The organism is Streptomyces sp. NBC_01016 (assembly GCF_026341035.1).
Lineage (GTDB): Bacteria > Actinomycetota > Actinomycetes > Streptomycetales > Streptomycetaceae > Streptomyces.
Genome location: NZ_JAPEOQ010000001.1, coordinates 163,667 through 220,338, shown reverse-complemented (window position 1 = coordinate 220,338; position 56,672 = coordinate 163,667). Strand labels below are relative to the sequence as shown.

Genomic DNA, 56,672 nt, shown 5'->3' with positions numbered 1-56,672 from the left:
TCGTCCGGCTCCGGCAAGTCGACGTTCCTGCGCCTCGTGCTGCGCGAGGAGCGGGCCAGCCACGGCCAGGTGCACGTCCTGGGCAAAGACCTCGGCCGCGTATCCAACTGGAAGGTCCCGCAGATCCGCCGCCAGCTCGGCACGGTCTTCCAGGACTTCCGACTCCTGCCCAACAAGACGGTCGGTGAAAACGTCGCCTTCGCCCAAGAGGTCATCGGCAAGTCCCGCGGTGAGATCCGCAAGTCCGTGCCGCAGGTCCTCGACCTCGTCGGCCTCGGCGGCAAGGACGACCGCATGCCCGGCGAGCTCTCCGGTGGTGAGCAGCAGCGCGTCGCCATCGCGCGGGCCTTCGTCAACCGGCCCAAGCTGCTGATCGCGGACGAGCCGACCGGCAACCTCGACCCGCAGACCTCGGTCGGCATCATGAAGCTGCTCGACCGGATCAACCGGACGGGCACCACCGTGATCATGGCGACCCACGACCAGAACATCGTGGACCAGATGCGCAAGCGCGTCATCGAGCTGGAGCACGGCCGCCTCGTGCGCGACCAGTCGCGCGGCGTGTACGGATACCAGCACTGAGAACCGCGAGAAGTACCGAGAAAGAAAGCTGCGAAAGGCGTTAGTGACGCTATGCGTGCCCAATTCGTTCTGTCGGAGATCGGCGTAGGCCTCCGCCGTAACCTGACGATGACCTTCGCCGTGATCATCTCGGTTGCCCTCTCGCTCGCCCTGTTCGGCGGCTCGCTGCTCATGAGCGACCAGGTCAACCAGATGAAGGGCTACTGGTACGACAAGGTCAATGTCTCGATCTTCCTGTGCAACAAGGGAGACGCAGACTCCGACCCGAACTGCGCCAAGGGCCCGGTCACGACCGAGCAGAAGAACGAGATCCAGCGGGACCTCAAGAAGCTGCCCGTCGTCGACTCCGTGGCGCACGAATCGCAGGACCAGGCGTACAAGCACTACAAGGAGCAGTTCGGCGACTCCCCGCTGGCCAGCTCGCTCACGCCGGACCAGCTCCAGGAGTCGTACCGGATCAAGCTGAAGGACCCGGAGAAGTACAACGTCATCGCGACCGCGTTCAACGGGCGGCCCGGCGTGCAGTCCGTGCAGGACCAGAAGGGCGTGCTCGACAACCTCTTCCGGCTGCTCGGCTACCTGAACTACGCGGCCAGCGCGGTGATGGCGGTGATGCTCGTCGTCGCGCTGCTGCTGATCGTGAACACCGTCCGGGTGTCCGCGTTCAGCCGCCGGCGCGAGACCGGCATCATGCGGCTCGTCGGCGCGTCCGGCTTCTACATCCAGGCGCCGTTCATCATGGAGGCCGCGGTCGCCGGACTCATCGGCGGCGGCATCGCCTGTGTGTTCCTCGCGGCCGGCCAGTACTTCGTGATCGACAACGGCGTGGCCCTCTCCGACAAGCTGCAGCTCATCAACTTCATCGGCTGGGACTCGGTGTTGACGAAACTGCCGCTGATTCTCGCCGTGAGTGTGCTGATGCCGGCGCTTGCCGCGTTCGTCGCGTTGCGCAAGTACCTGAAGGTGTGACGAGAGTCCTTCGCGCCACGGGGCGTCGTGCGGGTCAACGGCCCGTACGGCGCCCTTGGTTGTCCTAGACTCACCGACATGTCAGGTCCGGAGCTGTACTCCACGCCCCGCCGTATCGGCCGCGGGGCGACCCTGACATTGATCTTCATGACGGTCCTCGCGGCGGGCGCCGCGACCGGCTCCTGGCCGGAGGAGCACCGAAAACCCACGGAGAACGCGGACAGTTCGCTCGTCGCCGCGCACGAGAAGCCGATCGTGGGACCGACCGATCCGAGCGACGCGGCGGCCGAGGCGATGGCCGACGGGAAGTCGCCCACGAAGGCCGCCCAGGACGCCGTCAGCCGCAGCGGCGACCGCTGGGGCTCCGTCTACTCGCGAGGCGAGTACGAGGAGTTCGAGCAGTCCCTCGACGGCGAATACACCGGCATCGGCCTGCGGGCCCGTCGCACCGCCGACGGATCGGTGCAGGTCTCCAAGGTCAGGCAGGGATCGCCCGCGCAGCGCGCCGGCATCCGTGAGGGCGACCGGATCGCGGCGATCGACGGCGAGCCGGTCACCGGTCACCCCGTCACCGAGGTCCTCGCGCTCCTGCGGGGCAAGCACGCGGGCACGCCCGTCCACGTAGGCCTGCAGCGCGGTACGCGCGCGTGGAGCGAGACCCTGCGTCGCGCCAACCTGTCGACCGACTCCGTCACCTCCGCGCAGCTGCCCGACGGCGCGGCGCTCGTGAAGGTGAGCGCCTTCACGAAGGGCGTCGGCGACCAGGTGCGCACGGCGGTCGCCGCGGCACCCGCGCGCGCGGGCGTCGTGCTCGACCTGCGGGGCAACTCAGGCGGCCTGGTCACCGAGGCGGTCAGGGCGTCCTCCGCGTTCCTCGACGGCGGGCTCGTGGCGACGTACGACGTACGCGGGGCGCAGCGGGCCCTGCACGCACAGCGAGGGGCCGACACGTCCAGACCGGTGGTCGTGCTCGTCGACAGCGGGACGATGAGCGCGGCCGAGCTGCTCACCGGCGCCCTCCAGGACCGCGGTCGCGCGGTCGTCGTGGGCTCCAGGACCTTCGGCAAGGGCTCGGTCCAGATGCCGAGCCGACTGCCCGACGGCTCCGTGGCGGAGCTCACCGTCGGGCACTACCGCACACCCTCGGGCCGCGCGGTCGACGGCCGGGGCATCACCCCCGATCTGGAGACCGAGGCGGACACCCTGCGGCGGGCGGAGACAGTATTGACTGGCCTCGGGGCCCCCTCGTAGTGCGAAAATGGCCAGCACTATGGCCAAGGCAATGTATGTACCGAAGGAGTCCCAGCCCAAGCAGGGCAAGGGGGCGTCGTCCGAGAAGAAGGACGGCAAGCGCAAGATGGTCGCGCAGAACAAGAAGGCGCGCCACGACTACCTGATCATGGACACCTACGAGGCCGGCATCGTGCTGACCGGCACGGAGGTCAAGTCACTGCGGCAGGGCCGCACCTCGCTGGCCGACGCCTTCGTCCAGATCGACCGGGGCGAGGCCTGGCTGCACAACGCCCACATCCCCGAGTACAACCAGGGCACCTGGACGAACCACGCGGTGCGCCGCAAGCGCAAGCTGCTGCTGCACCGCGAGGAGATCGACAAGCTGGAGTCGAAGTCCGAGGAGACCGGTCACACGATCGTGACCCTGGCGATCTACTTCAAGGACGGCCGGGCGAAGGCCGAGATCGCGCTCGCCAAGGGCAAGAAGGAGTACGACAAGCGGCAGACGCTGCGCGAGAAGCAGGACCGGCGGGACTCGGACCGGGCGATCGCGTCGGCGAAGCGGCGGCAGCGGAACAACGAGCGGATGGGCTGACGCCCGTCCGTCAGGAATACGCTGGCATCGTCGTACGTTGGTCACGTACGATGGGGTTGTTCCTCACGCAGGGACGCCGGATCGAGAGATCCACGGGTCGCAAGGCCCACCTTTGAAAAAACAACATGGGGATGATCGGTTTCGACAGCGGATGTCGAAGCAGGGGAAGCGTGTCGAGGAAGCGGCAATGATCTCGTTAACCATATGTCGCAACCAATAATCGCCAATTCTAAGAGCGATTCCCAGTCCTTCGCCCTCGCTGCCTAATAACAGCGACTGAAGGACCCTAAAAGGGTGTCAGCCCGGGAGTGTTCCCGACCCGGATCCTGGCATAATCTAGGGAACTAAACTTTTCCGTCCGGCCACGGGGCGGAAAAGGAAATCAAACAGTGGCTGGGCCCGTCGGTGACTTGTTCGCGTGATCACCGGGGCCGAGAAAATCGAAGCGAACTGCGCACGGAGAAGCCCTGCTGCTGCACCGTTGGACGCGGGTTCGATTCCCGCCATCTCCACCATCGTTTCATCCCATGCGATACGGGCCCGACTGTTCACACAGTCGGGCCTTTGTCGTTGGCTCAGTTGTGGGTCTTGGCGGGACCCTGCGCTTCCGGGATGCTCCTGTGGCATGAGGAGACGTAAGGGATCGAGATGGGCCCTGCCCGCCGTAGCCGTCGTCGTTGCCGCCACGCTGAGTTGGGGAGCGCCCGCCGGCGCCGATTCCACCCCCAGCGGGCTGCCGGAGGCGATCGACACGATTCTCGGGGACGCGCGGATGGAGGGCGGCGCGGCGAGTGTCGTCGTGGCCGACGCGAAGACCGGGGAGACCCTGTACCAGCACAATCCGACCGGGCGGCTGATGCCCGCCTCCAACACGAAGCTCGCCACCTCCACCGCGGCGATGGGGGTCCTCGGCCCCGACTACCGGTTCGGCACGGACGTGCTCGCCGGTGGGCGGGTGCGGAGCGGGGTGCTCGACGGGGACCTGTATCTGCGCGGCACCGGGGACCCGACCACCCTCGCCGCCGACTACGACAAGCTCGCCGCCGACGTCGCCGCGGCCGGCGTGAAGCGGGTGAGCGGACGCCTTGTCGCCGACGACACCAGGTTCGACGACCACCGGATCGGTGACACCTGGGGAGGCGACGACGAGTCCTCGTACTACGCCGCCCAGATCTCGGCCCTCAGCGTCGCCCCGGACACCGACTACGACACCGGGACCGTCATCGTCGAGGTGAAGCCCGGCGCCAAGGCGGGGGACAAGCCGGCCGTCAGCGTCACGCCGAAGAACCGCTACGTGCACATCGACATGCGGGCGTCCACCGTCGGGGCCGGGGGAGACGACACCGTCGCCGTCGAGCGGCGGCACGGGACCAACACCATCTCCGTGAGCGGCACCGTGCCGGTGGGCGGTGACACCACCAAGGAGTGGGTGACCGTGTGGGAGCCGACCGGGTACGCGGCCTCCGTGTTCCGGGACGCGCTCACCGCGCACGGGGTGAAGGTCGGCGGGTCCACCAAGCTGGGGCGGGCCACGCCCGCGGGCGCGAAGCGGCTCGCCGCGCACGAGTCCATGCCCCTGAAGGACCTGCTGATCCCGTTCATGAAGCTCTCCAACAACATGCACGCCGAGTCCCTCACCAAGGCCATGGGGTACAAGGCGACCGGAAGGCCCGGGAGTTGGGGTGACGGCATCGACGCCGTCGCCGACTATCTGAAGGGCGCCGGGGTCGACGCCACCAAGCTGCGGCAGGTCGACGGGTCCGGGCTCTCGCGCAAGGACAACTTCGCCGCCCGGCAGCTCGCCGACCTCCTCCTCTCCGTACAGGACGAGCCCTGGTACGCCGACTGGTACAAGTCGCTGCCCGTGGCCTGCGACCCGGACCGGTTCGTCGGCGGGACGCTGCGGAGCCGGATGTGCGACACGCCCGCCGCTCTCAACGCCCGGGGGAAAACCGGGTCGTTGACGGGCGCGTCGGCGCTGTCCGGGTACGTGAAGGATGCCGACGGGCGGCTGCTCGTCTACAGCGTCGTCCAGAACAACTACCTCGTCGACTCCGTGAAGCCGCTCGAGGACGCCATCGTCGTGACCCTCGCGAAGTCGACCGCGAAGGAGGCGACGGCCGCCGTGCCGAAGTCCACGCGCGCCGTGCCGGCCGCCGAGCGGGACGGCGACCTGGAGTGCTCGTGGCGCAAGCCGGCCACATGCTGAGCCTCTAGCGGGATCCCTTAGCGGGATCCCTGGCGGGCGGACCGTACGTACGCGTACAGCGCCAGCAGTAGCGCGCACGCCGCCGCCATGACCGGCACCGTGTACGCCGCGGTGGGGCCCCAGTGCTCCACCGCGGCGCCGCCCGTCGCGGAGCCGCAGGCGATGCCCGTGAGGATGCCGGTCACGGCGAGCGTCATGCCCTCGTTCAACTGGCCGGTGGGCGTGCGCTGTTGGACCAGGGTCATGCCGGTCACCATCGTCGGCGCCGTGGCCATGCCCGCGACCAGGAGCGCGCCCCCGAGGACGTACAGGGAGCCGGTGAGCCAGGCGGCGAGCAGGGGCAGCGTCATCAGGGCCGCCATCGCCGCCACGCAGAGCGGATGGCGGCGGGCCGCCGGGCCCGCCGGTCGCCACGCCCCGTAGGCCAGGCCCGCGGCGCAGGAGCCCGCCGCCTGGAGCGCCAGGATGCCGCCCGCCCACACCTTGTGGCCCTGCGCGTCGGCGAAGGCGACGGTGACCACTTCGAGCGAACCGAAGATCGCGCCCGTGGCGAGGAAGGCGAGCAGCAGAGGCGGCATGCCACGCGCGCGTAGCGGCGTTTTCGTCGCCTTCGTACGCGCGTGGGGCGGCGGTTCCGTCGTCCGTTGCGCGGCGAAGATCAGTACGCCGGTCACCATGAGCACGACGCTGACCAGGGTGCCCGCCTCCGGGAACAGCGAGCCGCACAGGAAGGCGGCCGCTACGGGGCCGAGCATGTAGCAGAGCTCGTCCGCCGCCTGCTCGAAGGAGTTTGCCGTGTGCAGGGCGTCCGGGGTCTCCTTGAGGAGGTGCGCCCAGCGGGCCCGGGACAGGCCGCCCGTGTTGGGGGTCGTCGCGGACGCCAAGTAGGAGGCGAACAACGTCCAGTTGGGCGCCTCGAAGTGCACGCACAGGAGCAGGGCGAGCGAGCCGCAGGCCGATATGACGGTGGCCGGGACCGCGATCCGTGCCTGCCCGTGGCGGTCCACGAGGCGCGCCGTCCACGGTCCGACGAGCGCGTTGGCGACCAGACCTGTGGCGGTGACGGCGCCCGCGAGCGCGTACGAGCCGCGCGAGCCGGAGATCATGATCACCGCGCTGATGCTGAACATCCCTTGCGGGAAGCGGGCGATGAGGTTGCCGAGGGTGAAGGCGCGGGCGCCGGGGATGGCGAACAGCCGGGTGTAGGACGTGGCGGCGGAGGACGTGGGAGCGGTGGACGTGGGAGCGGTGGAGGTGGAGCCGGTGGACGTGGGAGCAGTGGGCATGCGAAGAGCGTCGCCGCAGGTCACGTGCGGGGTCCAACACTTACTCGGTGCCGATTCACGCTCCTGTGTTGTTAATTTTCACGCGCCTGCGTTGTAAGTTCGCCCGATGCCTCCAGCGAACGTCGAACCCCGCCTGCTGCGCGCCTTCCTCGCCGTCGCCGACGAGCTGCACTTCACCCGCGCCGCCGCCCGGCTCTACGTCGCCCAGCAGGCGCTCAGCCGCGATATCCGGCGCCTGGAGCGGGAGTTGGGCGTCGACCTCTTCGGCCGCACCACCCGGCAGGTGACGCTCACCACGGACGGGGCCCGGCTGCTGCCGCACGCGCGGCGCGTGATCGCGGCGCAGGACGAGCTGCTCACGGCCTTCACCGGGCCCGCCGCCACCGACCGGCCGTTGCTCGTCGATATCAACAGCCCGGGTCTCGCGCACGAGCGGGTGCTCGCGCGCGCCCGTGAACTCGCCCCGGACCACGAGCTGATGGCCCGCTACGAGAGCGGCCTGACCGGCGCCGCCGCCGAACTCCTGGCCGGGCGGCTCGATGTGTCCTTCGGCCGGTTCGCCGGGCTCGACCCGGCAATGCGTGCGCGGCTCTCCCAACAGCCCGTGCGCTACGAGCCGATGGCGATCATGCTGCCCGACGACCATCCGCTGGCGGCGCTCGACGCCGTGCCCCTTGGCCTTCTGGCCGGTGAGTCGGTCTACGCGGGCGCCGGCAACCCCCGCACACCCGAATGGACTGATCTGGCCCGGCAGTTGTTCGAGGGCCGGGGCATCCGTGTCGCGCCGCCGGCGCCGCTCGCCATCGGCAAGAAGGAGTTTCGGCGGATCATGGACAAGTATCGAAATCCGGTCCTCACCGGAGTGGATTTTCCGGCCATGCCGGGTTCGGTGCTGCGACCGCTCGTCGACCCCGTGCCACTGTCACCCGTGTCACTCGTGTGGCGAAAGGGGCGTAAACACCCCGGAATCGCGGCACTTCGGGCCGCCGCGACCGCCGTCGCGGCGGAGAACGGATGGCTTGAACGCCCCGCGGAGGCGTGGATTCCAGCCACAGATGTGCAGGTTATGTTGAGTCGTGAATGAGGTGTGTGCGTGGGTGTCACTGGTGTGCGCTACATTCTGGGTTTGGGTGCGATGTGATAGTGGGGGCGCTCGGATCGGGTGGGGGCCCGGTTCGACCGGCGAAAGCCCCACCGTCGCCCGCGCACTCATGAACGTGTCCTTGGGGGGATGTGCGTACGGTGGAGAACTCGCGAGAAGACGGCCTGTCGGGGCCGACCCATGACCCGCACGAGGTGACGGTTCAACTCGACGTCTCAGGGCGTCAGTTGGGCGGTCCGGTCGGCGTGAGACCGGGCGAGGGCGGGAGCGGCGCAGGCGGCGGTGAGGGTCGGGCGGGCCGAGAAGGCGCCGACGACAAGGAACTCCCCGTCTTCGTCGACGACTCGGGGCGGCGCGGCCGCAATTTCCGCCGTTTCGGGGTGGCCGCGGGCCTGGCCATCGCGGTCTACGCGGTTGTCATCGTGGTCACCGTCTTCTCCGGCAACTCCGACGCGCCGTGGCTGCCGATGCCCGCCGAGGGCAAGGGCGCGGGCAAGGTCGGCACCAGGTCGTCCGAGCCCACTCCGTCGACGTCGACGGCGCAGTCTCCGGGTGCCACCCCGGAGTCGAGCGTCACCGGCAGCGCCGTGCCGGGCGCCTCCGCCGCGCCCGGCGCGAGTGCGTCGCCGTCGGCCGGGGACAGCGCCTCCGGGAAGCCGTCCACCGGGACCTCGCCGTCCGGCAGGCCGACGGGCGGCAAGACGACACCGCCCGTCGATCCGTCAGGCCCGGCCGACAGCGACGAGCCGTCGACGGACCCGTCCGAGCCGACCGACCCGACGACGCCGCCGGACGACACCGTGAGCGACCCCGCAGGGGGTCCCGGGACCGACGGCTCGGAAACCCTCGCCGAAGGCGGCCTCGTACAGCTGCTCGTGGCGCCCCTCGTCCAGCCCCTGGACAGCCTTGTCCAGCCTCTGGGCAGCCTTGTCCCGTCCCTGGAAAGCAGCGTCCTGTAGATGTCCGACCGCTCACGCCACGCACGGGTCGGTGCCCGCAGGCGCCGCCTTCCGCTGCGCTATCTGCTGCCCTCGCTCCTGCTCGTCGCGATGATCACGATGCTGATGCTGCGCGGCTACGTCCACAGCGAGATCCTCGCCGACCACCGCATCCGCCCCGAGGCGGCCACCGACAAGGTGCCGGAGAAGATCCTCGACGGCGGGCCCGTCATCGACACCAGGGGCGGCCAGGAGACCAGCCGTTCCATAGGCAAGCACCAACTGGTGCTCACCTTCGACGACGGCCCCGACCCGGAGTGGACCCCGAAGGTCCTCGACGTCCTCAAGAAGCACGACGCGCACGCCGTCTTCTTCGTCACCGGCACCATGGCCTCGCGCTATCCCGACCTGGTGCGCCGCATGGTGGACGAGGGGCACGAGGTCGGCCTGCACACCTTCAACCACCCCGATCTCTCCTACCAGTCGAAGAAGCGGATCGACTGGGAGCTGTCGCAGAACCAGCTGGCGCTCGAAGGCGCGGCAGGCGTGCGCACCTCCCTGTTCCGGCCGCCGTACTCCTCGTTCGCCGACGCGATGGACGACGCGTCGTGGCCGGTGACCAAGTACATCGGCTCGCGCGGCTACATCACGGTCGTCAACAACACGGACAGCGAGGACTGGAAGCGCCCCGGCGTCGACGAGATCATCCGCCGTGCCACGCCCAAGGACGGCAAGGGCGCGATCGTCCTGATGCACGACTCCGGCGGCAACCGCTCGCAGACCGTCGCTGCGCTCGACCGCTTCCTGCCCGGACTCCAGGGCGAGGGCTACAAGTTCGCCAGTCTCACCGAGGCCCTCGGCATGCCCGGCGCGCACACGCCCGTCAGCGGCGTCGAGCTGTGGAAGGGCAAGGCGTGGGTCTACGCGGTGGGGGCCTCGGACAACATCACGGGCGTCCTCGTCGTCGGCCTCGCCGTCATCGGCGTCCTCGTCATGTCCCGCTTCGGCCTGATGCTGATCCTGTCCGCGGTGCACGCGCGCCGGGTGCGCCGCAAGGGCTTCGCATGGGGCCCCCAGGTCACCGAGCCGGTCTCCGTCCTCGTACCGGCCTTCAACGAGGCCAAGTGCATTGAGAACACGGTCCGTTCGCTGACCCTGAGCGAGCACCCCATCGAGGTCGTCGTGATCGACGACGGGTCGACGGACGGCACCGCGCGCATCGTGGAGAACATGCGGCTGCCCGGCGTCCGCGTCGTCCGCCAGCACAACGCGGGCAAGCCCGCGGCCCTCAACAGAGGCCTGGCCAACGCCCGGTTCGACCTCGTCGTGATGATGGACGGCGACACCGTCTTCGAACCGGCCACCGTGCGCGAGCTGGTCCAGCCGTTCGGCGACCCGGGCGTCGGCGCCGTCGCGGGCAACGCGAAGGTGGGCAACCGGGACTCGCTGATCGGCGCGTGGCAGCACATCGAGTACGTGATGGGCTTCAACCTCGACCGCCGCATGTACGACATCCTGCGCTGCATGCCGACGATCCCCGGCGCGGTCGGCGCCTTCCGCCGCAGCGCCCTGGAGCGCGTCGGCGGGATGAGCGACGACACGCTCGCCGAGGACACCGACGTCACGATGGCGCTGCACCGCGACGGCTGGCGCGTCGTCTACGCCGAGAAGGCGCGGGCCTGGACCGAGGCCCCGGAGACCGTCCAGCAGCTGTGGTCGCAGCGCTACCGCTGGTCGTACGGGACGATGCAGGCCATCTGGAAGCACCGCAGGGCCCTGGTCGACCGCGGCCCCTCGGGACGCTTCGGCCGCGTCGGCCTCCCGCTGGTCTCGCTCTTCATGGTGCTGGCCCCGCTGCTCGCGCCGCTGATCGACATCTTCCTCCTCTACGGGCTCGTGTTCGGCCCCACGGAGAAGACCGTCGGCGCCTGGTTCGGCGTGCTCGCGATCCAGGCGATCTGCGCCGCGTACGCCTTCCGGCTCGACAAGGAACGCATGACGCACCTGATATCCCTCCCGCTCCAGCAACTCCTGTACCGGCAGCTGATGTACGTCGTGCTGCTCCAGTCCTGGATCACCGCGCTCACCGGCGGCCGGCTGCGCTGGCAGAAGCTGCGCCGCACCGGCGTGGTGGGCGCAGGGCCCGGCGGCCGGGTGCCGCACCAGCGGACGAGCTCCGTCTCCGGTGACGAGCGGAGGCCGGTGGCATGACGCATCCGACGAACGGCGGGAACGGCGAGGGCGTGGACGAGCCCTCGGCGCAGGGAAGTTGGTTCGCCAAGCCGGAGCACGGCCGAACCCTGGGCGTCTCCGAGGCCGGATGGCCGGCCGTGCCGCCCGCCAGGACCGGCGCGACGCCGCCCCGCGGACCCGGCGGCGGCCCGGTGCTCACCGACGCGGTGGCCACCGGGGGAGTGGCGGCCGAGGCGACCGCCCGGTTCCCCGAAGTACTCCAGCGGGCCGAAGCCACCAGCCCGCTGCCGGAGGCGGAGGGCCCGCCGCCGGAGGCGGCCCCAGCGCCCAAGAAGCCCGGCCGGGACCGCTACCTCGACCTGCTGCGGTCCGTCGCGCTCGTCCGGGTCATCGCCTACCACCTGTTCGGCTGGGTCTGGCTCTCGGTCGTCTTCCCGTCCATGGGCGTGATGTTCGCGCTCGCCGGATCGCTGATGGCGCGCTCCCTGAGCAGGCCCGCGCTGAGCGTCGTACGAGGGCGGCTGCGGCGCCTCCTCCCGCCGATGTGGCTGTTCAGCGCGCTGGTGCTGCCACTCCTTTTCATCGGCGGCTGGAACCCGGGCAAGGACCCCGACACCGGCGGCGGCGCCTGGGGCTGGCTCGGCATCGTCAACTACGTGATCCCGATCGGCGCCCCCGCCTACCCGTGGGAGATCGCCAACCCGCCCGGCTTCCTGGAGACCACGTGGGCCGAGCAGGGCATCGGCCCGCTCTGGTACCTGCGCGCCTACATGTGGTTCGTGCTCGCGTCCCCGCTGCTGCTCAAGGCGTTCCGCAAGCTGCCGTGGGCGACGCTGTGCGCGCCGCTCGCCCTCACGGCCGTGATCGGCACGGGCCTGGTGGAGATCCCCGGCCGTACAGGGGAGGCCGTCACCGACTTCGCCGTGTACGGCAGCTGCTGGGTCCTCGGCTTCGCGCACCAGGAGGGCGTGCTGCAGAAGGTGCCGCGCTACGCCGCGGTGTCCGGCGCCGCGCTGCTCATGGGCTTCGGCCTGTGGTGGGCCTCGGGCCACCTGTCCGAAGAGGGCTGGGATCTGAACGAGATCCCGCTGGCCCAGGCGACCTGGTCCCTCGGATTCGTCGTCATCCTGCTCCAGTACGCGCCGTCCTGGCAGCAGCTGCCGGGCCGGCTCGCCCGCTGGGACCGCCTGGTGACGTTGGCCAACAACAGGGCCGTCACGATCTATCTGTGGCACAACCTGCTCATCATGGCGACGTTCCCGCTGATCGACCTGCTCTACGAACTGCCGTTCATGGACGACAAGTTGAGCTCGGCGCTGGACTCGACGTACATGCTCTGGTCGTTCGTCCTCATCTGGCCGCTCATCGGCCTCGCGATCGTCGCCACCGGCTGGGTCGAGGACCTGGCCGCGAAGCGCAAACCTCGCCTGTGGCCGGACGGCCGCCGGAGCGGCGGCTCGGGGAGCCGGCGCAAGTAAGGGTCGGCGCGCGGAGGGTGAGGCGCAGGGTGGAGCCTCACCCCCGCCCCGCCCTCCAGGTGAGCGCAAAGTTCCCCCGTGGTCACTTCGCGCCACGAAGCGGAAATCCCGCCTCCCTACCTTCGGTCACACAGACGCGAACCGTGACCTGGAGGCGTGAGATGCCTGGCCCCAAGGAACAGACCCGGAGCCGGAACTGGATCGAGCGATGGGATCCCGAGGACGAAGTGTTCTGGGAGGAGACGGGGGCGAAGGTGGCCCGGCGCAACCTCGCCTTCTCCGTCCTCTCCGAACACATCGGATTCTCCATCTGGACCCTGTGGTCGGTGATGGTCCTGTTCATGGGGCCCGAGTACGGGATCGACCCGGCGGGGAAGTTCTTCCTCGTGTCGATGGCGACGCTGGTGGGGGCCTTCGCGCGCGTGCCCTACACGTTCGCCGTCGCGGTCTTCGGCGGCCGCAACTGGACGATCGTCTCGGCGAGCATGCTGCTGGTGCCGTCGATCGCCGCGTTCGCGGTGATGGAGCCGGGCACCTCGTACACCACCTTCATGTGGTGCGCGGCGCTCACCGGCGTCGGCGGCGGCAACTTCGCCTCCTCCATGACCAACATCAACTCCTTCTTCCCGCTGCGGAAGAAGGGCTGGGCGCTCGGCCTGAACGCGGGCGGCGGCAACATCGGCGTCCCCGTCATCCAGCTCGTCGCGCTCGCCGTGATCGGAGCGAGCGGCGGGCCGCGCGTGCTGCTCGGCATCTACATCCCGCTGATCGTCGTCGCGACGGTCTGCTCCGCGCTGTTCATGGACAACCTGGCGACCGTGAGGAACGACACCGGCGCCGCGAAGGAGGCCGTGCGCGACGGCCACACCTGGATCATGTCGTTCCTCTACGTAGGGACGTTCGGCTCCTTCATCGGCTACTCCTTCGCCTTCGGCCTCGTCCTGCAGACCCAGTTCGGCCGTACGCCGCTCCAGGCGGCCGGCGTCACTTTCATCGGCCCGCTGCTCGGCTCGCTCATCCGGCCCGTCGGCGGCAAGCTCGCCGACAAGTACGGCGGCGCGCGCATCACGCTGTGGAACTTCGTCGGTATGGCCCTCGCCACGGCCGTCGTGATCCTGGCCTCGGTCGAGAAGTCGCTCACCCTGTTCACCGTCGCGTTCATCGCCCTGTTCGTACTGAGCGGGCTCGGCAACGGGTCGACGTACAAGATGATCCCCGGCATCTTCCAGGCGAAGGCGCTGGCCAAGGGGCTCACCGGCGAGGAAGCGGCCGCGTACGGGCGGCGGCTCTCCGGCGCCTCCATGGGGCTGATCGGCGCGGTCGGCGCGCTCGGCGGGCTCGGCATCAACCTGGCGTTCCGGCAGTCCTTCCAGACGGCCGGCACCGGCACCGGGGCGTTCGTCGCCTTCCTCGTCTTCTACGCCGTGTGCTTCGCCGTGACCTGGGCCGTATACCTTCGCCGCTCGGCGTCGCGCACCGTCGCGAGCTCCACGGCGGAGACGAAGCCGCAGCTCAGCTACGCGGAGGTGTGACATTGGCTCCCGTAACACGTACGCAATAACGTTGATCCGGGGCCGACACGGAGCGTTGACAAGCTCGGACCACGCGCCGGTGGGCCCGGTACACGGAAAAACGTCGAGCGGGGCGAGAACCAGCATGGACGAGGAACAGCAGGCCACGAGGCCGGAGCAGGCCCACGGGCCGCTCGCGGGCTTCACCGTGGGCGTCACCGCGGCGCGCCGCGCCGACGAACTGGGCGCGCTGCTCCAGCGGCGCGGGGCCTCGGTGCAGCACGCGCCCGCCCTGCGGATCGTGCCGCTCGCGGACGACAGCGAACTCCTCGTCGCCACCAAGGAGCTGATCGACCACGCGCCGGACGTGGTGGTGGCCACCACCGCCATCGGCTTCCGCGGCTGGGTCGAGGCCGCCGACGGCTGGGGCCTGGGCGAGGATCTGCTCGCGCGCCTTCGTGGCGTCGAGCTCCTCGCGCGCGGCCCGAAGGTGAAGGGAGCGGTGCGGGCGGCCGGCCTCACCGAGGAGTGGTCGCCCTCGTCCGAGTCGATGGCCGAGGTCCTGGAGCGGTTGCTCGACGAGGGCGTCCAGGGGCGGCGCATCGCGGTGCAGCTGCACGGCGAGCCGCTCCCCGGGTTCGTCGAGGCGCTGCGCGAGGCGGGCGGCGAAGTGGTCGGCGTCCCCGTCTACCGCTGGCTCCCGCCGCAGGACATAGGGCCGGTCGACCGCCTCCTCGACGCCACGGTGTCGCGCGGCGTGGACGCGCTGACGTTCACCTCGGCCCCCGCCGCGCAGGCGCTGCTGCGTCGCGCGGAGGAGCGGGGCCTTGAGGCGGAGCTGCTCGCAGCCCTGCACCACGACGTGCTCGCGGTCTGCGTCGGCCCGGTGACGGCCGTGCCGTTGCAGGCGCGGGGCGTGGACACGGTGCAGCCGGAGCGCTTCCGGCTCGGTCCGCTGGTGCAGCTGCTGTGCAAGGAACTGCCCGCGCGCGCGCGTACGTTGCCGATCGCGGGCCACCAGATGCAGATCCGCGGGCAGGCCGTGGTGGTGGACGACGAGCTGCGCCCGGTGCCGCCCGCGGGCATGTCACTGCTGCGGACGCTGGCGCGGCGCCCCGGTTGGGTGGTGTCCCGCGCGGAGCTGCTCCGCGCGCTGCCGGGCGCCGGCCGCGACGAGCATGCGGTGGAGACGGCGATGGCCCGGCTCAGGTCGTCCCTGGGGACACCGAAACTGATTCAGACGGTGGTCAAGCGGGGGTACCGGTTGGCGCTGGACCCGGCGGCGGACGCGAAGTACGCGGACATTTAAAGCCCCTGCGGCGATTGAGCAGCGGGGTCCGGGGCGGAGCCCCGAGAGCGTGCGCCGGACGGGCCGAAGGATTGGGGCTCTGCCCCATACCCCGCTGCTCAATCGCCGCAGGGGCTTGATCGGAGCCCCCGCACCAAGCACCCGAGTGCCCCCGTGCACAGCACGGCCCGCACCACGTTCCACGCCACCCACGGCCCCTCGAACTCCTCCCTCACCCGCGCCGGATCGGAGATCCTCGCGGGGGAGCCGGCCGCGGCCAGCGCGTCGTTCAGCGGCACGTTCACCGTCATCGTCAGCAGGAACGCCACCGCGTAGCAGGCCAGCGCCGCGAACACCCAGCCGCGCGGCCCCTGTTGACCTCGCACCCGCCAGGCCGCGTATCCGGTGAACACCAGCGCCCCGATGAAGCTCAGGAAGAACACCGGGTTCTGGATGACGTCGTTGATGTGCTGCGTCACCTCGATGTACGTACGGTCGCCGCTGCGCGCCAGGCCGGGCATCACGGCGCACGCGAACACGTAGAACGACCCTGCCGCCAGTCCCATGGCGACCGTGGCCGCCCCCAGTACCCATCCCGTGAAACGCGTCGATGTCGTCATGGCCCCAGTCAAGCCGCGGACCGTGCCGCCCCGACATCGTCGATCCGCGCAACCCCATGCGCGAGCGTCCAGGGGCCCGCGTACCGTACCGGCATGCTGATCACCCCCGACATAGAGCTCCGCCGCGCCGTCCCCGAGGACGCCCAGGCGTTGGCCGACGCCGTGGTCCGGAACCGGGAGTTCATGAAGACCTGGGAGCCGTACCGCTCCGAGGAGTACTACACGGCGCGGGAGCAGGCCGAGCGGATCGCCGAGCCCGGTGGGGCGTTGTGGCTGTTGTTCGACCGGTCCGCCGACGGGCGTGTGGTCGGCCGCGCCGCGCTCAACGGCATCCACCTCGGCCCCCTGTGCAGCGCCAGCCTCGGCTACTGGGTCGATTCCGACTACCGGGGCCGGGGCCTGATCCCCGCCGCCGTGGAGGAGGTCTGCCGCGCCGCCCGCGACGAAATGGGCCTGCATCGCGTGGAGGCGGGCACGCTCACGGACAACGAGGCGTCCCAGCGCGTGCTCGCCAAGTGCGGCTTCGTCCGGTACGGGCTCGCGCCCAAGTTCCTCCACATCAACGGAGGTTGGCGCGACCACGTCCTGTTCCAGCGGATCCTCCACGACGATCCTCCGGCGTACGGCCGCGGCTAGGCCGTCAACTCCGGTTCCGGCAGCGGGGGTTCCGGCCACGCCCGCGGGCGGGCACTGTAGAGGGCATGGCAGCAGTACCCACAGGGCCCCACCCGCCTGCCCCTGCCCCCTACGAGTTGCGCTTCGACTCCGGGCGTCTCTGCCTGGACCTCGTCGCGACCGCGCACCCCGACGAACGCCTCACGAGCCCCGACCTGCTGCGCGCCTGGCTGGTCGGTGCGGGGCTCGTCCCGGACGCCGCCGCGCTGGCGGACCGCTCGCCCGCCTGGCTCGCGGCCTTCCGCGAACTGCGCGCGCACATAGCCCATTTGGTCCGCGGCGAACTCTCCGGCCGCCCGGTCCCCGGCGCCCTGGAACGGGTCAACCTGCTCGCCCGCGCGGCCCCGCCCGCACCCCGCGCCGTACGCGCGGCCGACGGCACCCTCGTCCGCTCCCTGCACATCGAACCCGGCTGCCCGGCCCTGCTCGCGGCCGTCGCGCGGGACGCCATCGACCTCCTCACCGACCCCACCGTCCGCGGCTCCCTGCGCCAGTGCGAGGGCGACAACTGCCCCATCATCTACCTCGACATGTCCCGTGGCCGCAGGCGCCGTTGGTGCTCCAGCGAGGTGTGCGGCAACCGTGAGCGGGTGGCCAGACATCGACGTAGGGCGGCGGCGTTGGCCAGGGCCTGAGTCGACTTCCGTAACTCCCTTTGAACATCCGCGAGTTCGTCTGCGTATCCCTCCCGTGAGCCCAGCCGAGAGACATGGCCGAACAGGGGACACCGGAGGTAGGCGTGCGCAAGGATTCCGCCGTGGCCGATGAACGCCCGCCCCGGGCCCGACATCGTGCGCCCCGGCCGCCCGAGCCGGACGAGGAGCTGATGCGCGCGCTCTACGCCGAGCACGCACGGCCGCTTCTGGCCTATGTGCTCCGCTTGGTGGCGGGGGACCGGCAGCGCGCGGAGGATGTCGTACAGGAGACGCTCATCCGTGCCTGGAAGAACGCCGGACAGCTCAACCGAGCGACCGGTTCGGTACGCCCCTGGCTGGTGACGGTCGCCCGGCGCATCGTCATCGACGGCCACCGCAGTCGGCAGGCCCGGCCGCAGGAGGTCGATCCGTCGCCGCTGGAGGTCATCCCCGCGGAGGACGAGATCGACAAGGCGTTGTGGCTGATGACCCTTTCCGACGCGCTGGAGGACTTGACCCCGGCCCACCGGGAAGTACTCGTGGAGACGTACTTCAAAGGACGTACGGTCAACGAGGCGGCCGAGACGCTCGGCATCCCCAGCGGCACGGTGCGCTCGCGGGTCTTCTACGCGCTGCGCTCGATGAAGCTGGCGCTGGAGGAGCGGGGGGTGACGGCATGACGACGGGCCACGGATCGTACGGTCCCTTCGGCCATGAGCAGGCGGGCGACGTGCACGAGACCGTCGGCGCCTACGCGCTCGGCATCCTCGACGACATCGAGGCGAGCGCCTTCGAGGCACACCTGGCGACGTGCGAGCGGTGCGCGCGGAACCTGGAGGAGTTCGCGGGCATGGAGCCGATGCTCGCCGCCCTCGCCGACCTGCCGGCCGAGCGCGGCGCACCCCGGGAGCCGACCCCGCAGATCGGCGACTCCCTCGCGGCCCGCCCGAGCCCCCGCCTCGCGGAGTCCCTCGCCGACGAACTGGGGCGCCGCCGCGCGAAGAAGCGCAGGCGCGGCCTCTACCTGGTCGCGGCCGCCGCGGCCCTGATCATCGGCGGCCCGCTGACGGTGATGGCGGTGACGGACGACGGCGGCAACAACACCGTCGCGGAACCGCACTCCACCAGCCCCGCCAAGGACGCCTTCTTCAACCACATGACCGACAAGGTGAAGGCCACCGACGCCACCACGAACGTCACGGCGACGATCGGCATGGAGAAGAAGGCCTGGGGCACCCACACCGTCCTGGAACTGAAGAACGTCAAGGGCCCGCTGAAGTGCTCCCTCGTCGCGGTCGGCAAGAACGGCGAGCGCGAGACGGTCACCACCTGGGCCGTCCCGAAGTGGGGCTACGGCATCGACGACAGTGCGAACGCGAACGCGAAGCATCCCCTGTACGTGCACGGGGGCGCGGCCTTCGACCGGGGCCAGATCGACCACTTCGAGGTCGAGACGCTCGACGGAAAGCGGCTCGTGGAGGTGAACGCCTGACCGTACGGCGCCGCACGTAGCCCTACGGGGCCCCTTTCGCGTACCTTTGACGGCTGCCCAGCACGTCAGAAGGGGGCCCGGTGGCCGCTCAGGCTCCGCACGATTCAGCGGTGAAATCGGATACGAGTTCAGGTGGGGTCGAGTCCGCGGATTCGGTCCGCGACCGCGAGCTCGGCGTCGAACAGAACCATCTCGACGCCGTCTACCGACGCCTCGAAGAGAAGATCCACGAGGCCGAGTTCCTGATGGAGGACGCCACCAAGCGCGGCCAGGTCGGCACGCCCGGCGCGCTCGCCGAGCGCGACGCGCAGGTCTTCCGCGCGGGCATCCACCTCAACCGCCTCAACAACGAGTTCGAGGACTTCCTCTTCGGCCGCATCGACCTGCTCCAGGGCAAGGACGGCAAGAAGGGCCCGGACGGCGCGTACACGGCGATCGAGCCGGCCGACGGCGCCGTCCGCGAGGACAACACGGCCGACATCGCCGAGACGCTGCACATCGGCCGTATCGGCGTGCTCGACGCGGACTACTCGCCGCTCGTCATCGACTGGCGCGCCCCGGCCGCCGCCCCCTTCTACCGCTCCACACCGGTCGATCCGGGCCGCGTGGTGCGCCGCCGCGTCATCCGCTCCAAGGGCCGCAAGGTGCTCGGCGTGGAGGACGACCTGATGCGCCCGGAGCTGACGGCGTACCTGGACGGCGAACACCTGCCCGCCATCGGCGACGGCGCGCTGATGGCCGCCCTCGGCCAGGCCCGCAGCCACTCGATGCGCGACATCGTCGCCTCCATCCAGGCCGAGCAGGACCAGGTCATCCGGGCCCCCGCCGCGTCCGTGACGTACGTAGAGGGCGGCCCCGGCACCGGCAAGACGGCGGTGGCGCTGCACCGCGCCGCGTACCTCCTGTACCAGGACAGGCGCCGCTACTCGGGCGGCATCCTGATCGTCTCGCCGACCCCGCTCCTGGTCGCCTACACCGAGGGCGTGCTGCCCTCGCTCGGCGAGGAGGGCCAGGTCGCGATCCGCGCGGTCGGCTCGCTGGTCGACGGCGCGGAGGCCACGGTCTACGACTCCCCGGCGGTGGCCCGCGTCAAGGGCTCGTCGCGGATGCTGAGTGTGCTCAGGAAGGCCGCACGGGGAGCCCTGGAGAGCGGGCGCCCGAAGCAGCCCGCCCAGGAGCAGCTGGCGTTCGGGGACTTCGGCGACGAGGAGCCGGAGGCCGCCACGGGGGAGACCCCCACCCGGCTCCGCGTCGTCGCCTTCGGCCGCCGCCTGGAGCTGGACGCGGACCGGCTGAACCGGATCCGGCAGGCCACCCTCGGCGGCACCGCCCCCGTCAACCACCTGCGCCCGCGCGCCCGCAAGCTCCTCCTCGACGCCCTGTGGGACCAGTCGGGCGCCGGGAGCCGGCACTCCGACCCCGAGCTCGCGGCCGAACTGCGCTCCTCCTTCGACGAGGACGTCACGAGCGAGGACGAGTTCCTCCGCTTCCTCGACGCGTGGTGGCCCGAGCTGACGCCCCGCGCGGTCCTGTCCGCCATGTCCGACGAGCGGCGCCTGGGCCGCTGGGCCCGCCGCATCCTCAACCCCGGCGAGGTCCGCAAGCTCGCCAGATCGTTGCGCCGCGACGCCCTCTCGGTCCACGACGTCGCCCTGCTCGACGAGCTGACCGCCGTACTCGGCGCCCCGGCCCGCAAGAAGAAGAAGAAGCGCGAGTACGACCCGCTCGACCAGCTCACCGGCCTGGAAGAGCTGATGCCGCAGCGCGAGGAGTCCCAGCGCGAGCGCGCCGAGCGCCTCGCCCAGGAGCGCACCGAGTACGCGCACGTCATCGTCGACGAGGCGCAGGACCTCACGCCGATGCAGTGGCGGATGGTCGGCCGCCGCGGTCGGCACGCGACGTGGACGATCGTCGGCGACCCCGCCCAGTCCTCCTGGTCCGACCCGGACGAGGCGGGCGCCGCCCGCGACGAGGCCCTCGGCTCCCGGCCCCGCCGCCGCTTCACCCTGACCGTGAACTATCGCAACCCGTCCGAGATCGCCGAGCTGGCCGCGAAGGTCCTGGCACTCGCGATGCCCGGCTCCGAGTCCCCTTCGGCGGTCCGCTCGACGGGCGTCCAGCCGCGCTTCGAGGCCGTACGGGACAGGACCGGGGACACCGTCAGGGCGGAGGCCGCCCGGCTCCTGGAGCAGGTCGACGGCACGGTCGGCGTCGTCGTGGCGATGAACCGCCGGGACGAGGCGGCCCGTTGGCTCTCCGGGCTCGGCGAGCGCGTCGTGGCGCTCGGCTCCCTGGAGGCCAAGGGGCTGGAGTACGACGCCACGATCGTGGTCTCCCCGGCCGAGATCGCCGACGAGTCCCCGGCGGGTCTGCGCGTCCTGTACGTGGCCCTGACCCGGGCGACGCAGCAGCTCACGGTGGTCTCCGGAGAGCGGGACGAACCGGACGCGAACGGGGTGCCGGATCTGCTCCGCGACTGACTCTTGCCCCCACTGTCTCCGGTGTTACCGTTGATGACGGCACCGGCTCGATCCAAGCCCCCGGGCCCAACCATCGTCCCTTAGAGGGACCACTTGCCGCGAGGCGAGCATGGCGGGTCGGTGTCATGAATGTGAGGCGAGGCCCACGTCACTTCCGTGACGTGGGCCTCGTTCTGTTTCCTCTTCCCGTTTCCCCCGACTTCTCGTATGGTGGAAACTACTTTCCAAAAGATGAATGAACGTTAGCTTCAAAACCCGATGCGACTACCACGTACTCACCGGTAGGTGGGACCATCGGACGGCAACAGCTACACGGTGAAAGCAGAGGAAGTCGGCCATGGCAACGGCGCCCAGCGTCTCCTACTCGATGACGGTCCGGTTGGAGGTCCCCGCGGGCGGTAACGCCGTCTCGCAGCTGACCACCGCCGTGGAGTCCTCCGGCGGCTCGGTGACCGGCCTCGACGTCACCGCTTCCGGTCACGAGAAGCTCCAGATCGACGTCACGATCGCGGCTTCGTCGACGTCCCACGCGGACGAGATCGTCGACAAGCTCCGGGGCATCGAGGGCGTCACGCTCGGAAAGGTCTCCGACCGTACGTTCCTGATGCACCTCGGCGGCAAGATCGAGATGCAGTCCAAGCACCCCATCCGCAACCGTGACGACCTCTCCATGGTCTACACGCCGGGTGTGGCCCGCGTCTGCATGGCGATCGCGGAGAACCCCGAGGACGCCCGGCGTCTGACCATCAAGCGCAACTCCGTCGCGGTCGTCACGGACGGCTCCGCGGTGCTCGGCCTCGGCAACATCGGCCCGAAGGCCGCGCTGCCGGTCATGGAGGGCAAGGCGGCCCTCTTCAAGCGCTTCGCGGGCATCGACGCCTGGCCGATCTGCCTGGACACCCAGGACAGCGACGCCATCGTCGAGATCGTCAAGGCCATCGCCCCCGGCTTCGCGGGCATCAACCTCGAGGACATCTCGGCGCCCCGCTGCTTCGAGATCGAGGCCCGCCTGCGCGAGGCCCTCGACATCCCCGTCTTCCACGACGACCAGCACGGCACCGCCATCGTGGTGCTCGCCGCGCTGACCAACGCGCTGCGGGTGGCGGGCAAGGACATGAACGACATCCGCGTCGTCATGTCGGGCGCCGGCGCCGCCGGTACGGCCATCCTCAAGCTGCTGCTCGCGGCGGGCGTCAAGAACGCCGTCGTGGCCGACATCCACGGTGTCGTGCACGCGGGCCGCGAGGACCTCAAGGACGCCGACAGCGACTCGCCGCTGCGCTGGATCGCCGACAACACCAACCCCGAGGGCCTGACCGGCACGCTGAAGGAAGCGGTCGTCGGCGCGGACGTGTTCATCGGCGTCTCGGCCCCGAACGTGCTGAACGGCGACGACGTGGCCGCGATGGCCGAGGGTGCCATCGTGTTCGCGCTCGCGAACCCGGACCCGGAGGTCGACCCGGCGATCGCCCGCCAGACGGCCGCCGTGGTGGCCACGGGCCGCTCCGACTTCCCGAACCAGATCAACAACGTCCTCGTCTTCCCCGGCGTCTTCCGCGGCCTGCTCGACGCCCAGTCGCGCACGGTGAACACGGAGATGATGCTGGCGGCCGCGACGGCCCTGGCCGACGTGGTCACCGAGGACGAACTCAACCCGAACTACATCATTCCGAGCGTCTTCAACGACAAGGTCGCGGGAGCCGTCGCCGGCGCCGTCCGCGACGCGGCGAAGGCGGCCGGAGTGGCTGTGACGGGGGCCACGACCGCCTGATTACCGGCGCGTCGCGGTTTACGGGGCCTCCGAGCCCCATAGGCTGGCCGGGAAACAGGCCCCCGGGCCCGCCCCTGCAACCGGCACGGTGGCGCTTTCCGTGTGACCCCAAGGGGTGCCGGATTGGCTTTACCGCCGTGGGTAGGGGCAGGATGCCTCTTCAGGCGCAAGGGTCTGGAAGACGGACCCGGGTCCTGGGCCTGACCGAGACCCTGGCAGCATCAACTTTGCTGTTGCCCAACACGCGGCCTGGCCGCGTGGCACGCCTCAACGGCAAGAAGAACACGGGAGTACAAACATGAACCGCAGTGAGCTGGTGGCCGCGCTGGCCGACCGCGCCGAGGTGACCCGCAAGGACGCCGACGCCGTGCTGGCCGCGTTCGCCGAGACCGTCGGCGAGATCGTTGCCAAGGGCGACGAGAAGGTCACCATCCCCGGCTTCCTGACCTTCGAGCGCACCCACCGTGCCGCTCGTACCGCCCGGAACCCGCAGACCGGCGAGCCGATCAACATCCCGGCCGGTTACAGCGTGAAGGTCTCCGCGGGCTCGAAGCTCAAGGAAGCCGCCAAGGGTAAGTAAGTCCTAGGCGCAACGCCTTGGGGCGGTCACCCGGATTCCTTCCGGGTGGCCGCCCCTTTGCGTTGCCGCCCAGGGGCGCGGGGAACTGCGCGCCCAGCCACGGTCGGGCGCGTCTGCGGACAAGGTCCAGCTCTGTGGCCACACGTGAATGGGGGCCACCCGGAACTTCCGGGTGGCCCCCATTCACGTACGGGTCGAGCGGCGGCTAGCCGAGGGCCTTGCCCGGGAGCTCGACCTTCGCGCCGAGTTCGACGAGCTTCTCCATGAAGTTCTCGTAGCCGCGGTTGATCAGGTCGATCCCGTGGACACGGCTCGTGCCCTGGGCCGCCAGCGCCGCGATCAGGTACGAGAAGCCGCCACGGAGGTCGGGGATGACCAGGTCGGCGCCCTCCAGCTTCGTGGGCCCGGAGACGACCGCCGAGTGCAGGAAGTTGCGCTGGCCGAAGCGGCAGTCGGAGCCACCGAGGCACTCGCGGTAGAGCTGGATGTGCGCGCCCATCTGGTTCAGCGCGGACGTGAAGCCGAGGCGCGACTCGTAGACCGTCTCGTGGACGATCGAGAGGCCCGTGGCCTGCGTGAGCGCCACGACGAGCGGCTGCTGCCAGTCCGTCTGGAAGCCGGGGTGGACGTCCGTCTCCAGCGCGATCGACTTCAGCTGGCCGCCGGGGTGCCAGAAGCGGATGCCGTCGTCGTCGATCTCGAAGGCGCCGCCGACCTTCCGGTACGTGTTCAGGAACGTCATCATCGAGCGCTGCTGCGCGCCGCGGACGTAGATGTCGCCGTGCGTGGCGAGCGCCGCCGACGCCCAGGAGGCCGCCTCGAGGCGGTCCGAGAGGGCGCGGTGCGTGTAGCCGCCGAGCTTGTCGACGCCGGTGACGCGGATGGTGCGGTCCGTGTCCATCGCGATGATCGCGCCCATTTTCTGCAGGACGCAGATCAGGTCCTCGATCTCAGGCTCCACGGCCGCGTTCGAGAGCTCCGTGACGCCCTCGGCGAGGACGGCCGTGAGCAGGACCTGCTCGGTGGCGCCCACGGAGGGGTAGGGGAGGCGGATCTTCGTGCCGCGCAGGCGCTGCGGGGCCTCCAGGTACTGGCCGTCCGCGCGCTTCTCGATCGTCGCGCCGAACTGGCGGAGCACCTCGAAGTGGAAGTCGACGGGCCGGCCGCCGATGTCGCAGCCGCCGAGACCCGGGATGAAGGCGTGGCCGATACGGTGCAGCAGCGGGCCGCACAGCAGGATCGGGATGCGGGAGGAGCCCGCGTGCGCGTCGATGTCGGCCACGTTCGCCGACTCCACGTGCGAGGGGTCCATCACCAGCTCACCCGGTTCCTCACCGGGGCCGACCGTCACGCCGTGCAGCTGCAGCAGGCCGCGTACGACGCGCACGTCGCGGATGTCCGGGACATTGCGCAGCCGACTCGGCGCACTGCCGAGGATCGCGGCGACCATGGCCTTGGGCACGAGGTTCTTCGCGCCGCGGACACGGATCTCGCCCTCCAGCGGGGTTCCGCCGTGGACAAGGAGGACATCGTCGGTGACGGTCATGAATCTCGCGTTCCGAAGAGAAGGGCAGGGCCAGGCTCAAGGGTAAGGGCGGTGCACCCCTTATTCGTATGCCTGAGGGCGCCAGGGAGCGTCATGAGTTCGCTACAACACGAAGCGCGCCGGAGAAGGCACAAAGCGTGACGGTTTTGTGAAGTGCGGGTCTTCCACTTCCCTGCGCGCTGAGCTGCGTTCACGCGGTTGTTGCGCTTGGCTCCCCCTACGGCGGGCAGATGCGGGATCATGTCACGCATGACCGAGGTGTCCTCGCTCACAGGGCGGCTGCTCGTGGCCACACCCGCCCTCGCGGACCCGAATTTCGACCGGGCGGTCGTGCTGCTCCTCGACCACGACGAGGAGGGCTCACTCGGCGTCGTGCTGAACCGGCCGACACCGGTGGACGTCGGAGACATCCTGGAGGGCTGGGGCGATCTGGCCGGCGAGCCGGGGGTCGTGTTCCAGGGCGGCCCGGTCTCCCTCGACTCGGCGCTCGGCGTCGCGGTGATCCCCGGGGACGACGAGCGGGAGGCCCCGCTCGGCTGGCGCCGGGTGCACGGGGCGATCGGTCTCGTCGACCTGGAGGCCCCGCCGGAGCTGCTCGCGGCGGCGCTCGGCTCCCTGCGGATCTTCGCCGGCTACTCGGGCTGGGGCCCGGGACAGCTGGAGAACGAACTGACGGAGGGCGCCTGGTACGTCGTCGAGTCGGAGCCGGGTGATGTCTCGGCCACCCGCCCCGAGGGCCTGTGGCGCGCGGTGCTGCGGCGCCAGCGGGGTGAACTGGCGATGGTGGCCACGTATCCGGACGACCCCTCGCTCAACTGACCTCGTTCCGGGACCGGGCGGGCTTAAGTACCCTTGGCGGTTATGAGCACTCTTGAGCCCGAGCGCGGGACAGGTACGGGGACCCTCGTAGAGCCGACGCCACAGACGTCGAACGGCGACGGCGATCACGAGCGCTACGCCCACTATGTCCAGAAGGACAAGATCATGGCGAGCGCGCTGGACGGCACGCCCGTCGTCGCGCTCTGCGGCAAGGTGTGGGTGCCGGGCCGTGACCCGAAGAAGTACCCCGTGTGTCCCATGTGCAAGGAGATCTACGAGTCCATGGGCGCCGGCGGCGACAAGGACAAGGGCGGCAAGGACGGCGGCGGCAAGGACAAGTAGGCGGCGCCTGCTCTCCTTTCCCGGTGAACCTTCCCGGCGACCCCGGTCTTCCGGTGAACCCCGGTCTGTCCAGTGAACCCCGGGCGTGCGGTGACGCATGCCCGGGGTTTCGCGCGTCCGCCCCACCATTGCGCGAATTGGTCCAGTCCTCTTAGCCTCCCGCCATGGAACTCATCCCCGCACCCCGTCGGCTGACGCGCTCGGGCGAAGGGCGCCACGCGCTCGGCGAGCGCACCGGCATCGCCGCGGGGGAGGGGACCGAGGACACCGCGCGCTGGCTGCGCGCGGCACTCGGCGCGGCGACCGGTCTCGCCCTGCCGCCCAAGGGCGCGTACGAGGACGACGTCGTCGCCCTGCGCATCGACCCGTCCCTCGAACCGGAGGGCTACCGGCTGCGCGCGACGGATGCGGGCGTCACGATCGAGGGCGGATCCGCGGCAGGCGTCTTCTGGGGCGCCCAGACGCTGCGTCAACTCCTGGGCCCCGACGCGTACCGCCGGGCCCCGCTTCCCGGGCGCACCTGGACCGTCCCGCACCTCACCGTCGACGACGCGCCCCGCTTCCGCTGGCGCGGCATGATGCTCGACGTCGCCCGCCACTTCACGCCGAAGGTCGGAGTGCTGCGCCAACTCGACCTGATGGCCGCCCACAAGCTCAACGTCCTGCACTTCCACCTCACCGACGACCAGGGCTGGCGCGTCGAGATCAAGCGCCATCCGAAGCTGACGGAGTCCGGCTCCTGGCGGTCACGGACGAAATTCGGCCACCGCGCCTCGGAGTTGTGGGAGGACAAGCCGCACGGCGGCTTCTACACCCAGGACGACATCCGCGAAATCGTCGCGTACGCCGACGCGCTGCATATCGCGGTCGTCCCCGAGATCGACCTGCCGGGCCACTCGCAGGCCGCCATCCACGCGTATCCGGAACTCGGCAACAGTGATGTCGTCGACACGGCTTCCCTCCCCGTCTGGGACACCTGGGGCGTCAATCCGAACGTACTCGCCCCCACTGACAACACCCTCCGCTTCTACGAGGGCGTCTTCGAGGAACTCCTCGACCTGTTCCCGTCGACCTTCATCCACATAGGGGGCGACGAGTGCCCCAAGGACCAGTGGAGGCAGTCGCCCACCGCCCAGGAGCGCATCAAGGAACTGGGGTTGGCCGACGAGGACGAGCTCCAGTCCTGGTTCATCCGGCACTTCGACACCTGGCTCGGCGCGCGCGGCCGGCGCCTCATCGGCTGGGACGAGATCCTCGAAGGCGGCCTCGCGCCCGGCGCCACGGTCTCCTCCTGGCGCGGCTACGAGGGTGGCATCACCGCGGCGAGGGCGGGTCACGACGTCGTCATGTGCCCCGAGCAGCAGGTCTACTTGAACTATCGGCAGGCCCCCGGCGACGAGGAGCCGGTCCCCATCGGCTACGTACGCACGCTGGAGGACGTCTACCGCTTCGAGCCGGTTCCTCCGCAGCTGAGCGAGGAGGAGGCGCGGCACGTCCTCGGCGCGCAGGCCAACGTGTGGACCGAGGTGACGGAGAACGAACAGCGCCTCGACTACCAGGTGTATCCGCGACTTTCCGCCTTCAGCGAGGTCGCGTGGAGCGAGCTGCCCGCACCCGGCGCGCGCGACTTCGCGGACTTCGAGCGCCGAATGACCGCGCACTACCGGCGACTTGACGCCCTCGGCGTCGCCTACCGGCCCCCAGGTGGCCCGTTGCCCTGGCAGCGGCGCCCGGGGGTGCTCGGACGTCCCTTCGAAGGGGAACCCCCGAACGTGTGAGCTTGTGCGGCGGCGGTCGCCGCGCGGCACCGCGCACCTCACCTCATACGTAGGCACAGAACGGCAATTCGCCCCCTCAGGTGATCTGGTGCGATATCGGTCATCTGCGAGGTGGAAGGGGCGAATGCCTCCTACCGGACCCCCTCTCCGGGCCGGAAGGAAGATGTGCCAGAGTTGCCACGTCCGGCCTGTCAGCACGTACCGTACGGCGGAACAGGCGTAACGGCGGGAACGGCGGTCACGCGCGGACCACGCGGGGACCGGCGCCGTTGCCAGGCACGCGGCCGGACATCGGGAAGGGGCAGCCGGTTTGACCACGCACGCACCGCAGGCGACGACACAAGCCGCGGTACTTCCGGGTTCGCTGGACGAGGCCGTCGCGGCGCTCGCCGCCATGCCCGCCGCCGTACCGGTGGCCGGGGGCACGGACCTCATGGCCCAGGTCAACGCGGGGGGACTGCGCCCCGCCGCCCTCGTCGGGCTCGGCCGGATCAGCGAGATCCGCGGCTGGCAGTACCAGGACGGCAACGCGCTGCTCGGCGCGGGCCTCACCCACGCGCGCATCGGCCGCCCCGACTTCGCCGCGCTCATCCCCGGTCTCGCCGCCGCCGCGCGCGCCGCGGGCCCGCCCCAGATCCGCAACGCTGCCACGCTCGGCGGCAACATCGCCTCCGGCGCCCCCGCGGGCGACACGCTGCCCGTACTGGCCGCGCTGGAAGCCACGTTGATCATCGCGGGGCCGGGCGGCGCGAGACGCGAAGTGCCGGTCTCGCACCTGCTGGCCGGCATGGAGATGCTCGCTCCGGGCGAGTTGATCGGTTTTGTACGGGTCCCGTTGCTGCACGCGCCGCAGGTCTTCCTGAAGGCGACCGGGCGCACAGGCCCCGGCCGCGCCATGGCCTCCGTCGCGCTCGTCCTCGACCCGGCGCGGCGCGGGGTGCGCTGCGCCGTCGGGGCCATCGCGCCGATGCCGCTGCGGCCCCTCGAGGCCGAGCAGTGGGTGGCCTCGCTCATCGACTGGGACGGCAATCGCGGCGCCCTCGTGCCGGAGGCCGTGCACGCCTTCGGCGAATACGTCGCCGCGGCCTGCGTCCCCGACCCGGATCCCGCGCCGGACGGCACGCAGCAGCAGTTGCCGCCCGCCGTACTGCATCTGCGGCGCACCGTCGCCGTGCTGGCCCGACGTGCACTTGGGAGGGCGCTGTCGTGACGAACGAGTACCCCGGACCCGACGGCTGGGAGCCGGTACCCCAGGGTGAGTACGACTCCGACGCCACGGCCTTTGTGCAGCTGCCCCCCGAGGGCTTCCCGGACGCGGCGCCGCTGGAGGCGCCGGGTCACGGCTATGTGCCGCCGCCGATAACGGTGAGCCCGGCCACGGGTGCGGCCGCGACCGATCCCGCGGCGACCGGTGTGTGGGTGCTGCCGCAGGACCTGGTCGGGCCGGCGGCCTCTGGCGGTGGGGTGGAGTCCGTAGCGGCCGAGCCCGTGGAGCAGGCGCCTCATCACGGGCAGACCGGGCAGTGGTCGATTCCGTTGGCCGGGGGGGAACTCCCGGACGAATCGGGTGAGTTCACCGCCTCCACGATGGCTCAGCAATGGGGTGGGCACATGCCGCCCGCGACGTTGCCGGGTGGTGCGTCTGCGCCGTGGGCAGCGCAGCCGGAGGCCCCGGCGGGACCGGGTGTGGCCCCGGCGGTACCGGGTGTTGAGGCGGGGCCTTCGCTTGTCTCCCCGGAGCGGCCGTCCGAGCCTGCGTCGCGGGGCTCTGCCCCGGACCCCGCGCCTCAATCGCCGGCGGGGCTTGAATTGCCGGACTCTGCGTCTCAGGCGTCGGCAGGGCTTGATGTGCCGAGCGCTGATGCGCCGGACCCTGCGGCTCAATCGCCGGTAGAGCTGGATGTGCCGGCGGCCCCTGATGGCCACGAGGCCGTCGCCCCGGAGGTTCCCGAGGTCGAGGTCGACGCCGTCCCGGAGGCTCCCGAGGTCGAGGCTGAGGTCGACGGTGCCCCGGAGGCTCCCGAGGTCGGCGTCGACCCGGAGGTGCCGGACGACGAGGCTTCCGGTCGGCCCATGCTTCACGACGACCACCCCCTCGCCAGCTACGTCCTGCGGGTCAACGGTGCGGACCGGCCCGTCACGGACGCCTGGATCGGGGAGTCGCTGCTGTACGTGCTGCGGGAGCGGCTCGGGCTCGCGGGGGCCAAGGACGGCTGCTCGCAGGGCGAGTGCGGCGCGTGCAACGTGCAGGTGGACGGCCGCCTCGTGGCCTCCTGCCTGGTGCCCGCGGCGACCACCGCGGGCAGTGAGGTCCGTACGGTCGAGGGCCTCGCCACCGACGGTCGGCCCTCGGACGTGCAGCGGGCGCTGGCCGCGTGCGGTTCGGTGCAGTGCGGCTTCTGTGTCCCCGGCATGGCGATGACGGCGCACGACCTCCTGGAGGGCAACCCGAACCCGACCGCCCTGGAGACCCGCCAGGCGCTGTGCGGCAACCTGTGCCGCTGCTCCGGCTACCGAGGCGTCGTGGACGCGGTGCGCCAAGTGGCCGATGAGCGCCGGGCGGCGGCCAACGCCGCGAGCGAGGCCCCGTCGGCCGAGGGCGGCGCGCAAGAGCCGCTGATCCCGCGCCAGGCGGGCCCGTTGGCGGCCGAGGACATCCAGGTCGACGCGAAGCCGCAGAGCGGCCAGGCCAGGCAGGGCTTCCAAAGCCCTCAGGGTTTCCAGAACCCGGTGGACCTCCCGCGTCCCCAGGGCTTTCAGCACCCGGCGGACGTCCCGCGTCCCCAGGACTTCCAGAACCCCCAGAACCCGCAGGACTTCCCGGACGGAGGCCAGGCATGACGAACGAGACGGCCACGACCTCCACGGCCCCCGCCGCTCCGGAAGCGGAGAGCTTCCCGCACGGCCTCGGCATGTCGCTCCCCTCGGCGGAGGCGCACGCCAAGGCGGAGGGCACGTTCCCGTACGCCGCCGACCTGTGGGCCGAGGGCCTGCTCTGGGCGTCGATCCTGCGCTCCCCGCACGCGCACGCGCGCGTGGTGAGCATCGACACCAGCCACGCGCGCGAGATGCCCGGCGTCCTCGCGGTCGTCACGCACGAGGACGTCCCCGGCGGCCCGTTGGCGGGACACCGCGCGTCGGACCGCCCGATGTTCGCCTCCGAAGTGGTGCGTCACCACGGAGAGGCCCTCGCGGCCGTGGCGGCCGACCACCCGGACACGGCGCGCATGGCGGCGGCCGCGATCATCGTCGAGTACGAGGTCCTCGACCCGGTCACGGACCCCGAGCAGTCCTTCGGCGCTGAGCCCCTGCACCCCGACGGCAACCTGATCCGCCACATCCCGCTCCAGCACGGCGACCCCGAGGCGGCGGGCGAGGTCATCGTCGAGGGCCTCTACCGCATCGGCCGCCAGGACCCGGCGCCGATCGGCGCCGAGGCGGGCCTCGCGGTGCCCCGCCCCGACGGCGGCGTCGAGCTCTACATCGCCTCCACCGACCCGCACGGCGACCGTGATCTGGCCGCCGCCCGCTACGGCCTGGAGCGCGAGCGCGTGAAGGTCGTCGTCACCGGCGTGCCCGGCGCGACGGCCGACCGGGAGGACCCGAGCTTCCACCTCCCGCTGGGCCTGCTCGCCCTGCACACCGGCTGCCCGGTCAAGCTGGCGGCGTCCCGCGAGGAGTCCTTCCTCGGCCACCCGCACCGGCACCCCACCCTCCTGCGCTACCGCCACCACGCGGACGCGGACGGCCGGTTGGTCAAGGTGGAGGCCCAGATCCTGCTGGACGCGGGCGCGTACGCGGACACGTCGTCCGACGCCCTCGCCGCGGCGGTCTCCTTCGCCTGCGGCCCCTATGTAGTGCCGCACGCCTCCATCGAGGGTTGGGCGGTACGGACGAACAACCCGCCCTCGGGACACGTACGGGGAGAGGGCGCGCTGCAGGTCTGCGCCGCGTACGAGGCGCAGATGGACAAGCTCGCGAAGAAGCTGGGCGTCGACCCGGCCGAACTGCGCCTGCGCAATGTCCTGGCGACCGGCGACATCCTGCCGACGGGGCAGACGGTGACGTGCCCGGCGCCCGTGGCCGAACTGCTGTCCTCCGTAAGGGACTTCCCGCTGCCGCCGCTTCCCAAGGACTCGCCGGAGGAGGACTGGCTCCTTCCCGGCGGGCCCGAGGGCGTCGGTGAACCGGCCGCGATCCGCCGCGGCGTCGGCTACGGCATCGGCATGGTGCACATGCTCGGCGCGGAGGGCACGGACGAGGTCTCCACGGCCACGGTGAAGGTCCAGGGCGGCGTCGCGACGGTCATCTGCGCCGCCGTGGAGACGGGCCAGGGCTTCGCCACGCTCGCCCGCCAGATCGTCCAGGAGACGCTCGGCGTCGAGGAAGTCCACGTGGCGCCGGTCGACACGGACCAGCCGCCCGCGGGCCCCGGCTGCCGGGGCCGGCACACATGGGTGTCGGGCGGAGCGGTCGAGCGGGCGGCCAAGATGGTCCGCACCCAGCTTCTCCAGCCCCTGGCGCACAAGTTCGGCATGTCCACGGAGCTGCTGCAGATCGCGGACGGCAAGATCACGTCCTACGACGGCGTGCTCTCGACGACCGTCGAAGAGGCCATGGACGGCAAGGAGTTGTGGGCCACGGCGCAGTGCCGCCCGCACCCCACGGAGCCGCTCGACGCCTCGGGCCAGGGCGATGCCTTCGTCGGCATGGCCTTCTGCGCGATCCGCGCGGTGGTGGACGTGGACGTGGAGCTCGGCTCGGTGCGCGTGGTCGAACTCGCGGTCGCCCAGGACGTCGGCCGCATCCTCAACCCCGCCCAACTCGCGGCCCGTATCGAGGCGGGTGTCACCCAGGGCGTGGGCGCGGCCCTCACGGAGAACCTCCGCACCCCGAAGGGCATCGTCCGCCGCCCCGACCTGACCGGCTACGCGCTGCCCACCTCGCTCGACGCCCCCGAGATCCACATCGTCAACCTGGTCGAGGAGCGCGACGTGATCGCCCCCTTCGGCGCGAAGTCCGCGAGCGCGGCCCCCGTGGTCGCGTCCCCGGCGGCGATCGCCTCGGCGGTCCGTGCGGCGACCGGCCGCCCGGTCAACCGGCTGCCGATCAGGCCGCAGGCGGCGGTGGTCACGGACGCGCCGGCTCCGGGAACGGTCGTGGCGGACGCGACCGGCTGAGGCCGTACCCCGTGCACGACGAAGGGGCGCCCCGCTTCATGCGGGGCGCCCCTTCGTGCGTGGAGGCCGTGACCGGAATCGAACCGGTGTGCTTCGCTTTGCAGGCGAATCCCTAAGCCACTCGGGCACACGGCCAAGCTGCGCCTCACGCTACGGGCACGTGATCACCGTCCTCAAGGCTTCCCGGCGCCCTGCAATGTGACTGCCATACGCCGTTCACACACCAAGCCGACCTACGACCAACGGACGACCCGAGAACCCGTCTCCGGACAGGGGTCAGCGCCCCCTACGCCCCTTACTCTGAACCGCATGGCCGCCCTCGAAGACGTCACTGACGACGCCCCCGCCCGCACCGTCCCCTCAGAGACCGAAGGTGTCCTCGGCCGCACCTATCGCGCGCTCAGCATCGGCATCGTCACCGTCGTGCTGCTCATCGCCTTCGAGGCGACCGCCGTGGGGACGGCAATGCCCGTCGCGGCAAGGGAGTTGGACGGGGTGTCGCTGTACGCGTTCGCGTTCTCCGGCTTCTTCACGACCAGCCTGTTCGGAATGGTGCTCGCCGGGCAGTGGGCCGACCGGAGCGGGCCGCTGGGCCCCGTCACGGCCGGGATCGGATCCTTCGCCGCGGGGCTGCTGCTCGCCGGGACCGCGGGCAGCATGTGGATGTTCATCGCCGGGCGGGCCGTGCAGGGGCTCGGGGGCGGGCTCGTGATCGTCGGGCTGTACGTCGTCGTCAGCCGCGCCTACCCGGAGCGGCTGCGGCCCGCGATCATGGCGGCGTTCGCGGCGAGCTGGGTCGTGCCGTCGATCGTCGGGCCGCTGGCGGCCGGGGCCGTGACCGAGCACATCGGCTGGCGGTGGGTGTTCCTCGGCATCCCCGTGCTCGTCGTGCTGCCGCTTGCGCTTGCGCTTCCCGAGGTGCGGCGGCGGGCCGGTGGGCCGCCCGAGGGGACGGCGCCCGCGCGCTTCGACCGGCGGCGCATCCGCCTCGCCCTCGGGATCTCCCTCGGTGCGGGCCTCCTCCAGTACGCCGCCCAGGACCTGCGGCCGCTGTCCCTGCTGCCCGCAGCCGTCGGCGTCGCCCTCCTCGTGCCGTCCGTGCTCGGCCTTCTGCCGCGCGGCACGTACCGGGCCGCGCGCGGGCTTCCGTCCGTGGTGCTGCTGCGCGGGATCGCGGCGGGGTCGTTCATCGCGGCCGAGTCGTTCGTGCCGCTGATGCTGGTGACGCAGCGGGGCCTCAGTCCCACCCTCGCCGGGTTCTCGCTCGCCGCGGGCGGCGGCACCTGGGCGTTCGGCTCGTGGCTGCAGTCCCGGCCGCGGGTCGAGCCGTACCGGGAGCGGCTCGTGGCCGGGGGCATGGTGCTGGTCGCCGCGGCCGTGGCCGTCGCGCCGAGCGTGCTGATCCCGGCCGTGCCCGTGTGGACGGTGGCGGTCGCCTGGGCCTTCGGCTGCCTGGGGATGGGGCTCGTGATCTCGTCCACGTCCGTGTTGCTGCTTCAGCTGTCCGCGCCCGAGGAGGCCGGGACGAACTCTGCCGCGCTGCAGATCTCCGACGGCCTCTCCAACGCGCTGCTGCTCGCCGCGGGAGGCGCCGCCTTCGCCGCGCTCGGCGGGGGAGCGGTGGGCACGGCGGGGCACGGTGTCGCACAGGGGGCCGGGGGCTCGCATCCGGCCGCGTTCGTCGCCGTGTTCCTGCCGATGGCGGCCGTCGCGCTCGTGGGCGTATGGGTGGCCTCCCGGCTGCGTGCGCACCGGTGACGTAGCCCTGACTCCGCGTAGAAGTGACGTGGAAGTCGACGCTCCGGGCCGTCAGTTGATCTGTGACACACGTCCCAACCACGCCGTCCCCGGCCTCGCCCAGCGCGCCCGTCAACCTCGGCACCGGTAGGGTGGCCCGGTTGTCATACGTAGCCGTGCCGTCCAGCTTTGAGTAACCGGAGACCGTGACTACTACATCCACCACTCCTTCTGCCTCGTCCGCCCACCTGTCACCCGCCTTCCCCGGCCGCGCCCCCTGGGGCACGGCCAACAAGCTGCGTGCCTGGCAGCAGGGTGCGATGGACAGGTACATCCAGGAGCAGCCGCGCGACTTCCTGGCGGTCGCGACCCCGGGCGCCGGGAAGACCACGTTCGCGCTCACCCTCGCGTCCTGGATGCTGCACCACCACGTCGTGCAGCAGGTGACCGTGGTCGCGCCGACCGAGCACCTGAAGAAGCAGTGGGCCGAAGCGGCCGCCCGGATAGGGATCAAGCTGGACCCCGAGTACAGCGCGGGTCCGCTCAGCAAGGAGTACCAGGGCGTCGCCGTCACGTACGCGGGTGTGGGCGTGCGGCCGATGCTGCACCGCAACCGCAGCGAGCAGCGCAAGACGCTCGTCATCCTCGACGAGATCCACCACGCCGGTGACTCGAAGTCGTGGGGCGAGGCCTGCCTGGAAGCCTTCGAACCGGCCACCCGCCGCCTCGCGCTCACCGGTACGCCGTTCCGCTCCGACACCAACCCGATCCCCTTCGTCCAGTACGAGGAGGGCAGGGACGGCATCCGGCGCTCGTCCGCCGACTACACGTACGGCTACGGCCAAGCGCTCGCCGACAACGTCGTGCGGCCCGTCATCTTCCTCTCGTACAGCGGCAACATGCGCTGGCGCACGAAGGCCGGTGACGAGATCGCGGCCCGGCTCGGCGAGCCGATGACCAAGGACGCCATCAGCCAGGCCTGGCGCACCGCCCTCGACCCGCGCGGCGAGTGGATGCCGAGCGTGCTGCGCGCCGCCGACGCCCGCCTCACCGAGGTCAGGAAGGGCATCCCGGACGCGGGCGGCCTCGTCATCGCCTCCGACCAGGAATCGGCCCGCGCGTACGCGAAGCTGATCCGCGAGATCACGGGCAGCAAGGCCACCGTCGTGCTCTCCGACGACACCGGAGCCTCGAACCGGATCGACGACTTCGCGGCGAGCGACGACCGGTGGATGGTCGCCGTCCGCATGGTGTCCGAGGGCGTCGACGTGCCGCGCCTCGCGGTCGGCGTCTACGCCACGACCATCTCGACCCCGCTCTTCTTCGCTCAGGCCGTGGGCCGTTTCGTACGGTCCCGCAGGCGCGGCGAGACGGCCTCCGTCTTCCTGCCCACCGTCCCCGACCTGCTCGGCTTCGCCAACGAGATGGAGGTCGAGCGCGACCACGTCCTCGACAAGCCGAAGAAGGACGAGGAGGAGGACCCCTACGCCGAGTCCGAGAAGGAGATGGACGAGGCGAACAAGGAGCAGGACGAGGACACCGGCGAGCAGGAGCAGTTCTCCTTCGAGGCCCTCGAGTCCGAGGCCACCTTCGACCGGGTCATGTACAACGGCGCCGAGTTCGGCATGCAGGCGCACCCCGGCAGCGAGGAGGAGCAGGACTACCTCGGCATCCCGGGCCTCCTCGAACCCGACCAGGTGCAGATGCTCCTCCAGAAGCGCCAGGCCCGCCAGATCTCGCACAGCAAGAAGAAGCCGGACAGCGAGGCCGACCTCCTGGAGCTGCCGGCCGACCGCCGCCCCGTCGTCTCCCACAAGGAGCTGATGGAGCTGCGAAAGAAGCTCAACACCATCGTCGGGGCGTACGTGCATCAGAGCGGGAAGCCGCACGGTGTCGTCCACACCGAGCTGCGCCGGGTGTGCGGCGGCCCGCCGAGCGCGGAGGCGACCGGCGGACAGCTGCGCCAGCGCATCGCCAAGGTGCAGGAATGGGCCACCCGCATGAAGTGACATGGGGATCAAGTGCGGGCAATCGCGCACATCTCCGGCCGTTGGTTGCCCGGATTCTGGACGGAGTCTTCCGCTCAGCGGGACGACCTCGCTACATTCCGGGCAACGCACACGCCCCGTGGCAGAGCCGCCGCGGAGCGCAGCCGGTGCGTCCAATGACAGCCGTAAGCAGCCCAGCGCCTGATCACCGACCGGCGGCCTCTGACGCGCGTCGCCCACGGGACAGGTGACGCGACCCCCGCGCAGAGACCGTCGTCCCTCACCACTAAGGAGTGGGCGTCGTGACCGCGGAGACCTCCCAGACGCTCGACCGGGGACTGCGCGTCCTCAAACTGCTCGCAGACACCGACCACGGCCTGACCGTCACCGAGCTCTCCAACAAGCTCGGGGTCAACCGCACGGTCGTCTACCGCCTGCTCGCCACCCTCGAACAGCACGCCCTCGTCCGCCGCGACCTGGGCGGCCGCGCCCGCGTCGGACTCGGCGTCCTGCGCCTCGGCCGCCAGGTCCACCCCTTGGTACGCGAGGCAGCGCTGCCCGCCCTGCGCTCCCTCGCCGAGGACATCGGGGCGACGGCCCACCTCACCCTGGTGGACGGTACGGAGGCCCTCGCCGTGGCCGTCGTCGAGCCGACCTGGACCGACTACCACGTGGCGTACCGCACGGGCTTCCGCCACCCGCTCGACCGGGGCGCCGCGGGCCGCGCCATCCTCGGCGCCCGCCAGGGCGTGCTCCCCGAGTCCGGCTACACCCTCACCCACGGCGAACTGGAGGCGGGCGCCAGCGGCGCGGCCGCGCCACTGCTGGGGGTGACCGGCCTGGAGGGCAGCGTGGGCGTGGTCATGCTCTCGGACTCCGTCCCGGAACGGGTGGGCCCCAGGGTCCTGGACGCGGCCCGCGAAGTGTCGGACGCGCTCCGGTAACTCCCTCGGCGACGGCGTTGCGCTCCGGGGCTCCGCCCCGGACCCCGCGCCTCAATCGTCGGCGGGGCTGGATTTTGCCGAAACGCCCTCACGTTAGAGTCAACCCGTGCTCAATCGCCTCAGCCGCCCCGTTGCCATCGCCGCCTGCGCGGCTCCGGTCGTCGCCCTCCTCGCGGTAGCGGGTTTCGCCCCGCTGCCGTTCTCCGTCGCGCAGCCCGGGCCCACGACGAACGTGCTCGGGAAGTCGGACGGCAAACCCGTCATCGACATCAGCGGCGCCCCCACCCGCCCCACGGACGGCAAGCTGCGCGCGGTGACCATCGTGGCGACGGGCCCCGACGCCTCCGTGCACCTCAGCGACGTACTCGACGGCTGGTTCGCCGAGAACCGCGCGGTCATGCCGCGCGACGCGGTGTACCCGTCGGGCGACTCGACGAAGGAGGTCGAGCAGCACAACCAGCAGGAGATGAAGGGCTCGCAGGACGCCGCCACCGAGGCCGCCCTGTCCTATCTCGGCAAGTCCTCGAAGGACATCAAGGTCGACCTCCAGCTCGGCGACGTCGGCGGCCCGAGCGCAGGACTGCTCTTCTCCCTCGGCATCATCGACATGCTGGACGGCGACGGCAGCGGCGGCGACCTCACCGGCGGGAAGTCCATCGCAGGCACCGGCACCATCGACGCCAAGGGCAAGGTCGGCCCGGTCGGCGGCGTCTCGCTGAAGGTGCAGGCCGCCGACCGCGACGGCGCCACGGTCTTCCTCGTACCGAAGGCGGAGTGCTCGGACGCGAAGGCCTCCGCACCGGATTCGATGAAGCTGATCTCGGTGAGCACGCTCAAGGGCACGATGACCGCGCTGACGAACATGGAGAAGGGCTCGGGCACGGTCCCGGAGTGCTGACGCTGAAGGACCGGACACTCACTTCTTGACGAAGCCCTCCTTCACCAGCCAGTCCTTCGCCACGTCGTGCGGGTCCTGCCCTTCGACGTCCACCTTCGAGTTGAGGTCCTGGGCGACGGTGTTGTTGAGCTTCTTCGTGATCGGCTCCAGGATGTCCGCCATCGCCGGGTACTTCTTGAGCGCCTTGGTGTTGATCGAGGGCGCCGCGTTGTAGTTCGGGAAGAACTTCTTGTCGTCCTCCATGACGTTCAGGTGCATCGCCTTGATCCGGCCGTCGGTCGTGTAGACCTCGCCGTAGGTGCAACTGCCCTTGGACGCCTGGGTGTAGATGATGCCGCTGTCCATCTGCGTGATGTTGGCGGTGGGCAGATTCATCCCGTACGCCTTCTGCATGCCGGGCAGACCGTCGGCCCGGTTGGCGAACTCGCTCTCCACGCACAGCGTGACGGCCTTCGGGTTCTTCTTGGCGAGCGCGGCGACGTCGGAGAGCGTCTTGGTGCCGTACTTCTTGAAGTTGGCGTCGTTCATGGCGAGCGCGTAGGTGTTGTTGAGCTCGGCCTGCGGCAGCCAGGTGATGCCGTTCTTCTTGTCGGCCTTGGCCACGGCCTCGTACTGCTTCTGCGGGTCGGTGATCGGGTCCGAGTTGCCGAGATACGTGATCCAGGCCGTGCCCGTGTACTCGTACATGGCGTCGGCGTCACCGGACTTGATGGCCTCGCGGGCGCCGATGGAGCCCTGGATGCCGGTCCGGTCGAGGACGTCCGCGCCGGCCGCCTTGAACGCGATGCCCATGATCGCGCCGAGCACCAGCTGCTCGGTGAACTCCTTGGACGTGACGGTGATGTCCGCGCCCGCCAGGGGCTTGCCCTTGCCGACGGAGCCGGGCTGCACATCATCGACCAGCGGGCTGCCACTGGTCAGTCCGCAGCCGCTCGCGAGGAGCGCGATCCCGCAGCTCGCCGCGACCGCAACACGTACGCGGTACTTCATGGGCTTCACGGGGTTGAAGGACCTCATGAGCGCACCTCCAACCCGCGCGGGCGCAGCAGCAGTTCGGCCAGCGAGGCCAGCCAGTCGACGAGCAGGGCCAGCGCGATCGTCAGGATCGAGCCGAGCATCAGGACCGGCATGCGCTGGTTGGTGATCCCGGTGGTGATGAGGACGCCGAGGCCGCCGCCACCGCCGAAGGTGGCAAGCGTCGCCGTACCGACGTTGAGGACGAGCGCCGTGCGCACGCCCGCGAGGATCAGCGGTACGGCGAGGGGGAGTTCGACCTTGCTCAGCACCCCCATCGGCGACATCCCGATGCCCTTCGCCGCTTCGAGGAGCGTCGGATCGTTGGCCTTCAGGCCCGCGATGGTGTTGGAGAGCACCGGCAGGATCGCGTAGATGATGATGCCGATCAGGGCCGACTTCTCGCCGATGCCCAGCCAGATGACGAGCAGGGCGAGCAGGCCGATGGCCGGGGTGGCCTGGCCCATGTTGGCGATCGCCAGGGCGAACGGGGTCGCCTTGCGGAACATCTTGCGGGTCAGCAGGATCCCCAGCGGGATCGCGATGATCAGCACGAAGAACGTCGAGATCACCGTCAGGCTGATGTGCTGGCGCAGCGCCTTCCACACCTTGCCGCCCGCGATGGCGTTCTCGGAGATCGTGTCGAGGTCGGCGTTGCGGAACCAGAGCCAGGTGATCAGCAGCACGAGGATCAGGAACACCGGAAGGAACGTCAGCTTCTTCCAGGTGATGCGGGACGGTTCCTTCCGGGCGGGCGGGGAGGGCGGCGGTGCCTCCTGCTCGCCCTGGCCCTCGTCGCGGAACGCGAGGCCCTTGACCTCGTGTTCGCCCTCGGGGCGCGCGCCGTTCGGAGGCGATTTTCGGGACGGTGTGCTCACGCCTTCGCCTCCCCGCCGGCGCCCTGGGAGCCCTCCTGCTCGAGGTGCGTCTGCTCGGCGCGCTTCTCCTCCAGCTCGTGCTGGTGCTCGACCGCTTCGAGGCGGTCGGCGTCCAGGAGTTCGTGCACGGAGTTCATCAGCGTCTCCATGTCGACGACGCCCTCGTACGCGCCCCGCCGCCCGGTCACCGCGACGCGGCCCGCGTTGTCGGTGAGGACCGCTTCGAGGGCGTCGCGCAGGGTGGCGTCGCGGGTGACGGTGTCGTGCACGAGGGTGCCCGCGCGGGCGAGGGAGCCCTTGGCGCGCATCAGGTCGCCGCGGCGCAGCCACTTGTAGGGCCGGCCGCGCCTGTCGAGCAGCAGCAACTCGTTCGTGCCGGCCGCCCGCAGCTTGTTGAAGATGTCCTGCAGCGGGTCGTCGACGTGCACCGTCGGATAGTCGGTGACCTCCACGTCGCGTACGCGGGTGAGGTTGAGGCGTTTGAGAGCGGCCCCGGCGCCGACGAACCCGGAGACGAAGTCGTCCGCCGGGTTGGTGAGGATCGCCTCCGGGGTGTCGAACTGCGCGATGTGCGACTTCTCGCGGAGCACCGCGATCCGGTCGCCGAGCTTGATCGCCTCGTCGAAGTCGTGCGTGACGAAGACGATCGTCTTGTGCAGCTCGTGCTGGAGCCGGATCAGCTCGTCCTGGAGGTGGTCGCGGGTGATCGGGTCGACGGCGCCGAACGGCTCGTCCATCAACAGGACGGGCGGGTCCGCGGCCAACGCCCTTGCCACGCCCACGCGTTGCTGCTGGCCGCCGGAGAGCTGGCGCGGATAGCGGCCGTGGTACTCGGCGGCGTCGAGGCCGACCAGGTCGAGCATTTCTTCCACCCGCGCCTTGATCTTCGACTTGGACCAGCCGATCATCTTCGGCACGAGCGCGATGTTCTGGGCGACCGTCATGTGCGGGAAGAGCCCGGAGGACTGGATCGCGTACCCGACCTTGCGGCGCAGCTTCACCGGGTCCATGTCGGTGACGTCCTCGCCGCCGATGCGGATGCGGCCGCCGGTCGGCTCGATCAGCCGGTTGATCATCTTCAGCGTCGTGGACTTCCCGCAGCCGGACGGGCCGACGAAGATGATCAGCTCGCCCGCCTTGATCTCCATGTTGACGCTGTCCACGGCGGGGTCGGTGGAGCCCGGATAGCGCTTGGTGAGGTTCTCCAGCTCGATGCTGGCCCCGGACGCCTCGGGGGCCCCGGACGGCTCGGTCGTCGCGGTCGTCGTGGTCTCAGGCACGGATCCCCCTCGGGATGGTCAGCCGTCCGATGAGGACGTACGCGGCGTCGAAGAGCAGGGCGAGGATGATGATGCCGAGCGTTCCGGCGAGCACCTGGTTGAGCGCGTTGGCGCTGCCCAGGGAGGCGATGCCGCGGAAGATCTCGTTGCCGAGTCCGGGGCCCGAGGCGAACGCGGCGATGGCGGCGATGCCCATCAGCATCTGCGTGGAGACCCGGATCCCGGTGAGGATCGGCGGCCAGGCGAGCGGCAGTTCCACCTTGAACAGGCGGGCGGTCCGGGACATCCCGATGCCCTTCGCCGCGTCGATGAGCGCCGGGTCGACGCCGCGCAGGCCCACGATCGCGTTCCGCACGATCGGCAGCAGCCCGTACAGGGTCAGCGCGATGACGGTCGGTGCGACGCCGAGCCCCACGATCGGGATCAGCAGACCGATCATGGCGAGCGAGGGGATGGTCAGAATGGTCGAGGTGGCGGTCGTCGCCAGGTTCCCGGCCCATTCGCTGCGGTACGAGACGATGCCGATGACGATGCCGATCAAGGTCGCGAGGACCATGCACTGGAAGACGGCGCTCGCGTGTTGATAGGCGTCGGCGAGCAGCTGCTGGTGCCGGGCGCCCAGGTAGTCCCAGAAGTTCATCGCACCTCACTCCCGGGCGGTGCTCGGATAGCCGTCAGGAATCTCCTGACGCCTGCTCCACGAGCGGGATGATCCGCAGCGGAACAGGATTTTCCATGACGATCGCCGTGGAAGCCCGGACGATGCCATCAAAACCGACAACCCGGTCGATCACACGTTGAAGATCCGCGTTCGAGCGGGCCACGAGGCGGCACAGCATGTCCCCGCTACCGGTCGTCGTGTGCAGTTCCAGGACCTCGGGGACGCCGTCCAAATGGGTCCTGACATCGGCTCCTTGCCCCTGCCTGATCTGCAGCGTCGCGAACGCGGTGACCGGGTAGCCGAGCGCCGCCGGGTCCACCTGGGGGCCGAACCCGCGGATGACTCCGTTCGAGGTAAGCCGGTCGAGGCGGGCCTGCACGGTGCCGCGCGCGACGCCGAGCCGGCGGGACATCTCGAGCACCCCGATCCGCGGTTCGCGCGCGAGCAGCACGATGAGCCGCCCGTCCAGATCGTCGATCGCCATGTACGCCTCCGCCGTCGTCCCGCTGCCGTCCCGTCGCCGGGTGGTCACCCTGTACAAGCAGCCCGCAGAAACGGACCCTCCACTGGTCAGATTGCCCAGTGAAAACGCAAACTATTGCGCACCTTGCGGACCGGCGGGAGTCTCACGGTATGACGCAGACCACACAGCACACCCCCGACACCGCCCGGCAGGCCGATCCCTTCCCGGTGAAGGGGATGGACGCGGTCGTCTTCGCCGTGGGCAACGCCAAGCAGGCCGCGCACTACTACTCGACCGCCTTCGGCATGAAGCTCGTCGCCTACTCCGGACCGGAGAACGGCAGCCGCGAAACGGCCTCCTACGTCCTCACCAACGGCTCGGCCCGCTTCGTCCTCACGTCCGTCATCAGGCCCTCCACCGAGTGGGGTCGTTTCCTCGCCGACCACGTCGCGGCGCACGGCGACGGCGTCGTCGACCTCGCCATCGAGGTCCCGGACGCGCGCGCCGCGTACAAGTACGCCACCGAGCACGGCGCCCGTGGCATCGAGGAGCCGTACGAGACGAAGGACGAGCACGGCACCGTCGTGCGCGCCGCCATCGCCACGTACGGCAAGACCCGCCACACACTGGTCGAGCGCTCCGGCTACGACGGCCCCTACCTGCCCGGCTTCGCGGCCGCGGCCCCGATCGTCGAGCCTCCGGCCAAGCGCACCTTCCAGGCCATCGACCACTGCGTGGGCAACGTCGAGCTCGGCAAGATGAACGAGTGGGTGGCGTTCTACAACAAGGTCATGGGCTTCACGAACATGAAGGAGTTCGTGGGCGACGACATCGCGACCGAGTACAGCGCGCTGATGTCGAAGGTGGTCGCGGACGGCACCCTCAAGGTGAAGTTCCCGATCAACGAACCGGCCATCGCCAAGAAGAAGTCGCAGATCGACGAGTACCTGGAGTTCTACGGCGGCGCCGGCGTCCAGCACCTCGCGCTCGCCACGAACGACATCGTCGCGTCCGTAAAGGCCATGCGTGCGGCGGGAGTTCAGTTCCTGGACACCCCGGACTCGTACTACGACACCCTCGGCGAGTGGGCGGGCGAGACGCGCGTGCCCGTCGAGACGCTGCGCGAGCTGAAGATCCTCGTCGACCGTGACGAGGACGGCTACCTGCTGCAGATCTTCACCAAGCCGGTCCAGGACAAGCCGACCGTCTTCTTCGAGATGATCGAGCGGCACGGCTCCATGGGCTTCGGAAAGGGCAACTTCAAGGCGCTCTTCGAGGCGATCGAGCGGGAGCAGGAGAAGCGCGGAAATCTCTGACCGGCGCTCGTAGGCTGGCCTCATGGCCAGGATGAACGATGTAGGCGGAACGACAGGGTTCGGCGCCATCGACACCACCGATGACGCCGAACCCTTCCACGCGGACTGGGAGGCGCGGGTCTTCGCGCTCCAGCGCGCGCTGCTCGTCCAGAAGGTCTTCAACCTCGACGAGTTCCGGGACGCCATCGAGACGATGCCGCCCCAGGAGTACCTCGCGGCCTCGTACTACGAGCGCTGGTTCCACGCGATCCGGACGCTCCTCGAACGCAAGGGCGTGATCGAGGAGGGGGTGCTCGACCGTGTCTGACTCCGAGCAACCCGCATACGTGGCCGGGGACTTGGTCCGTACGTACCGGCACGACCCGCCGCACCACACCCGCCTGCCGCGCTACGCCCGCGGCAAGCTCGGCGTCGTCGTCGAGCCGGAGGGCCGGGCGCCGCTCGCCGACGTGCGTGCGCAGGGGCGTGGGGACGCGCCCGTCGAGATGGTCTACGCGGTGCGGTTCGCGGCGCGCGAGCTGTGGGGCGAGGGCGAGCACGACGTCGTCCTCGACCTGTCCGAGAGCTACCTGAGGAAGGCCGAAGGCGATGTCCGGTAACCACGACGACGCGGTGATCTCCCGCCAAGTACGGCTCCTGGAAAGCCTGTTGGAGGAAAAGGGCATCGTCGGCGGCGAGACGGTCGACGAGGTCATCGACGGCTTCCTCGCGGGCGCGTCTCCGGTCAACGGGGCGAAGGTGGTGGCCCACGCCTGGACCGACCCGGCGTTCAAGGAGCGGCTGCTCGCGGACGGCTCGGCGGCGGTGGCCGAACTGGGCTTCTCCAGTGGGGGAGTTCAGCCCCAGAGGCTGCGCGTCACCGAGAACACGGCCGACGTGCACAACATGATCGTGTGCACGCTCTGCTCCTGCTACCCGCTGCGACTCCTCGGCCCGTCTCCCGGCTGGTACAAGAGCGAGGCGTACCGCTCGCGGGTGGTGCGCGAACCCCTCGCGGTGCTGGGTGAGTTCGGCGTGACCCTCCCGGACGACGTCAAGGTCACCGTCTGGGACTCCAGCGCGGAGACCCGCTACATGGTCCTGCCGAGGCGCCCCGCCGGAACGGATGGGCTGAGCGAGCCGGAGTTGGCGTCCCTGATCACCCGCAACGGCCTGATCGGCACGGCTTTGGTGTGACCCACTCAAGCCCCGCCTTTGGACGAGAGCCTGCGGGGTCCGGGGCAGAGCCCCGGTAGTAAGGGGTTCACACAGGTGGCACGGAGTGCGAGGCTGTGATCATGAGCCGCACACTCATGGAAGAGCTCCGCACGGGCCTGCCCGCGGAAGCGATCCTCGTCGACGCCGACGTCACCGCCTCGTACGCCCACGACATGGCGAGCTTCTGCGACGCCGGCACGCCGGCCGTCGTCGTCCTGCCGCGCACCGTCGAAGAGGTCCAGCACGTGATGCGCACGGCGACCGCGCTGCGCGTCCCGGTCGTCCCGCAGGGCGCCCGCACGGGCCTGTCGGGCGGGGCCAACGCGAGCGAGGGCTGCATCGTCCTCTCGCTCGTCAAGATGGACCGCATCCTGGAGATCAACCCGGTCGACCGGATCGCCGTCGTCGAACCGGGCGTCATCAACGCCACGATCTCCCGCGCGGTGAACGAGCACGGGCTCTACTACCCGCCGGACCCCTCCAGCTGGGAAATGTGCACCATCGGCGGCAACATCGGCACGGCCTCAGGCGGCCTGTGCTGCGTGAAGTACGGAGTGACGGCGGAGTACGTGCTCGGGCTCGACGTCGTCCTCGCCGACGGGCGGCTGTTGCAGACGGGCAGGCGCACCGCGAAGGGCGTCGCCGGCTACGACCTGACGCGGCTCTTCGTCGGCTCCGAGGGCAGCCTCGGCATCGTGGTGAAGGCGACGCTCGCGCTGAAGCCGCAGCCGCCCCAACAGCTCGTGCTCGCCGCCGAGTTCGGCTCGGCGGAGGCCGCCTGCGACGCGGTCTGCCGGATCATGGAGGGCGGGCACGTCCCGTCCCTGCTCGAACTCATGGACCGTACGACGGTCAAGGCCGTCAACGACATGGCCAACATGGGCCTGCCGGAGACCACGGAGGCGCTGCTCCTCGCCGCCTTCGACACCCCGGACCCCACTGCGGACCTCGCGGCCGTCGGCGCGCTGTGCGAGGCCGCGGGCGCCACCCAGGTCGTGCCCGCGGAGGACGCCGCGGAGTCCGAACTGCTGCTCCAGGCAAGGCGGTTGTCGCTCACCGCCCTCGAAGCGGTCAAGGGCACCACGATGATCGACGACGTGTGCGTGCCCCGCTCCAAGCTCGGCGAGCTGCTCGAAGGGGTCGAGCGGATCGCCGAGAAGTACGACCTCACCATCGGGGTGTGCGCGCACGCGGGCGACGGCAATACGCACCCCACCGTCTGCTTCGACGCGCAGGACGCCGACGAGGGGCGCCGCGCCCGTGAGTCGTTCGACGAGATCATGGCGCTCGGCCTCGAACTCGGCGGCACCATCACCGGCGAGCACGGCGTCGGCGTGCTGAAGAAGGAGTGGCTCGCCCGCGAGCTGGGCCCGGTCGGGGTCGAGATGCAGCAGGCGGTGAAGGCGGCCTTCGACCCGCTGGGCCTGCTCAACCCGGGCAAGCTGTTCTGATGGCTGTCCTGATCGCTGTCCCGATCCCTGCTCTGGTGACCGTCCTGATCGCGGGGAGTGCGGCCCCGGTCACGTACGGCCCGCATAAAGGACGAAAGCCTCATGTGACGGGGTGCACTCCGGCGGGATCCTGAAGGGGTCGCACGGCCGGCCGTCAGGGCGCCGGCCGGCATCCCGCAGCCCGATGAGGTCCCGCCGATGAGCGCCAGCAACGTCAGCCGTAACCACGACAAGTCCGCCCGCCGCCGCAGGACGACCGCCGCCGTACTGGTCGGCGCCATCGCGCTCTCCTCCGTCGGCCTCGCGGTCGGCACGGCGGTCGCCGACCCGGGCCCCGCCCCGGCGGGCGCCACGCTCACCGGCACGTTGGACCCGGGCACACCTTCCGAGTGATCCCGCCCCCGTGCCGGGCCCCTCACAGGTCGTCGGAGGACGACTCGTCCCCCGGCCACGGGTCGCACAGGTACAGGTCGTCGGCGGCCGGGGCCGTGGTGAGCAGCTCGGCCAAGGCGTCGTCGATGCCGAGCTGATCCGTCTCCGTGCCGGGCGGCACCGCCCGCAGCGTCCGCTCCAGCCAGGCCGAGACCTGCGTGGTCGGCATCTCGAGCAGCGCGTCCCCGTCCGGCGAACTCAGCGCCACCAGAACCACGCTGCGCCCGTCCACCTTCGTCGGCCACACCCGCACGTCCCCGTGCCCGCACGGCCGGAACACCCCCTCCACGAGCAGCTCGCGGGCGAACGTCCAGTTGACCGGGTGGTGCGAGCCGATGTGGAACGTGATGTGGACGGCGTAGGGATCGTCGGTTCGGTAGGACAGTCGGGCCGGGACGGGGATGCTCCGCTCCGGCGAGAGCACGAGCTTCAGTTCCAGTTCGCGTTCCACCACGGTGTGCATGTCGTGCGTTTCCTCTCCGTCGTACGGGTCCGGAGCGGGCCCGTTGGAAGGTGAGAGCGCGATCTGCCGGGAGCATTACGCGAGTTCGACGAAGATATTTCTCCGCTCTCCGACAAGGGGCGTCACGTTCCCCGAAAAGTGGTCCGTAACGGTGGAGCGGCACGGGCGGGCGCGGCGGTCTGATAGATGTGGAACCCACAACAAGACCCCCGAGCAGATACGGGACGACGGACATGAGTGCGCCAACCCCGGCCCCCGGTGACGACAGGCCCCGCGAAGGCTACTACCCCGATCCGTCCATTCCCGGATATGTCCGGTACTGGAACGGGGCTGCGTGGGTCCCGGGCACCAGCCGCCCCGCCCCCTCCGACGGACAATCCCTTCCGGCCCCGCCCGGTGGGGGTGCCGCCCCCGCCCCCAACTCGGTGTCCGAGCCCCCTCCCGCGGAGGAGACAGGACCCGTCTTCCTCGACGAGGAGCCCTCCATCCGTACGGAGATGGGGCCCTCGGACCACGGCGCACCCGCGGCTCCCGAGCCCGCGTCCGCCTGGGGGGCCAACACCGCCCGGCAGACGGGCTTCGGCACCGAGCAGGCGAACAGGGTCTCCTGGGGCGCGGCCCCGGGCGCCGAGACCCCCGAGCAGGCCTCCCCGGAGGCGGCCCCGCCGCCGGACCGCACGGACGGCACGGTCAAGCTCCGCGCCATGCAGCAGCCGGGAGGCGGGCAGCAGGCCCCCGCCGACGGCACGATGGCGTTCCGCGCGCTGCCGAAGCAGGATGGGCAGAGCGGGCAGAGCGGGCAGGGCGGTGGGTCCGCCACGCCGGGCCAGTCCCAGGCGCAGGCCCGCGCGGGCCTGAACCCGCAGCCGGCTCCGCAGGCCCCGGCCGCCCCGGCCCAGCCGAACGTCCCGCAACAGCAGCCGCAGCAGCACCAGCCCCAGCAGCCGCAACAACAGCAGCCGCCCCAGGCGCAGGCGCACCTCCAGAGCCCCATGACGCAGGGGCCCGGCGGCGGCTCCCCTTCGTGGCCGCAGCAGGTGCACCAGCTGGCGGGCCAGGGGCAGGCGCAGGGACAAGGCCCGGCCCAGGGTCAGGCGCCCGCCGCGGACCCGAACGGTCCGGTGACGCCGTTCAAGCCGGTCGCCACCGACCCGTTCCTCGCCGCGGCGCAGGCCGCGGCGGCGGCCCGCCCGGCAAGCCTCGGCAAGCGGCTCGCGGCCCGGCTCATCGACTCGGTCGTCGTCGGCGCGGTCACCGCGATCGCCGCCGTACCGCTCGGCACCAAGGCCGCCGACCACATCAACGGCAAGATCGACGAGGCGAAGGCCTCGGGACACCAGGTCACGGTCTGGCTGCTCGACGGCACGACCGGCATGTACCTGGGCATCGTGCTCGCGGTGCTGCTCGTGGTCGGCACGCTCTACGAGGCGCTGCCGACCTCGAAGTGGGGCTACACCCTCGGCAAGAAGCTGCTCGGCCTGACGGTCCGTGACATCGAGGAGCACGAGGCCCCGACGTTCGTCTCGGCCCTCAAGCGCTGGATCGCGTACAGCGTGCCCGGCGTCCTCGTCGTGGGCGTCCTCGGCGTCCTGTGGGGCGCCTTCGACCGCCCGTGGCGCCAGTGCCTGCACGACAAGGCGGCGGGCACGTTCGTGGCGGCCGACTGACGGCAGGGTCGTCCGACCGACGGCAGAGTCATCCGACTGACGGCAGGGTCATCCGGACGGCGGCCCGCCACGTGCACGGCGGCGGGGTTCGCGTTCCACTCGGGCCATGAGCACCGAACCGCCGCCCTCCGGGTCCGGCCAGCCGCCGGACGACGACCCGTTCCGTAAGCCGCCGCCCAACGACCAGGGCGGCGGCTCGCCGTACGACAACTCCCAGAACCCCTACGACTCGGCGCCCCCACCACCGCCACCGCCCCCGTACGGCGGTGATCCCTACGGTGGCGGCTACGGCGCCGCCGACCCGCTCGCGGGGATGCCGCCGCTGGCCGACAGCGGCAAGCGCGTCCTCGCGCGGATCATCGACATCATCCTCATCGCGATCGTGGTGGGCCTGCTGTCGTGGATCTTCGGGGTCGGCCAGTACAACATCGACACCGACGAGATGGACGCGGGCAAGCGGCTCGCCCAGTCGCTGATCGGGGCCATTCTCTACGTCGGCTACGACACGATCATGACGGCGAAGACCGGGCAGACGCTCGGCAAGAAGTGGCTGAAGCTGCGCGTCGCCAACCTGAGCGACGGCGCGACGCCCAGCATGCAGACCAACCTGTTGCGCGCGGTCGTCCTGTGGGTGCCCGCGGTGTTCTGCTGCGCCTGCATCTGGACAGCGATCTGCGGCGGCTGGAGCTTCTTCGACAAGCCCTACAAGCAGGGTCTGCACGACAAGGCGGCGAAAACCGTGGTGGTCAGCGCCGCCTGACAGAAGTCCACACCGGCGAACCGGCGGGTCCGTGTCTCACGGGCCCGCCGGTTCGCGTGCGCGTGAGGCCTCGGCCGAGGCCGAGGGGGAGGGGACCCTGGTGCTGAGGCGCTGCGCCGGCACCCGCTCCTCGGCGGAGCCGGGTCCGGCCTCGGGATCTCGTTTGCGGGTCGGCACCGACATCGCCACGAACAGTCCCAGAATGAGCGCCGAGACGGCGATGACCGGGACACCGGGGCCCGATTCGGTCTGGGACAGCAGGACCATGGCGATGGTGGAGCAGACGACGGTGGCCGAACCGTAGGCGAGCTGAGCGACAGTCGGGCGAGGCATGGTGAGATCCGTCCTCGTGACATCGGGGGACTATTCGGACCTGTGCCCGAGCAGAGCACCCGGTAAGCATGCCCTAAGCATTGCCGCAGGAGCATGGGGGGCGCACGGAGTCACCGGGTCCGCCAAGTGGACGGCAGGGCGCGCCTGTTGCCCATGGAGCGGGCGCTGTCGATCCGTCCGTATTCCGAACCAATCGCTCTGCATAGTGCAAAGTGAATGTCTCAGTCAAGGTCTATTATTTCTTCTCTACCTCCGGTCAAATGACGTCACTTGTGACGCGTGGCGCTCACGCCACGGAGGAGGGGACCACTCAAGTGACCACCAAGAGACGGGCGTTGAGATCGGTCGCCGTGTTCGCGACCCTCGCCGCCACCGCGGCCACGGGCTCGCTCGCGGCGACCACCGCTCAGGCCGACACCCCGGCCAGGACGAGCGCGACCGCCGACGGAAAGACGTACGGGGGCAAGGGCCACGTCTTCGACGGCCCGTTCAGCAAGCAGCAGGAGAAGCAGCGGCAGGCGGCGCTGCAGCAGGTCCTCCAGGGCGACTCGAAGGTCCAGGAGAAGCACGGCTCCAAGGTCGTGGAGCTGTCGAAGGGCAAGTACGTAGAGCTGGGCCGCGAGCGCACGGACAAGATCTTCACGATCCTGACCGAGTTCGGCGACAAGGTCGACAACACCACTCTGGTCGACCGCGCGGACGACGACACCGACGAGCTGAAGCCCAAGTACGGCGGCACGCCGGGCCCGCTGCACAACCGGATAGCCGAGCCGGACCGTGCCAAGGACAACAGCACGGCCTGGCAGAAGGACTACAACTCCCAGCACTACAAGGACCTTTACTTCGGCGACGGCAAAACCGCCTCCGGCAAGGGCGCCGAGTCCCTCAAGACGTACTACGAGAAGACCTCATCGGGCCGCTACTCGGTCGAGGGCGAGGTCTCCGACTGGGTCAAGGTCGAGTACAACGAGGCCCGTTACGGCTCCAACTACTGCGGCGCCGACAACTGCCCGAACGTCGAGGACCTGGTCCGCGACGGCGTCAACGCCTGGGTCGCGCAGCAGAAGGCGGCCGGCAAGTCGGACGCCGACATCAAGGCCGACATGGCCCAGTACGACCAGTGGGACCGCACGGACCACGACAACGACGGCAACTTCAACGAGCCCGACGGCTACATCGACCACTTCCAGATCGTCCACGCGGGCGAGGACGGCTCGGCCGGCGGCGGCGCGCAGGGCGGCGACTCCCTCTGGGCGCACCGCGGTTACGCCTTCTCCCGCGACGACGGCGACACGGGCCCGTCCGGCTTCAAGGCGGGCGGCACCCCGATCGGCGACACCGGCATCTGGGTCGGCGACTACACGATGCAGCCGGAGAACGGCGGCCTCGGCGTCTTCGCCCACGAGTACGGCCACGACCTGGGCCTGCCGGACCTGTACGACACGACGTACACCGGCGAGAACTCGGTCGGCTTCTGGTCGCTGATGTCGGCGGGCTCCTGGCTCGGCACCGGCAAGGACTCGATCGGCGACATGCCGGGCGACATGACGGCCTGGGACAAGCTCCAGCTCGGCTGGCTGAACTACGACAAGGCGAAGGCCGCCACCAAGTCGACGCACAAGCTGGGTGTCTCGGAGTACAACACCAAGCTCAAGCAGGCGCTCGTCGTCGAACTGCCGAAGAAGAACGTCACCACGGACATCGTGAAGCCCACCGAGGGCGCGAAGCAGTGGTGGTCGGACTACGGCGACGACCTGGACAACACCCTCTCGCGCACGGTCGACCTGACCGGCAAGACATCGGCGGCCCTCGAACTCGACGGCTGGTACGACATCGAGAAGGACTACGACTACCTGTACACGCAGGTGTCGACCGACGGCGGCGCGAGCTGGAAGACCATCGACGGCACCGCCGACGGCCAGCCCCTCCCGCGCGACGGCGGCGACAAGCCGGCCCTCACGGGCACCAACGGCAAGTTCCAGCACCTGAGTTACCCGCTGGACGCCTACGCCGGCCAGAAGATCGACGTCCGCTTCCGCTACAAGACCGACGGCGGAGTGGCCCAAATGGGCTTCGCCTTCGACAACTTCACGGTCAAGGCGGACGGCGCGACCCTCTTCTCCGACAACGCCGAGACGGAGCAGGCGGGTTGGACCACGCGCGGCTTCTCCCGCGTCGGCGCCTCGATCTCCGGCGACTACCCGCAGTTCTACCTCGCCGAGAACCGCCAGTACGTGAGTTACGACAAGACCCTCAAGTCCGGCCCGTACAACTTCGGTTGGCGTGACGGCGGCGCCAAGCAGAACTGGGTCGAGCACTACTCCTACCGCCCCGGCCTCATGGTCTGGCAGTGGGACACCTCGCAGCGCAACAACAACGTCGGCCAGCACCCCGGCAAGGGTCTGATCCTCCCGGTCGACGCGCACGCGAAGCCGCTGAAGTGGTCCGACGGCAAGCTGATCACCAACAAGATCACGCCGTACGACGCCGCCTTCGGCCGCTACCCGGTCCCCGGCATGAAGCTCCACAAGCTGGGCGTCGAAACGAAGATCCCGGCGCAGGCCGGCGTCCCCGTCTTCGACGATCACAAGGGCACGTACTGGTACGAGGAGAACCCCACGGGAAGCGTGCGCACAACTGACACCAACACCAAGATCAGCATCGTGAAGCAGCCGCTCGACGGCTCCTCGATGACGATCAAGGTGGGCCCCTCGGCCAAGTAGCACGGCAAAACCGCAGGTCAGAAACGTATCGGCCGCGACCCTCTAGCGGGGTCGCGGCCGGTCGTGTTTAGGTGCGTCCTGTGAGTTCCTTATTGACACTACGTCCCACGGGGGTGTGACAGTCATGTCCGCAGGAGGGTTCTGCAAGCTGCCGGGAGGCACCGTGGTGGTCGCTCTGACGCTGCCCGCGCCAGGCCCCGGCGACGGCGCCGTACGGTTCCTGGTGCACGCCACGAACCGGGCCCGCGCCCTGACCCGCCTGCGCAATCTGGGCCTGCGCGCGGTCTACCTCAGAGGCAACGCCCAGCCACCGACCCCGGACGAGATAACGGCGGTCCTCCACCACCCGGACGGCCTGATCTGGCGTACGGCCCCGGACACAAGATCCGGCGAACTCTGGCACCCCATACGCACCCTCTTGCCGGGCAGAGTGAGCCCGTCGGGCGTCTGAGCCCATCCAGCCCCGCCGGCGTTTGAGGCGCGGAGCCCCGCGACCTAGGCCACGACTGGCTTGCCCGTGAGTTCGACGCCGGCCGAGCGCAGCTCCTCGAGCGCCGCCTCGGTGGAGGAGGCCGCCACCCCGGCGGTCAGGTCGAGCAACACCTTCGTACGGAACCCGGCCCGCACCGCATCCACGGCAGTGGCCCGCACGCAGTGATCCGTGGCGATCCCGACCACATCCACCTCGGACACCTCCCGCCGCCGCAACCACTCCTCCAGCGGCACCCCGTTCTCGTCCGCCCCCTCGAACCCGCTGTAGGCGGCCGAGTACGCCCCCTTGTCGAACACCGCGTCGATCGCGCCGGAGGCCACCGCGGGGGCGAAGTTCGGATGGAACCCGACCCCCTCGGTCCCCGCGACACAGTGCCGCGGCCAGCTGTGCACGAAGTCCGGCGCCTCCGAGAAGTGCTCACCGGGATCGACATGATGATCACGCGTGGCGACGACGTGCTGGTAGCAACCGCCGCCGGTCTGCCCGACGAGATCGGTGATCGCGGCAGCGACATCGGCACCCCCCGCCACCGCGAGGCTGCCGCCCTCGCAGAAGTCGTTCTGCACATCCACGACGATCAGGGCGCGACGCATGATTGCTGTCCTTCTGCTTGGAGACTACGAGCGTAGAAGCTTCAAGTGCGTTGCGGGAGAGGGCGTGGGGGGCGCTCGAGAGGGCCGTCCGTCCCCGGACGGCCCCAAACGGCCTCAGACGTACTCGGTCGGAATGACCGGCTCGCCCCTGGACAGCTGCGTGGCCGACAGCGGCAGCCGGTCGCGCGCCGCGATGTGCCGCTCGCGCACCGCGTCGAGCGGCTCACGGGCCACCACCTCGCCGCCCTTGACCAGCTCGACGAGGAGCTGCCGGTCGGCCAGCTCCTCGGGGACGGCCCCCGTGCCGACGACCTCGGCCTCCGCGACCCCGTCCGCGTCCGGCCGGCGCGCGGCCCACTTGCGGCCGCCGATCGAGGTCTTCCCGCCCGCCGACTTCTTCGCCACGGGCACCAGCGGCGCCTTCGGATCGGCGGACTCTGCGCGCGCGACCAGCTTGTAGACCATGGAGCAGGTGGGCTGCCCGGACCCGGTCACCAGCTGCGTACCCACCCCGTACGCGTCCACGGGCGAGGCGGCGAGCGAGGCGATGGCGTACTCGTCGAGGTCGGAGGTGACGACGATCTTGGTGTTCTCGGCGCCCAGCTCGTCCAGCTGCTGGCGCACCCGGTGCGCGACGAGCAGCAGGTCGCCGGAGTCGATCCGGACGGCGCCCAGCTCGGGCCCCGCGATCTCGACGGCCGTCGCGACCGCCTCCTGCACGTCGTACGTGTCCACGAGCAGCGTCGTCCCCTTGCCCAGGGAGTCGACCTGGGCCCGGAAGGCGTCCCGCTCGGTGTCGTGGATCAGCGTGAAGGCGTGCGCGCTGGTGCCGACGGTCGGGATCCCGTACCGGAATCCGGCCGCCAGGTCCGAGGTCGTCGCGAACCCGCCCACGTACGCGGCGCGCGAGGCGGCCACGGCGGCCAGCTCGTGCGTACGGCGCGCGCCCATCTCGATCAGCGGCCGGTCGCCGGCGGCCGAGGACATCCGGGACGCGGCGGCGGCGATCGCCGAGTCGTGGTTGAGGATCGAGAGGATCACCGTCTCCAGGAGCACGCACTCGGCGAAGGAGCCCTCGACGCGCAGCACGGGGGAGCCGGGGAAGTAGACCTCGCCCTCGGGGTAGCCCCAGATGTCGCCGGAGAAGCGGTAGTCCGCGAGCCACTGGAGCGTCGGCTCGTCGACGACGTCGCGCTCGCGCAGGAAGTCGAGCACGGCCGCGTCGAAGCGGAAGTTCTCGACGGCGTCCAGGACGCGCCCGGTGCCCGCGACGACGCCGTAGCGGCGACCCTCGGGCAGTCGCCGGGTGAAGACCTCGAAGACCGAGTGCCGGTCGGCGGTGCCCCCGCGCAGGGCCGCCTGCAGCATCGTCAGCTCATAGTGGTCGGTGAAGAGCGCCGTCGACGGAACGTCCACCGGCAGGCCCAGGTCCGCTGTGTTCATAGGATTGATGCTACCCCCGATTAGCGTCAGGGTGACGATTTCTGCGTCCGTTTGTGCGTGGGGCGGGTGGTGGTGGCAGCATGGGCCCTGTGACGGCTCCAGCACCCCTTGAGATCGAAAGGCCCGAGACGACGGAGGACGCGTCCGTCGTCCCCGAGCCGGACACCCCTTGGATCACGCTCGTCCACAACGATCCGGTGAACCTCATGAGTTACGTGACGTATGTCTTCCAGACGTACTTCGGGTACTCCAAGGACAAGGCCACCAAGCTCATGATGGACGTGCACCAGAAGGGCCGGGCCGTCGTCTCCAGCGGCTCCCGCGAAGAGATGGAACGCGACGTGCAGGCGATGCACGGATACGGCCTGTGGGCCACGCTTCAACAGGATCGGAAGTAGCAGCATCCCGATGCCAGGACATTTCGAACCGATCCCCGGTGGCGGCGCGGCCGTCGCCCTCGACGACGTCGAGATCTCCATCATCCGCTCGCTGGCGGTCCAGCTCCTGGAGCTGATCGGGCCCGGACCCGGCGGTGAGGTGAGCGACGACCCGCTCGCGGAGCTCTTCGCCGAGGGTCCGAGCGAACCGCCCTCCGACGCGGTGCTGCGCCGCCTCTTCCCCGACGCGTACGGCGGT

Annotated in this window: 52 protein-coding genes, 1 tRNA gene and 1 other RNA gene (2 of these 54 running past the window's edge); 41 read left to right on the top strand and 13 right to left on the bottom strand. The window is 70.4% G+C overall.

Translation table 11 applies throughout. The features are described 5' to 3' along the window. From ftsE to dacB, 6 genes are all read left to right on the top strand, one after another. A protein-coding gene (gene ftsE, locus OG746_RS01205; protein ID WP_266710884.1) for a cell division ATP-binding protein FtsE crosses the window boundary here: on the top strand, positions 1-582 show its 3' portion. Its footprint begins 108 nt before the window's first position; only the last 582 of its 690 coding nucleotides appear in the window; its start codon lies beyond the left edge, outside the window; it ends in the stop codon at positions 580-582. Positions 583-633: 51 nt separating this feature from the next. Continuing rightward, positions 634-1,551 carry a permease-like cell division protein FtsX gene (gene ftsX / locus OG746_RS01200; RefSeq protein WP_266710883.1) on the top strand — a complete coding sequence of 306 codons (918 nt, stop codon included), beginning with the start codon at positions 634-636 and terminating at the stop codon, positions 1,549-1,551. A 78-nt stretch (positions 1,552-1,629) separates the two neighbouring features. After that, on the top strand, positions 1,630-2,802 hold the full coding sequence (locus tag OG746_RS01195; RefSeq protein ID WP_266710882.1) for a S41 family peptidase: 1,173 nt from the start codon (positions 1,630-1,632) through the stop codon (positions 2,800-2,802). Positions 2,803-2,833: 31 nt separating this feature from the next. Next, positions 2,834-3,379: an SsrA-binding protein SmpB gene (gene smpB, locus OG746_RS01190; protein ID WP_266718643.1), complete on the top strand. Its 546-nt coding sequence runs from the start codon at positions 2,834-2,836 to the stop codon at positions 3,377-3,379. A gap of 127 nt (positions 3,380-3,506) precedes the next feature. Continuing rightward, positions 3,507-3,894, top strand: a transfer-messenger RNA (tmRNA) gene (gene ssrA, locus OG746_RS01185). 110 nt (positions 3,895-4,004) lie between these two features. Then, positions 4,005-5,588 carry a D-alanyl-D-alanine carboxypeptidase/D-alanyl-D-alanine endopeptidase gene (dacB, locus tag OG746_RS01180; protein WP_266710881.1) on the top strand — a complete coding sequence of 528 codons (1,584 nt, stop codon included), beginning with the start codon at positions 4,005-4,007 and terminating at the stop codon, positions 5,586-5,588. 17 nt (positions 5,589-5,605) lie between these two features. On the opposite strand, the gene OG746_RS01175 is transcribed toward dacB, so the two are convergent. Then, a complete protein-coding gene (locus OG746_RS01175; protein WP_266710880.1) occupies positions 5,606-6,874 on the bottom strand; it encodes an MFS transporter in 1,269 nt (422 codons plus the stop codon). A 106-nt stretch (positions 6,875-6,980) separates the two neighbouring features. On the opposite strand from OG746_RS01175, the gene OG746_RS01170 reads away from it, so the two are divergent. The 6 genes from OG746_RS01170 to OG746_RS01145 all read left to right on the top strand — a co-directional run bounded on the left by OG746_RS01170 (position 6,981) and on the right by OG746_RS01145 (position 15,405). Further along, a complete protein-coding gene (locus tag OG746_RS01170; RefSeq protein WP_266710878.1) occupies positions 6,981-7,958 on the top strand; it encodes a LysR family transcriptional regulator in 978 nt (325 codons plus the stop codon). 158 nt (positions 7,959-8,116) lie between these two features. Then, complete coding sequence (locus OG746_RS01165) at positions 8,117-8,935, top strand: hypothetical protein (protein ID WP_266710876.1); 819 nt, start codon at positions 8,117-8,119, stop codon at positions 8,933-8,935. Beyond that, a complete protein-coding gene (locus OG746_RS01160; RefSeq protein WP_266710874.1) occupies positions 8,936-11,125 on the top strand; it encodes a bifunctional polysaccharide deacetylase/glycosyltransferase family 2 protein in 2,190 nt (729 codons plus the stop codon). Further along, positions 11,122-12,585, top strand: coding sequence for an acyltransferase family protein (locus OG746_RS01155; RefSeq protein ID WP_266710872.1), 1,464 nt, complete (start codon positions 11,122-11,124; stop codon positions 12,583-12,585). Before OG746_RS01160 ends, OG746_RS01155 begins: the two co-directional genes overlap by 4 nt. A 161-nt stretch (positions 12,586-12,746) precedes the next feature. Beyond that, positions 12,747-14,117 (top strand): nitrate/nitrite transporter, encoded by a 1,371-nt coding sequence (locus OG746_RS01150; protein ID WP_266710870.1) that lies wholly within the window; start codon positions 12,747-12,749, stop codon positions 14,115-14,117. Positions 14,118-14,241: 124 nt separating this feature from the next. Then, a complete protein-coding gene (locus tag OG746_RS01145; protein WP_266710868.1) occupies positions 14,242-15,405 on the top strand; it encodes a uroporphyrinogen-III synthase in 1,164 nt (387 codons plus the stop codon). Between the two features lie 98 nt (positions 15,406-15,503). Here OG746_RS01145 and OG746_RS01140 read toward each other — a convergent pair whose 3' ends face one another. Continuing rightward, entirely contained in the window at positions 15,504-16,004 is a 501-nt protein-coding gene (locus OG746_RS01140; protein ID WP_266710866.1) for an anthrone oxygenase family protein, read from the bottom strand. Between the two features lie 93 nt (positions 16,005-16,097). On the opposite strand from OG746_RS01140, the gene OG746_RS01135 reads away from it, so the two are divergent. The 7 genes from OG746_RS01135 to OG746_RS01105 all read left to right on the top strand — a co-directional run bounded on the left by OG746_RS01135 (position 16,098) and on the right by OG746_RS01105 (position 23,637). Then, a complete protein-coding gene (locus tag OG746_RS01135; RefSeq protein WP_266710864.1) occupies positions 16,098-16,640 on the top strand; it encodes a GNAT family N-acetyltransferase in 543 nt (180 codons plus the stop codon). Positions 16,641-16,705: 65 nt separating this feature from the next. Further along, the gene (locus OG746_RS01130) at positions 16,706-17,314 is read left to right on the top strand and encodes a CGNR zinc finger domain-containing protein (RefSeq protein ID WP_266710862.1); all 609 of its coding nucleotides are present in this window, start codon (positions 16,706-16,708) and stop codon (positions 17,312-17,314) included. 74 nt (positions 17,315-17,388) lie between these two features. Further along, entirely contained in the window at positions 17,389-17,994 is a 606-nt protein-coding gene (locus OG746_RS01125; protein WP_266710860.1) for a sigma-70 family RNA polymerase sigma factor, read from the top strand. After that, positions 17,991-18,806, top strand: coding sequence for an anti-sigma factor family protein (locus OG746_RS01120; RefSeq protein ID WP_266710858.1), 816 nt, complete (start codon positions 17,991-17,993; stop codon positions 18,804-18,806). Before OG746_RS01125 ends, OG746_RS01120 begins: the two co-directional genes overlap by 4 nt. Positions 18,807-18,916: 110 nt before the next feature. Beyond that, positions 18,917-21,286 carry a HelD family protein gene (locus OG746_RS01115; RefSeq protein WP_266710856.1) on the top strand — a complete coding sequence of 790 codons (2,370 nt, stop codon included), beginning with the start codon at positions 18,917-18,919 and terminating at the stop codon, positions 21,284-21,286. Positions 21,287-21,623: 337 nt separating this feature from the next. Beyond that, the gene (locus tag OG746_RS01110) at positions 21,624-23,057 is read left to right on the top strand and encodes an NAD-dependent malic enzyme (protein ID WP_266710854.1); all 1,434 of its coding nucleotides are present in this window, start codon (positions 21,624-21,626) and stop codon (positions 23,055-23,057) included. Between the two features lie 298 nt (positions 23,058-23,355). Further along, the gene (locus OG746_RS01105; protein ID WP_016645140.1) at positions 23,356-23,637 is read left to right on the top strand and encodes an HU family DNA-binding protein; all 282 of its coding nucleotides are present in this window, start codon (positions 23,356-23,358) and stop codon (positions 23,635-23,637) included. Positions 23,638-23,842: 205 nt separating this feature from the next. On the opposite strand, the gene murA is transcribed toward OG746_RS01105, so the two are convergent. Next, on the bottom strand, positions 23,843-25,183 hold the full coding sequence (murA, locus tag OG746_RS01100; RefSeq protein ID WP_266710853.1) for a UDP-N-acetylglucosamine 1-carboxyvinyltransferase: 1,341 nt from the start codon (positions 25,181-25,183) through the stop codon (positions 23,843-23,845). A 249-nt stretch (positions 25,184-25,432) separates the two neighbouring features. Here murA and OG746_RS01095 point away from each other — a divergent pair, with 249 nt between their 5' ends. From OG746_RS01095 to OG746_RS01070, 6 genes are all read left to right on the top strand, one after another. Beyond that, the gene (locus tag OG746_RS01095) at positions 25,433-26,002 is read left to right on the top strand and encodes a YqgE/AlgH family protein (protein ID WP_266710851.1); all 570 of its coding nucleotides are present in this window, start codon (positions 25,433-25,435) and stop codon (positions 26,000-26,002) included. A 42-nt stretch (positions 26,003-26,044) separates the two neighbouring features. Beyond that, positions 26,045-26,344, top strand: coding sequence for a DUF3039 domain-containing protein (locus OG746_RS01090; RefSeq protein WP_266710849.1), 300 nt, complete (start codon positions 26,045-26,047; stop codon positions 26,342-26,344). A 164-nt stretch (positions 26,345-26,508) separates the two neighbouring features. Next, positions 26,509-28,122, top strand: a complete 1,614-nt coding sequence (locus OG746_RS01085) for a beta-N-acetylhexosaminidase (RefSeq protein WP_266710847.1) — start codon at positions 26,509-26,511, stop codon at positions 28,120-28,122. A 310-nt stretch (positions 28,123-28,432) separates the two neighbouring features. Then, positions 28,433-29,332 carry an FAD binding domain-containing protein gene (locus OG746_RS01080; protein ID WP_266710845.1) on the top strand — a complete coding sequence of 300 codons (900 nt, stop codon included), beginning with the start codon at positions 28,433-28,435 and terminating at the stop codon, positions 29,330-29,332. After that, a complete protein-coding gene (locus tag OG746_RS01075) occupies positions 29,329-30,963 on the top strand; it encodes a 2Fe-2S iron-sulfur cluster-binding protein (protein WP_266710843.1) in 1,635 nt (544 codons plus the stop codon). Before OG746_RS01080 ends, OG746_RS01075 begins: the two co-directional genes overlap by 4 nt. Beyond that, positions 30,960-33,302: a xanthine dehydrogenase family protein molybdopterin-binding subunit gene (locus tag OG746_RS01070; RefSeq protein WP_266710841.1), complete on the top strand. Its 2,343-nt coding sequence runs from the start codon at positions 30,960-30,962 to the stop codon at positions 33,300-33,302. Before OG746_RS01075 ends, OG746_RS01070 begins: the two co-directional genes overlap by 4 nt. Positions 33,303-33,362: 60 nt before the next feature. Here the strand turns inward: OG746_RS01070 and OG746_RS01065 are convergent. Next, positions 33,363-33,437: transfer RNA gene (locus OG746_RS01065), tRNA-Cys, on the bottom strand. Positions 33,438-33,611: 174 nt separating this feature from the next. Between OG746_RS01065 and OG746_RS01060 the strand changes: the two genes are divergently transcribed. From OG746_RS01060 to OG746_RS01045, 4 genes are all read left to right on the top strand, one after another. Continuing rightward, positions 33,612-35,060 (top strand): MFS transporter, encoded by a 1,449-nt coding sequence (locus OG746_RS01060; RefSeq protein WP_266710839.1) that lies wholly within the window; start codon positions 33,612-33,614, stop codon positions 35,058-35,060. Between the two features lie 185 nt (positions 35,061-35,245). Further along, positions 35,246-37,048: a DEAD/DEAH box helicase gene (locus tag OG746_RS01055; protein ID WP_266710837.1), complete on the top strand. Its 1,803-nt coding sequence runs from the start codon at positions 35,246-35,248 to the stop codon at positions 37,046-37,048. Positions 37,049-37,329: 281 nt separating this feature from the next. After that, positions 37,330-37,971, top strand: a complete 642-nt coding sequence (locus OG746_RS01050) for an IclR family transcriptional regulator (protein ID WP_266710835.1) — start codon at positions 37,330-37,332, stop codon at positions 37,969-37,971. Positions 37,972-38,077: 106 nt separating this feature from the next. Further along, positions 38,078-38,869, top strand: a complete 792-nt coding sequence (locus tag OG746_RS01045; RefSeq protein WP_266710833.1) for a S16 family serine protease — start codon at positions 38,078-38,080, stop codon at positions 38,867-38,869. 18 nt (positions 38,870-38,887) lie between these two features. Here the strand turns inward: OG746_RS01045 and OG746_RS01040 are convergent, their stop codons facing one another. Genes OG746_RS01040 through OG746_RS01020 form a run of 5 tightly spaced genes read right to left on the bottom strand, consistent with a single transcriptional unit; the run spans position 38,888 to position 43,186 of the window. Beyond that, on the bottom strand, positions 38,888-39,859 hold the full coding sequence (locus OG746_RS01040; RefSeq protein ID WP_266718641.1) for a glycine betaine ABC transporter substrate-binding protein: 972 nt from the start codon (positions 39,857-39,859) through the stop codon (positions 38,888-38,890). 23 nt (positions 39,860-39,882) lie between these two features. Then, positions 39,883-40,761, bottom strand: coding sequence for an ABC transporter permease (locus OG746_RS01035; RefSeq protein ID WP_266710831.1), 879 nt, complete (start codon positions 40,759-40,761; stop codon positions 39,883-39,885). Beyond that, positions 40,758-42,041: a betaine/proline/choline family ABC transporter ATP-binding protein gene (locus tag OG746_RS01030; RefSeq protein WP_323179533.1), complete on the bottom strand. Its 1,284-nt coding sequence runs from the start codon at positions 42,039-42,041 to the stop codon at positions 40,758-40,760. The genes OG746_RS01035 and OG746_RS01030 overlap by 4 nt, the downstream gene beginning before the upstream one ends. Continuing rightward, positions 42,034-42,681, bottom strand: coding sequence for an ABC transporter permease (locus tag OG746_RS01025; protein WP_266710829.1), 648 nt, complete (start codon positions 42,679-42,681; stop codon positions 42,034-42,036). The genes OG746_RS01030 and OG746_RS01025 overlap by 8 nt, the downstream gene beginning before the upstream one ends. A gap of 34 nt (positions 42,682-42,715) precedes the next feature. Continuing rightward, a complete protein-coding gene (locus tag OG746_RS01020) occupies positions 42,716-43,186 on the bottom strand; it encodes an Lrp/AsnC family transcriptional regulator (protein WP_266710827.1) in 471 nt (156 codons plus the stop codon). Between the two features lie 149 nt (positions 43,187-43,335). On the opposite strand from OG746_RS01020, the gene hppD reads away from it, so the two are divergent. From hppD to OG746_RS00990, 6 genes are all read left to right on the top strand, one after another. Further along, positions 43,336-44,481 carry a 4-hydroxyphenylpyruvate dioxygenase gene (gene hppD, locus OG746_RS01015; RefSeq protein ID WP_266710825.1) on the top strand — a complete coding sequence of 382 codons (1,146 nt, stop codon included), beginning with the start codon at positions 43,336-43,338 and terminating at the stop codon, positions 44,479-44,481. 22 nt (positions 44,482-44,503) lie between these two features. Then, on the top strand, positions 44,504-44,788 hold the full coding sequence (locus OG746_RS01010) for an SH3-like domain-containing protein (protein ID WP_266710823.1): 285 nt from the start codon (positions 44,504-44,506) through the stop codon (positions 44,786-44,788). Next, entirely contained in the window at positions 44,781-45,080 is a 300-nt protein-coding gene (locus OG746_RS01005) for an SH3-like domain-containing protein (RefSeq protein ID WP_266710821.1), read from the top strand. The genes OG746_RS01010 and OG746_RS01005 overlap by 8 nt, the downstream gene beginning before the upstream one ends. Then, the gene (nthA, locus tag OG746_RS01000; protein ID WP_266710819.1) at positions 45,070-45,657 is read left to right on the top strand and encodes a nitrile hydratase subunit alpha; all 588 of its coding nucleotides are present in this window, start codon (positions 45,070-45,072) and stop codon (positions 45,655-45,657) included. The genes OG746_RS01005 and nthA overlap by 11 nt, the downstream gene beginning before the upstream one ends. A gap of 101 nt (positions 45,658-45,758) precedes the next feature. Beyond that, positions 45,759-47,129, top strand: coding sequence for an FAD-binding oxidoreductase (locus OG746_RS00995; RefSeq protein WP_266710817.1), 1,371 nt, complete (start codon positions 45,759-45,761; stop codon positions 47,127-47,129). 198 nt (positions 47,130-47,327) lie between these two features. Then, positions 47,328-47,522: a hypothetical protein gene (locus OG746_RS00990; protein WP_266710816.1), complete on the top strand. Its 195-nt coding sequence runs from the start codon at positions 47,328-47,330 to the stop codon at positions 47,520-47,522. A gap of 22 nt (positions 47,523-47,544) precedes the next feature. Here the strand turns inward: OG746_RS00990 and OG746_RS00985 are convergent, their stop codons facing one another. Continuing rightward, positions 47,545-48,024, bottom strand: a complete 480-nt coding sequence (locus tag OG746_RS00985) for an SsgA family sporulation/cell division regulator (protein WP_266710814.1) — start codon at positions 48,022-48,024, stop codon at positions 47,545-47,547. A gap of 233 nt (positions 48,025-48,257) precedes the next feature. On the opposite strand from OG746_RS00985, the gene OG746_RS00980 reads away from it, so the two are divergent. Beyond that, positions 48,258-49,691 (top strand): RDD family protein, encoded by a 1,434-nt coding sequence (locus OG746_RS00980; RefSeq protein WP_266710812.1) that lies wholly within the window; start codon positions 48,258-48,260, stop codon positions 49,689-49,691. 106 nt (positions 49,692-49,797) lie between these two features. Further along, on the top strand, positions 49,798-50,451 hold the full coding sequence (locus OG746_RS00975) for an RDD family protein (protein WP_266710810.1): 654 nt from the start codon (positions 49,798-49,800) through the stop codon (positions 50,449-50,451). 36 nt (positions 50,452-50,487) lie between these two features. Here the strand turns inward: OG746_RS00975 and OG746_RS00970 are convergent, their stop codons facing one another. Continuing rightward, positions 50,488-50,784 carry a hypothetical protein gene (locus OG746_RS00970; protein ID WP_266710808.1) on the bottom strand — a complete coding sequence of 99 codons (297 nt, stop codon included), beginning with the start codon at positions 50,782-50,784 and terminating at the stop codon, positions 50,488-50,490. Between the two features lie 314 nt (positions 50,785-51,098). On the opposite strand from OG746_RS00970, the gene OG746_RS00965 reads away from it, so the two are divergent. Next, positions 51,099-53,507, top strand: a complete 2,409-nt coding sequence (locus tag OG746_RS00965; protein ID WP_266710806.1) for an immune inhibitor A domain-containing protein — start codon at positions 51,099-51,101, stop codon at positions 53,505-53,507. 124 nt (positions 53,508-53,631) lie between these two features. Next, positions 53,632-53,958, top strand: a complete 327-nt coding sequence (locus tag OG746_RS00960) for a hypothetical protein (RefSeq protein WP_266710804.1) — start codon at positions 53,632-53,634, stop codon at positions 53,956-53,958. Positions 53,959-54,002: 44 nt separating this feature from the next. Here OG746_RS00960 and OG746_RS00955 read toward each other — a convergent pair whose 3' ends face one another. Continuing rightward, entirely contained in the window at positions 54,003-54,593 is a 591-nt protein-coding gene (locus tag OG746_RS00955; RefSeq protein ID WP_266710802.1) for an isochorismatase family protein, read from the bottom strand. Between the two features lie 114 nt (positions 54,594-54,707). After that, entirely contained in the window at positions 54,708-56,036 is a 1,329-nt protein-coding gene (locus OG746_RS00950) for a nicotinate phosphoribosyltransferase (protein ID WP_266710800.1), read from the bottom strand. 80 nt (positions 56,037-56,116) lie between these two features. Between OG746_RS00950 and clpS the strand changes: the two genes are divergently transcribed. Together clpS and OG746_RS00940 are read left to right on the top strand one after the other, a co-directional pair. Continuing rightward, positions 56,117-56,434 carry an ATP-dependent Clp protease adapter ClpS gene (gene clpS, locus OG746_RS00945; RefSeq protein WP_266710798.1) on the top strand — a complete coding sequence of 106 codons (318 nt, stop codon included), beginning with the start codon at positions 56,117-56,119 and terminating at the stop codon, positions 56,432-56,434. 10 nt (positions 56,435-56,444) lie between these two features. Next, positions 56,445-56,672, top strand: partial view of a DUF2017 domain-containing protein gene (locus OG746_RS00940; RefSeq protein WP_266710796.1) — the beginning only. It continues 378 nt past the right edge of the window; 228 of the gene's 606 nt are visible here — the first part of the coding sequence; the start codon lies at positions 56,445-56,447; its stop codon lies off the right edge, out of view.

Bases quoted from the DNA above. Each gene is read 5' to 3' on its own strand.
- OG746_RS01155 (WP_266710872.1), top strand. From the start codon at position 11,122: ATGACGCATCCGACGAACGGCGGGAACGGCGAGGGCGTGGACGAGCCC.
- nthA (WP_266710819.1), top strand. From the start codon at position 45,070: ATGTCCGGTAACCACGACGACGCGGTGATCTCCCGCCAAGTACGGCTC.
- OG746_RS01070 (WP_266710841.1), top strand. From the start codon at position 30,960: ATGACGAACGAGACGGCCACGACCTCCACGGCCCCCGCCGCTCCGGAA.
- OG746_RS01175 (WP_266710880.1), bottom strand. From the start codon at position 6,874: ATGCCCACTGCTCCCACGTCCACCGGCTCCACCTCCACCGCTCCCACG.
- OG746_RS01160 (WP_266710874.1), top strand. From the start codon at position 8,936: ATGTCCGACCGCTCACGCCACGCACGGGTCGGTGCCCGCAGGCGCCGC.
- dacB (WP_266710881.1), top strand. From the start codon at position 4,005: ATGAGGAGACGTAAGGGATCGAGATGGGCCCTGCCCGCCGTAGCCGTC.
- OG746_RS01145 (WP_266710868.1), top strand. From the start codon at position 14,242: ATGGACGAGGAACAGCAGGCCACGAGGCCGGAGCAGGCCCACGGGCCG.
- ftsX (WP_266710883.1), top strand. From the start codon at position 634: ATGCGTGCCCAATTCGTTCTGTCGGAGATCGGCGTAGGCCTCCGCCGT.
- clpS (WP_266710798.1), top strand. From the start codon at position 56,117: ATGGGCCCTGTGACGGCTCCAGCACCCCTTGAGATCGAAAGGCCCGAG.
- OG746_RS00955 (WP_266710802.1), bottom strand. From the start codon at position 54,593: ATGCGTCGCGCCCTGATCGTCGTGGATGTGCAGAACGACTTCTGCGAG.
- OG746_RS01170 (WP_266710878.1), top strand. From the start codon at position 6,981: ATGCCTCCAGCGAACGTCGAACCCCGCCTGCTGCGCGCCTTCCTCGCC.
- hppD (WP_266710825.1), top strand. From the start codon at position 43,336: ATGACGCAGACCACACAGCACACCCCCGACACCGCCCGGCAGGCCGAT.
- OG746_RS01110 (WP_266710854.1), top strand. From the start codon at position 21,624: ATGGCAACGGCGCCCAGCGTCTCCTACTCGATGACGGTCCGGTTGGAG.
- OG746_RS01085 (WP_266710847.1), top strand. From the start codon at position 26,509: ATGGAACTCATCCCCGCACCCCGTCGGCTGACGCGCTCGGGCGAAGGG.
- OG746_RS00960 (WP_266710804.1), top strand. From the start codon at position 53,632: ATGTCCGCAGGAGGGTTCTGCAAGCTGCCGGGAGGCACCGTGGTGGTC.
- OG746_RS01090 (WP_266710849.1), top strand. From the start codon at position 26,045: ATGAGCACTCTTGAGCCCGAGCGCGGGACAGGTACGGGGACCCTCGTA.
- OG746_RS01060 (WP_266710839.1), top strand. From the start codon at position 33,612: ATGGCCGCCCTCGAAGACGTCACTGACGACGCCCCCGCCCGCACCGTC.
- OG746_RS01020 (WP_266710827.1), bottom strand. From the start codon at position 43,186: ATGGCGATCGACGATCTGGACGGGCGGCTCATCGTGCTGCTCGCGCGC.
- OG746_RS01040 (WP_266718641.1), bottom strand. From the start codon at position 39,859: ATGAAGTACCGCGTACGTGTTGCGGTCGCGGCGAGCTGCGGGATCGCG.
- OG746_RS01135 (WP_266710864.1), top strand. From the start codon at position 16,098: ATGCTGATCACCCCCGACATAGAGCTCCGCCGCGCCGTCCCCGAGGAC.
- OG746_RS00985 (WP_266710814.1), bottom strand. From the start codon at position 48,024: ATGCACACCGTGGTGGAACGCGAACTGGAACTGAAGCTCGTGCTCTCG.
- OG746_RS00980 (WP_266710812.1), top strand. From the start codon at position 48,258: ATGAGTGCGCCAACCCCGGCCCCCGGTGACGACAGGCCCCGCGAAGGC.
- OG746_RS00975 (WP_266710810.1), top strand. From the start codon at position 49,798: ATGAGCACCGAACCGCCGCCCTCCGGGTCCGGCCAGCCGCCGGACGAC.
- OG746_RS01120 (WP_266710858.1), top strand. From the start codon at position 17,991: ATGACGACGGGCCACGGATCGTACGGTCCCTTCGGCCATGAGCAGGCG.
- OG746_RS01140 (WP_266710866.1), bottom strand. From the start codon at position 16,004: ATGACGACATCGACGCGTTTCACGGGATGGGTACTGGGGGCGGCCACG.
- OG746_RS01130 (WP_266710862.1), top strand. From the start codon at position 16,706: ATGGCAGCAGTACCCACAGGGCCCCACCCGCCTGCCCCTGCCCCCTAC.
- OG746_RS00970 (WP_266710808.1), bottom strand. From the start codon at position 50,784: ATGCCTCGCCCGACTGTCGCTCAGCTCGCCTACGGTTCGGCCACCGTC.
- OG746_RS01095 (WP_266710851.1), top strand. From the start codon at position 25,433: ATGACCGAGGTGTCCTCGCTCACAGGGCGGCTGCTCGTGGCCACACCC.
- OG746_RS00990 (WP_266710816.1), top strand. From the start codon at position 47,328: ATGAGCGCCAGCAACGTCAGCCGTAACCACGACAAGTCCGCCCGCCGC.
- OG746_RS01195 (WP_266710882.1), top strand. From the start codon at position 1,630: ATGTCAGGTCCGGAGCTGTACTCCACGCCCCGCCGTATCGGCCGCGGG.
- murA (WP_266710853.1), bottom strand. From the start codon at position 25,183: ATGACCGTCACCGACGATGTCCTCCTTGTCCACGGCGGAACCCCGCTG.
- OG746_RS01150 (WP_266710870.1), top strand. From the start codon at position 12,747: ATGCCTGGCCCCAAGGAACAGACCCGGAGCCGGAACTGGATCGAGCGA.
- OG746_RS01105 (WP_016645140.1), top strand. From the start codon at position 23,356: ATGAACCGCAGTGAGCTGGTGGCCGCGCTGGCCGACCGCGCCGAGGTG.
- OG746_RS00995 (WP_266710817.1), top strand. From the start codon at position 45,759: ATGAGCCGCACACTCATGGAAGAGCTCCGCACGGGCCTGCCCGCGGAA.
- OG746_RS01010 (WP_266710823.1), top strand. From the start codon at position 44,504: ATGGCCAGGATGAACGATGTAGGCGGAACGACAGGGTTCGGCGCCATC.
- smpB (WP_266718643.1), top strand. From the start codon at position 2,834: ATGTATGTACCGAAGGAGTCCCAGCCCAAGCAGGGCAAGGGGGCGTCG.
- OG746_RS01025 (WP_266710829.1), bottom strand. From the start codon at position 42,681: ATGAACTTCTGGGACTACCTGGGCGCCCGGCACCAGCAGCTGCTCGCC.
- OG746_RS01125 (WP_266710860.1), top strand. From the start codon at position 17,389: ATGGCCGAACAGGGGACACCGGAGGTAGGCGTGCGCAAGGATTCCGCC.
- OG746_RS00950 (WP_266710800.1), bottom strand. From the start codon at position 56,036: ATGAACACAGCGGACCTGGGCCTGCCGGTGGACGTTCCGTCGACGGCG.